Origin of the sequence: Pseudomonas sp. IT-P44, from assembly GCF_949768225.1 — a bacterium.
GTDB lineage: Bacteria > Pseudomonadota > Gammaproteobacteria > Pseudomonadales > Pseudomonadaceae > Aquipseudomonas > Aquipseudomonas migulae.
The window spans coordinates 1-57,052 of sequence record NZ_CATKQM010000068.1 but is presented as its reverse complement, the minus strand read 5'-3'; the positions used below and the strand labels follow the sequence as shown (position 1 = coordinate 57,052).

50 protein-coding genes and 2 tRNA genes (1 of these 52 cut by a window edge) are annotated in these 57,052 nt (G+C 60.2%); 33 read left to right on the top strand and 19 right to left on the bottom strand.

Features of this window, described 5'->3' with window-relative positions:
• From ACM6IO_RS25850 to ACM6IO_RS25840, 3 genes are all read left to right on the top strand, one after another.
• Positions 1-372: the 3' portion of an ATP phosphoribosyltransferase regulatory subunit gene (locus ACM6IO_RS25850; RefSeq protein WP_008035324.1), read on the top strand. Its footprint begins 816 nt before the window's first position; 372 of the gene's 1,188 nt are visible here — the last part of the coding sequence; its start codon lies beyond the left edge, outside the window; the stop codon is at positions 370-372.
• Positions 373-427: 55 nt separating this feature from the next.
• Complete coding sequence (locus tag ACM6IO_RS25845) at positions 428-1,717, top strand: adenylosuccinate synthase (protein WP_008035326.1); 1,290 nt, start codon at positions 428-430, stop codon at positions 1,715-1,717.
• A gap of 150 nt (positions 1,718-1,867) precedes the next feature.
• Complete coding sequence (locus ACM6IO_RS25840; protein ID WP_414912486.1) at positions 1,868-3,802, top strand: methyl-accepting chemotaxis protein; 1,935 nt, start codon at positions 1,868-1,870, stop codon at positions 3,800-3,802.
• A 96-nt stretch (positions 3,803-3,898) separates the two neighbouring features.
• Here the strand turns inward: ACM6IO_RS25840 and ACM6IO_RS25835 are convergent, their stop codons facing one another.
• Both ACM6IO_RS25835 and ACM6IO_RS25830 read right to left on the bottom strand, forming a co-directional pair.
• Positions 3,899-5,464: an ABC transporter permease gene (locus ACM6IO_RS25835; protein ID WP_414912485.1), complete on the bottom strand. Its 1,566-nt coding sequence runs from the start codon at positions 5,462-5,464 to the stop codon at positions 3,899-3,901.
• Positions 5,464-6,474 carry an iron ABC transporter substrate-binding protein gene (locus tag ACM6IO_RS25830; protein WP_223481084.1) on the bottom strand — a complete coding sequence of 337 codons (1,011 nt, stop codon included), beginning with the start codon at positions 6,472-6,474 and terminating at the stop codon, positions 5,464-5,466. Before ACM6IO_RS25830 ends, ACM6IO_RS25835 begins: the two co-directional genes overlap by 1 nt.
• 41 nt (positions 6,475-6,515) lie before the next feature.
• Between ACM6IO_RS25830 and ACM6IO_RS25825 the strand changes: the two genes are divergently transcribed.
• Complete coding sequence (locus ACM6IO_RS25825; protein ID WP_414912484.1) at positions 6,516-6,737, top strand: hypothetical protein; 222 nt, start codon at positions 6,516-6,518, stop codon at positions 6,735-6,737.
• Between the two features lie 29 nt (positions 6,738-6,766).
• On the opposite strand, the gene ACM6IO_RS25820 is transcribed toward ACM6IO_RS25825, so the two are convergent.
• Positions 6,767-6,853, bottom strand: a tRNA-Leu gene (locus ACM6IO_RS25820).
• A 166-nt stretch (positions 6,854-7,019) separates the two neighbouring features.
• Positions 7,020-7,106, bottom strand: a tRNA-Leu gene (locus ACM6IO_RS25815).
• Between the two features lie 224 nt (positions 7,107-7,330).
• Here ACM6IO_RS25815 and rnr point away from each other — a divergent pair.
• The 11 genes from rnr to ACM6IO_RS25760 all read left to right on the top strand — a co-directional run bounded on the left by rnr (position 7,331) and on the right by ACM6IO_RS25760 (position 24,232).
• Positions 7,331-9,949, top strand: a complete 2,619-nt coding sequence (gene rnr, locus ACM6IO_RS25810) for a ribonuclease R (protein WP_207284728.1) — start codon at positions 7,331-7,333, stop codon at positions 9,947-9,949.
• Positions 9,946-10,713 (top strand): 23S rRNA (guanosine(2251)-2'-O)-methyltransferase RlmB, encoded by a 768-nt coding sequence (rlmB, locus tag ACM6IO_RS25805; protein ID WP_207284729.1) that lies wholly within the window; start codon positions 9,946-9,948, stop codon positions 10,711-10,713. Before rnr ends, rlmB begins: the two co-directional genes overlap by 4 nt.
• A 314-nt stretch (positions 10,714-11,027) precedes the next feature.
• A complete protein-coding gene (gene rpsF, locus ACM6IO_RS25800; protein ID WP_008035342.1) occupies positions 11,028-11,450 on the top strand; it encodes a 30S ribosomal protein S6 in 423 nt (140 codons plus the stop codon).
• A gap of 28 nt (positions 11,451-11,478) precedes the next feature.
• Positions 11,479-11,709, top strand: coding sequence for a 30S ribosomal protein S18 (rpsR, locus tag ACM6IO_RS25795; protein ID WP_002551829.1), 231 nt, complete (start codon positions 11,479-11,481; stop codon positions 11,707-11,709).
• A gap of 36 nt (positions 11,710-11,745) precedes the next feature.
• The gene (locus tag ACM6IO_RS25790) at positions 11,746-12,639 is read left to right on the top strand and encodes a hypothetical protein (protein ID WP_008035345.1); all 894 of its coding nucleotides are present in this window, start codon (positions 11,746-11,748) and stop codon (positions 12,637-12,639) included.
• 19 nt (positions 12,640-12,658) lie between these two features.
• Positions 12,659-13,105 (top strand): 50S ribosomal protein L9, encoded by a 447-nt coding sequence (rplI, locus tag ACM6IO_RS25785; protein ID WP_008035347.1) that lies wholly within the window; start codon positions 12,659-12,661, stop codon positions 13,103-13,105.
• Positions 13,106-13,224: 119 nt separating this feature from the next.
• Entirely contained in the window at positions 13,225-14,619 is a 1,395-nt protein-coding gene (gene dnaB, locus ACM6IO_RS25780; RefSeq protein WP_008035349.1) for a replicative DNA helicase, read from the top strand.
• Positions 14,620-14,810: 191 nt separating this feature from the next.
• The gene (locus tag ACM6IO_RS25775) at positions 14,811-17,114 is read left to right on the top strand and encodes a YgiQ family radical SAM protein (protein WP_192226931.1); all 2,304 of its coding nucleotides are present in this window, start codon (positions 14,811-14,813) and stop codon (positions 17,112-17,114) included.
• Positions 17,115-17,491: 377 nt separating this feature from the next.
• Complete coding sequence (locus ACM6IO_RS25770) at positions 17,492-20,767, top strand: DUF2126 domain-containing protein (protein ID WP_414912483.1); 3,276 nt, start codon at positions 17,492-17,494, stop codon at positions 20,765-20,767.
• Between the two features lie 88 nt (positions 20,768-20,855).
• A complete protein-coding gene (locus ACM6IO_RS25765) occupies positions 20,856-23,342 on the top strand; it encodes a circularly permuted type 2 ATP-grasp protein (protein WP_192226933.1) in 2,487 nt (828 codons plus the stop codon).
• Complete coding sequence (locus tag ACM6IO_RS25760) at positions 23,342-24,232, top strand: transglutaminase family protein (protein ID WP_008035361.1); 891 nt, start codon at positions 23,342-23,344, stop codon at positions 24,230-24,232. The genes ACM6IO_RS25765 and ACM6IO_RS25760 overlap by 1 nt, the downstream gene beginning before the upstream one ends.
• A 162-nt stretch (positions 24,233-24,394) precedes the next feature.
• Here the strand turns inward: ACM6IO_RS25760 and ACM6IO_RS25755 are convergent, their stop codons facing one another.
• On the bottom strand, positions 24,395-24,586 hold the full coding sequence (locus ACM6IO_RS25755) for a hypothetical protein (RefSeq protein WP_008035362.1): 192 nt from the start codon (positions 24,584-24,586) through the stop codon (positions 24,395-24,397).
• A 68-nt stretch (positions 24,587-24,654) separates the two neighbouring features.
• A complete protein-coding gene (locus ACM6IO_RS25750) occupies positions 24,655-25,242 on the bottom strand; it encodes a TIGR00730 family Rossman fold protein (RefSeq protein ID WP_008035363.1) in 588 nt (195 codons plus the stop codon).
• Positions 25,243-25,585: 343 nt separating this feature from the next.
• On the opposite strand from ACM6IO_RS25750, the gene azu reads away from it, so the two are divergent.
• Positions 25,586-26,032: an azurin gene (azu, locus tag ACM6IO_RS25745; protein WP_008035372.1), complete on the top strand. Its 447-nt coding sequence runs from the start codon at positions 25,586-25,588 to the stop codon at positions 26,030-26,032.
• A gap of 168 nt (positions 26,033-26,200) precedes the next feature.
• On the opposite strand, the gene nadE is transcribed toward azu, so the two are convergent.
• From nadE to ACM6IO_RS25730, 3 genes are all read right to left on the bottom strand, one after another.
• Complete coding sequence (gene nadE, locus ACM6IO_RS25740; protein WP_008043144.1) at positions 26,201-27,028, bottom strand: ammonia-dependent NAD(+) synthetase; 828 nt, start codon at positions 27,026-27,028, stop codon at positions 26,201-26,203.
• 4 nt (positions 27,029-27,032) lie between these two features.
• The gene (gene pncB, locus ACM6IO_RS25735) at positions 27,033-28,259 is read right to left on the bottom strand and encodes a nicotinate phosphoribosyltransferase (protein ID WP_008043148.1); all 1,227 of its coding nucleotides are present in this window, start codon (positions 28,257-28,259) and stop codon (positions 27,033-27,035) included.
• A 216-nt stretch (positions 28,260-28,475) separates the two neighbouring features.
• A complete protein-coding gene (locus tag ACM6IO_RS25730; RefSeq protein ID WP_008043152.1) occupies positions 28,476-29,381 on the bottom strand; it encodes a LysR family transcriptional regulator in 906 nt (301 codons plus the stop codon).
• Positions 29,382-29,555: 174 nt separating this feature from the next.
• Between ACM6IO_RS25730 and ACM6IO_RS25725 the strand changes: the two genes are divergently transcribed.
• The 8 genes from ACM6IO_RS25725 to ACM6IO_RS25690 all read left to right on the top strand — a co-directional run bounded on the left by ACM6IO_RS25725 (position 29,556) and on the right by ACM6IO_RS25690 (position 39,514).
• Positions 29,556-31,046 (top strand): aldehyde dehydrogenase family protein, encoded by a 1,491-nt coding sequence (locus ACM6IO_RS25725; protein WP_008043154.1) that lies wholly within the window; start codon positions 29,556-29,558, stop codon positions 31,044-31,046.
• A 132-nt stretch (positions 31,047-31,178) separates the two neighbouring features.
• Positions 31,179-32,462, top strand: a complete 1,284-nt coding sequence (locus ACM6IO_RS25720) for an NAD(P)/FAD-dependent oxidoreductase (protein ID WP_008035381.1) — start codon at positions 31,179-31,181, stop codon at positions 32,460-32,462.
• 365 nt (positions 32,463-32,827) lie between these two features.
• On the top strand, positions 32,828-33,961 hold the full coding sequence (locus ACM6IO_RS25715) for a branched-chain amino acid ABC transporter substrate-binding protein (RefSeq protein WP_008035383.1): 1,134 nt from the start codon (positions 32,828-32,830) through the stop codon (positions 33,959-33,961).
• A 171-nt stretch (positions 33,962-34,132) separates the two neighbouring features.
• Entirely contained in the window at positions 34,133-35,047 is a 915-nt protein-coding gene (locus tag ACM6IO_RS25710) for an ABC transporter permease subunit (RefSeq protein WP_008035385.1), read from the top strand.
• 3 nt (positions 35,048-35,050) lie between these two features.
• Positions 35,051-36,334 (top strand): high-affinity branched-chain amino acid ABC transporter permease LivM, encoded by a 1,284-nt coding sequence (livM, locus tag ACM6IO_RS25705; protein ID WP_008035387.1) that lies wholly within the window; start codon positions 35,051-35,053, stop codon positions 36,332-36,334.
• Positions 36,331-37,206: an ABC transporter ATP-binding protein gene (locus tag ACM6IO_RS25700; protein WP_192226937.1), complete on the top strand. Its 876-nt coding sequence runs from the start codon at positions 36,331-36,333 to the stop codon at positions 37,204-37,206. The genes livM and ACM6IO_RS25700 overlap by 4 nt, the downstream gene beginning before the upstream one ends.
• On the top strand, positions 37,203-37,919 hold the full coding sequence (locus ACM6IO_RS25695) for an ABC transporter ATP-binding protein (RefSeq protein WP_414912482.1): 717 nt from the start codon (positions 37,203-37,205) through the stop codon (positions 37,917-37,919). The genes ACM6IO_RS25700 and ACM6IO_RS25695 overlap by 4 nt, the downstream gene beginning before the upstream one ends.
• Positions 37,920-38,749: 830 nt before the next feature.
• The gene (locus tag ACM6IO_RS25690) at positions 38,750-39,514 is read left to right on the top strand and encodes an SDR family oxidoreductase (protein WP_008035394.1); all 765 of its coding nucleotides are present in this window, start codon (positions 38,750-38,752) and stop codon (positions 39,512-39,514) included.
• A 109-nt stretch (positions 39,515-39,623) separates the two neighbouring features.
• Here the strand turns inward: ACM6IO_RS25690 and ACM6IO_RS25685 are convergent, their stop codons facing one another.
• The 7 genes from ACM6IO_RS25685 to ACM6IO_RS25655 form a co-directional block, all read right to left on the bottom strand.
• A complete protein-coding gene (locus ACM6IO_RS25685; RefSeq protein ID WP_414912481.1) occupies positions 39,624-40,751 on the bottom strand; it encodes an AGE family epimerase/isomerase in 1,128 nt (375 codons plus the stop codon).
• A 129-nt stretch (positions 40,752-40,880) separates the two neighbouring features.
• Positions 40,881-41,453: a HupE/UreJ family protein gene (locus ACM6IO_RS25680; protein ID WP_192226939.1), complete on the bottom strand. Its 573-nt coding sequence runs from the start codon at positions 41,451-41,453 to the stop codon at positions 40,881-40,883.
• Positions 41,454-41,487: 34 nt separating this feature from the next.
• Positions 41,488-42,102, bottom strand: a complete 615-nt coding sequence (ureG, locus tag ACM6IO_RS25675) for an urease accessory protein UreG (protein ID WP_008035409.1) — start codon at positions 42,100-42,102, stop codon at positions 41,488-41,490.
• 23 nt (positions 42,103-42,125) lie between these two features.
• Positions 42,126-42,800 carry an urease accessory protein UreF gene (locus ACM6IO_RS25670; protein WP_192419689.1) on the bottom strand — a complete coding sequence of 225 codons (675 nt, stop codon included), beginning with the start codon at positions 42,798-42,800 and terminating at the stop codon, positions 42,126-42,128.
• Entirely contained in the window at positions 42,797-43,297 is a 501-nt protein-coding gene (ureE, locus tag ACM6IO_RS25665) for an urease accessory protein UreE (protein ID WP_414912480.1), read from the bottom strand. Before ureE ends, ACM6IO_RS25670 begins: the two co-directional genes overlap by 4 nt.
• 371 nt (positions 43,298-43,668) lie before the next feature.
• Positions 43,669-44,301 carry a TetR family transcriptional regulator gene (locus ACM6IO_RS25660; protein WP_008035416.1) on the bottom strand — a complete coding sequence of 211 codons (633 nt, stop codon included), beginning with the start codon at positions 44,299-44,301 and terminating at the stop codon, positions 43,669-43,671.
• Positions 44,302-44,458: 157 nt separating this feature from the next.
• A complete protein-coding gene (locus ACM6IO_RS25655; protein ID WP_192226941.1) occupies positions 44,459-45,013 on the bottom strand; it encodes a hypothetical protein in 555 nt (184 codons plus the stop codon).
• Between the two features lie 388 nt (positions 45,014-45,401).
• Here ACM6IO_RS25655 and ACM6IO_RS25650 point away from each other — a divergent pair, with 388 nt between their 5' ends.
• Entirely contained in the window at positions 45,402-47,477 is a 2,076-nt protein-coding gene (locus ACM6IO_RS25650; RefSeq protein ID WP_414912479.1) for an AsmA family protein, read from the top strand.
• A gap of 62 nt (positions 47,478-47,539) precedes the next feature.
• Here the strand turns inward: ACM6IO_RS25650 and ACM6IO_RS25645 are convergent, their stop codons facing one another.
• The gene (locus tag ACM6IO_RS25645) at positions 47,540-48,502 is read right to left on the bottom strand and encodes a LysR substrate-binding domain-containing protein (RefSeq protein ID WP_414912525.1); all 963 of its coding nucleotides are present in this window, start codon (positions 48,500-48,502) and stop codon (positions 47,540-47,542) included.
• Positions 48,503-48,610: 108 nt separating this feature from the next.
• Here ACM6IO_RS25645 and ACM6IO_RS25640 point away from each other — a divergent pair, with 108 nt between their 5' ends.
• The 3 genes from ACM6IO_RS25640 (at position 48,611) to ACM6IO_RS25630 (ending at position 50,554) form a co-directional block, all read left to right on the top strand.
• Positions 48,611-49,249, top strand: a complete 639-nt coding sequence (locus ACM6IO_RS25640; RefSeq protein ID WP_414912478.1) for an FMN-dependent NADH-azoreductase — start codon at positions 48,611-48,613, stop codon at positions 49,247-49,249.
• Positions 49,250-49,555 (top strand): DMT family transporter, encoded by a 306-nt coding sequence (locus ACM6IO_RS25635; RefSeq protein ID WP_008031171.1) that lies wholly within the window; start codon positions 49,250-49,252, stop codon positions 49,553-49,555.
• Positions 49,556-49,663: 108 nt separating this feature from the next.
• Entirely contained in the window at positions 49,664-50,554 is an 891-nt protein-coding gene (locus tag ACM6IO_RS25630; RefSeq protein WP_414912477.1) for an alpha/beta fold hydrolase, read from the top strand.
• Positions 50,555-50,651: 97 nt separating this feature from the next.
• Here the strand turns inward: ACM6IO_RS25630 and ACM6IO_RS25625 are convergent, their stop codons facing one another.
• Entirely contained in the window at positions 50,652-51,539 is an 888-nt protein-coding gene (locus tag ACM6IO_RS25625) for a DMT family transporter (protein WP_223435091.1), read from the bottom strand.
• A 96-nt stretch (positions 51,540-51,635) separates the two neighbouring features.
• Here ACM6IO_RS25625 and ACM6IO_RS25620 point away from each other — a divergent pair, with 96 nt between their 5' ends.
• From ACM6IO_RS25620 to ACM6IO_RS25610, 3 genes are all read left to right on the top strand, one after another.
• On the top strand, positions 51,636-52,430 hold the full coding sequence (locus ACM6IO_RS25620; protein WP_192226946.1) for an AraC family transcriptional regulator: 795 nt from the start codon (positions 51,636-51,638) through the stop codon (positions 52,428-52,430).
• Positions 52,431-52,494: 64 nt separating this feature from the next.
• Entirely contained in the window at positions 52,495-52,800 is a 306-nt protein-coding gene (locus ACM6IO_RS25615; protein ID WP_414912476.1) for a PsiF family protein, read from the top strand.
• 237 nt (positions 52,801-53,037) lie between these two features.
• The gene (locus tag ACM6IO_RS25610; protein ID WP_008038685.1) at positions 53,038-54,051 is read left to right on the top strand and encodes an AI-2E family transporter; all 1,014 of its coding nucleotides are present in this window, start codon (positions 53,038-53,040) and stop codon (positions 54,049-54,051) included.
• A 143-nt stretch (positions 54,052-54,194) separates the two neighbouring features.
• Here the strand turns inward: ACM6IO_RS25610 and ACM6IO_RS25605 are convergent, their stop codons facing one another.
• Positions 54,195-55,469 carry an Hsp70 family protein gene (locus tag ACM6IO_RS25605; RefSeq protein WP_008031182.1) on the bottom strand — a complete coding sequence of 425 codons (1,275 nt, stop codon included), beginning with the start codon at positions 55,467-55,469 and terminating at the stop codon, positions 54,195-54,197.
• Positions 55,470-55,767: 298 nt separating this feature from the next.
• On the opposite strand from ACM6IO_RS25605, the gene ACM6IO_RS25600 reads away from it, so the two are divergent.
• Both ACM6IO_RS25600 and ACM6IO_RS25595 read left to right on the top strand, forming a co-directional pair.
• Entirely contained in the window at positions 55,768-56,715 is a 948-nt protein-coding gene (locus ACM6IO_RS25600) for a DnaJ C-terminal domain-containing protein (RefSeq protein WP_008031184.1), read from the top strand.
• Positions 56,716-56,738: 23 nt separating this feature from the next.
• Positions 56,739-57,044 carry a chaperone modulator CbpM gene (locus tag ACM6IO_RS25595; protein WP_008038687.1) on the top strand — a complete coding sequence of 102 codons (306 nt, stop codon included), beginning with the start codon at positions 56,739-56,741 and terminating at the stop codon, positions 57,042-57,044.
• Positions 57,045-57,052 lie beyond the last annotated feature (8 nt).

The window sequence follows — 57,052 nt, the reverse complement described above, 5'->3', positions numbered from 1 at the left end:
TATCACTACCACACCGGTGTGGTGTTCGCGGTGTTCGTGCCGGGCGTTGGTCAGTCCATCGCTCAGGGCGGTCGTTACGACGACATCGGCGCTGACTTCGGTCGCGCTCGTCCGGCAACTGGCTTCTCTACCGATTTGAAAACCCTGGTGACCCTGGGGCGTGCTGAAATCGAGCTACCGTCTGGCGGTATCTGGATGCCTGACAGTACGGATGCAGCACTCTGGCAGCAGGTTTGCCAGTTGCGCAGTGAGGGTCAGCGTGTCGTTCAGGCATTGCCTGGGCAACCTTTGGCCGCCGCCCGTGAAGCGGACTGCGACCGGCAATTGATTCAGCAGAACGGGCTTTGGCAAGTATCGCCACTGGCTTCTTGAGTTTTCCTGCCGGCCCTTGGCCGGCACCAAGTTTGCGCGAATGAGGACAAGTGTTATGGGTAAGAATGTCGTAGTCCTGGGCACCCAATGGGGTGATGAGGGCAAAGGCAAGATCGTTGATCTGCTGACCGAACATGCTGCCGCCGTAGTGCGCTACCAGGGTGGCCACAACGCTGGTCACACCCTGGTGATCGATGGCGAAAAAACCGTCTTGCACCTGATCCCGTCGGGCGTGCTGCGCGAAGGCGTGCAGTGCCTGATCGGTAACGGCGTGGTGGTTGCACCCGACGCTCTGCTGCGGGAAATCATCAAGCTGGAAGAGAAAGGCGTACCGGTGCGTGAGCGTCTGCGTATCAGCCCGTCCTGCCCGCTGATCCTGTCCTTCCACGTTGCGCTGGACCAGGCCCGTGAAAAGGCCCGTGGCGAGCTGAAGATCGGTACGACCGGTCGCGGCATCGGCCCGGCCTACGAAGACAAGGTTGCGCGTCGTGGCCTGCGTGTTGGCGACCTGCTCAACATGCCACGCTTTGAAGACAAGCTGCGTGAACTGGTGGATTACCACAACTTCATGCTGGTGGGTTACTACAAAGAGCCGGCCATCGAGTTCGAAAAGACCCTGGCCGAATGCAAAGAATACGCTGAGCTGCTCAAGCCGCTGATGCTGGACGTGACCGCCGAGCTGCACGACCTGCGTCGCGCCGGCAAAGACATCATGTTTGAAGGCGCCCAAGGTTCGTTGCTGGACATCGACCACGGTACCTACCCGTACGTGACCAGCTCTAACACCACCGCTGGCGGCGTTGCTACCGGTTCGGGTGTTGGCCCGATGTTCCTCGACTACATCCTGGGCATCACCAAGGCTTACACCACGCGTGTAGGTTCGGGTCCGTTCCCGACTGAACTGTTCGACGAAGTCGGCGCGCACCTGGCCAAACAAGGTCACGAGTTCGGTGCGACTACTGGCCGTGCTCGTCGTTGTGGCTGGTTTGACGCTGTTATCCTGCGTCGCGCTATCGATGTGAACAGCATCTCGGGCATCTGCCTGACCAAGCTGGACGTACTCGACGGTCTGGAAACCATCAACATCTGCGTCGGCTACAAAGATGCCGAAGGTAACGCTGTTGCCCCGACTGACGCTGACAGCTACGTGGGTCTGCAGCCTGTGTACGAAGAAGTGCCGGGCTGGACCGAGTCGACCGTGGGTGCCAAAGCCCTGGAAGAGCTGCCAGCTAACGCACGCGCCTACATCAAACGCGTCGAAGAGCTGATCGGTGCGCCGATCGACATTATTTCGACGGGCCCGGACCGCAACGAAACCATCGTTCTGCGTCACCCGTTCGCTTAATAAGTCGTTGATGTAAAAAACAAAGGGCCCTTAATCGGGCCCTTTGTCGTTTATGCCTGTTGGACGGCATGACCTTTGCTGTGATCTTCATTAAGAGCGCGTCTTCTGGCGTGCCATCAATTTAATGGCGTCAATGCAGAGGGATATCAAGTGTCGGCGGTTCTCTCATTGTTACAAAGCCGTCTATTGCGGCCTGTGTTCGTTACCCTTGGTATCGCCCTTTTGGTGCAGGTGCTGGTGGCTGTTGCTCTGACGCGGAGCACAGTGACTGCGCTGGAAGCAGATTTGGGTGTGCGCCTGGGTGCCGACAGTCAAAAACTTTCCGGCGAGCTGGAGCAGGCGGGACGTGAAGTCACGTCGAGCCTCGACAACCTCTCCACCAGCACGCGTCAGCGCCTCACGGCCGGTTTGTCCTCGCGGCTGAAGGACGAGCAGGTGCAGCTGCGTGCGACCCTGGAAAAGGACCTGAAGGACTCTGCCAATGATATGGCGCAGCTTCTTGCTTCCGTCGCGCCCCGCGCCATGTGGGACAGCGACGTTCCCACCTTGTCCGAATTCGCCCGCCGGGCCCAGCGCAATCCCAACGTGTTGTTCGTGATCTATGACGACGCAACGGGGCAGCACCTGACGCGCTACCTCAACCGCGAAAATCCGATCAACAAGGCCCTTCTGGAGAAAGGCCAGGGCGAGCGTGCGTTGGATAAAGTCCTGGATGCAGCGAAAAGCGATCCATCGGTTTACTACGTCGAAGCCTCGATCAACCCCAATGGCGTGGAAATCGGCAAAGTCTTGATGGGCGTCTCCACAGCCTCGGTGGAAACCGATCTGGTGGCGCTGGACAAGCGTTTCTCGGCACTGATCTCCAGCAGTGATCAACTGGTCGGCGACAGTCTCAAAGGCGCGGCGGCTGATAGCGCCACGGCGATGCGGGCGCGTCTGACGTCTGCTCAGTCCACCGCCTCGGAAATGAAAGCCAACACCACCAGCACCGTGCAGGAAGCCGCGGCGACCTTGCGCTGGCGCATCGGTATGGGCCTGGCACTGGTTGGTTGCGGTGTGCTGCTGTTGCTGGCGGTCGTTTTGGGTCGGCGCGTAGTCAATCGCTTGAAGCTACTGATTGCCGCGATGGACGACCTGGCGGCGGGCGAGGGCGACCTGACCAAGCGCGTGCAGATCAACAGCAAGGACGAAATCGGCGATATGGCCTCGGCGGTCAATCGCTTTGTGGATAAGTTGCAGCCGATCGTGCGCGAAGCGGGCGATGTGGCCCAGCGTACCGGCGTGGAAATCGGCGCCATGACCCTGCGCAACGCCGGTGCCGATGCGGCGGCGGGCATGCAGCGTGACGAAGTGGCCGAGAGCCTGCGCGCGCTGTCGCAAATGGCTGATGAAGCGCAATCCGAAAGCCATGCCATGCAGGCAGCCTTGAAGCAAGTGGTGGACATCCGTTCGGCCACCGATGAAAACACCCGGACCTCAGCGAAGGTCGGCAGCCTGATCGAAGCGTTGGCTGGGCAAGTCGATACCGGCGCGAAAGTCATCGAGCGACTGGCGCAGCAAAGTGAGCAGATTGAAGTGGTGCTGACTGTGATTCACGGGATCGCCGAGCAAACCAACCTGCTGGCGCTGAACGCTGCCATCGAAGCGGCGCGTGCCGGTGAGACCGGTCGCGGCTTTGCCGTAGTGGCGGACGAAGTGCGGGCACTGGCGAGCAAGACCCAGAGTTCCACGGGCGACATTCAGGCGCACATCGTGGCGTTGCAGCAAGGTGCGCGTGAGGCTGTGGAAGTGATCGGCCAGGCCGGGCGTCAGGCCAGCGAGGGTTTGCTGGTGTTGCGTGACAGTGCGCAGTTGCAGCAATCGGTGCAGGTGTCGGTCGAGCAGGTGCATGCGGCGATTGGTCTGGCGACGCAAGCAGCGGCTCATCAGGCGCAAGGTGCGCAAGCGGTGCGGGGTCGCGTTGAAACCATTCATGCGCAGGCTGAGAAGGCGGCTCAGGCGGTGGTGGAAACCACGGCCAGCGGCAAAGTGCTGGATGGCCTGGCGGCGCAGTTGAAGGCGAGCCTGGGGCAGTTCAGGGCTTAAGATTTGTATTGGCGGGTCTGACGCCTTCGCGGGCAAGCCTCGCTCCTACTGGGGTTGCACAATCCTTGTAGGAGCGAGGCTTGCCCGCGAAGCTTTTCAACGGCTCAAATACATCCGGGTTGTTAACAGGTACACGGGCAACCCCGACACCAATATCAACAACGCCGCATAAGGCGCCGCCGCCGCAAACTCCACATTCGCGGTATGCGCCCAAACCTCTGTCGCCAGCGTATTGAGCCCGGTCGGACTCAGTAGCAGCGTCGCCGTCAGCTCCTTCATCGCATCCAGAAACACCAGCGCAAACGCCGCGCCCAGCGCCGGGAAGATGATCGGCAACGTCACCCGACAAAACGCGCTGAACGACGAGGCGCCCAGCGTGCGAGCCGCCTCTTCCAGCTGCGGAGCAGCCTTGTTCAGTGCCGTGCGAATCGGTGCCTGTGCCAATGGTAAAAACAGCAGCGCATAAGCGATCAGCAGCAACGCCGACGTTTGGTACAGCGCCGGCACATAGTGCAGGGCGAAATACACCAGCGTCAGCGCAATCACCAGCCCTGGCAGCGCATGCAACAGGTACGGCAAGCGCTCGGCCCAGATCGCCAGTTGGCCTTTGTAGCGCACGACCAACAAGCCCACCGGCACCGCCAGCACCAGGCACAGTGCGGCGCCACCCAGCGAAAGCGCAAGGGACGACAGCAGCGCCTCGCTGATCGCCGCCACCGGAAACGCTGCCGACGAACCTACCGCCAGCCAGTACACCAGCATCCCCAGTGGAATGCCGCTGCCGATGATCGCCAGTGCCAGGCAGTAAATCTGCCCAACAGCCGCCCAAGGTCCCAGCTGCACCTGTTCCGCCTGCCGCGCCGCGCCCTGGCCGGTGCGCACGTGCCGCCCCTTGCCGCGGGCTCGCAGCTCAAGCCACAACAGCATCAGGCACAGCGCGAGCAAAACAGCGGAAAGCATCGCTGCATTGGCATTGCTGAATTCCAGTTCGAATTGCTGATAGATCGCCGTGGTGAACGTCTGCAAGCCAATAATCGACAGCGCGCCGAACTCAACGAGCATGTGCAGTGCAATCAGCAGTGAACCGGCGAGCAGCGCCGGCCATAGCAGTGGCAGGGTGATCCTGAAAAACACGCCCCAGCGATTCTGCCCGAGCGTGCGTGCGGACTCCTCAAGCGAGGGATCGAGATTGCGCAGGGTCGCCGCCACCGGCAGAAAAATCAGCGGGTACTTGGACAGGGTCATCACCAGAATCGCCCCGCCCAAACCCTCGAAGTGCGCGCTCAGCGAGACCCAGGTAAAGCTGCTGACAAACGCCGGCACCGCAAACGGCAAGCACAGGATCACGCCCCACAATCGACGGCCTGGCAGATTGCTGCGTTCCAGCAGCCAGGCCAGCGACAAACCGATCACGCCACAGGCGACCGTTACGCCGACCATCAGCTCCAGGGTGTTGCGCAGCAAGCCAAACACGTAGGGCCGCCACAGCAAATGCAGTGCCTGGGCCCAACCGGCCTGCCAGGTCTTGAGCCCGACATACACCAGCGGCAACACGCTGAGCAGTACCAACAGCAAAACCGGCAGCAGCAGCCAGATCGACGGCCGCTTGCGCCGTGGCACGTAGCTTCCGCGCACGGCTGGGGCAGATAGCGGTGCGCTCATCAGTTCAAGCCAACGTCGCGTTCCAGGTCCAGGGCTTCTTCGGCGTTGCCGAGGTCGGCTGGCGTGACTTTCGGTGCTTCAAGCTCGCTGAACGGCTTGAGGCCGCGGTCCGATTCCATGCCTTTGTGCAGCGGGTATTCGGCGGTGGTCTGGGTGATCACGCGCTGACCTTCTTCGCTGGCCATGTAGGCGAGGAATTGCTGGGCTTCTTTTGGGTGTTTGCTGGACTTCAGCACGGCAGCGCTGGAAACGGTGATCAGTCCGCCGACGTCGCCGCCGGTGAAGTAATGCAGTTTCGAGTCCAGCTGGCCTTTTTCGCGTTGCAGGGCGAACCAGTAGTAGTTGTTCACCAGCACGGTCGCGACTTCGCCGTTCTCCACGGCTTTCAAAGCGACCATGTTGTTGCTGTAGGTCTTGCCGAATGCGCGCAAGCCGGTCAGCCATTCTTCAGCTGCATCCATGCCGTGCACTTTGATGATCGCCACGGCCTGTTCCTGGAACGCGCCGCTGGTGGGCACGAAGCCAACCTTGCCTTGCCATTTCGGGTCGGAGAATTCCATCACCGATTTGGGCAGGTCTTTTTCATCGATCAGTTTGGGGTTGAACGCAACCACGCGGACTCGTGCGGTGATGCCGATCCAGGTGCCATTGCCGGCGACGTAGTCTTTTGGCAGCACGGCGAGGGTGGCTGCGTCGGTTTGTGCCAGCAAGCCTTGCTCGCCGAGTTTGTTCAGCGGTGGCGATTCTTCGGTGTAGATCACGTCGGCCGGGGAGCGATCGCCTTCTTCGACGATCTGGCTGGCAAGCTGATTGCTGCTGCCTTTGCGCACGTTGACGTGGATGCCGGTCTTGGCTTCGAAAGCTTTGGCGACGGCGTCGCCGACTTCTTTGTGTTGACCGTTATAGAGTGTCAGGGAAACTGGATCAGCAGCCTGGGTGAGGGGGGTAGCGAGTGCCAGGCCGAGCAGGGTGATGGTCAGGCCGCGGCGCAGGGTATTTCGAAACGTCATTCGCAGGGTTCCTCACTGTCGCATTGCAAAAACTTGAAACAATGATAAACGATATTGTTTCTCAAGTGCGCCTTGCGGGGCTGGGAGAGGCGCTGCGTATTCCCTGTGGGAGCGGGCTTGCTCGCGAAAGCGGTGTGTCATTTAGCAATGATGTTGAACGTGCCAGCGCTTTCGCGAACAAGCCCGCTCCCACAGGTATTGCGATTGGCTGGAGATTTTTAAATGCCAGAAACGCAAAAACCCGCTTTCGCGGGTTTTTGTGAAATTCCAGAGCAAGCTCTGAAATTTGAATTGGTGCCCAGAAGAAGACTCGAACTTCCACGACCTTGCGGTCACCAGCACCTGAAGCTGGCGTGTCTACCAATTTCACCATCTGGGCATAATCTTCAGCGTTGCCGCTGTTGATGTGGCGCACTATACGGAGAGCAGTTTGATCTGTAAACCCCTGATTTGGTTTTAATAAATCAGAACCGTAGAATGCAAAAAACCCGCTTTCGCGGGTTTTTGTGCGAGCCTTGAAATTGATCTAATCTCAAGCTCTGAATTGGTGCCCAGAAGAAGACTCGAACTTCCACGACCTTGCGGTCACCAGCACCTGAAGCTGGCGTGTCTACCAATTTCACCATCTGGGCAGTATCGGCAACGTCTCCGTCGTCGATGGCGCGCACTATACGGAGCGTCTTTTTAACTGTAAACCCCCAGCATCAAAAAAACCTGGAAAATTTTACCAGCGGCATTTAAATCAGCTTTGCGCTGTCGATAAAGGGCTTTAGATGGGCTCTCGTAGCCTGAAATTTCCCGTTTCATTACGCCTATGCCAAACTAACCCGCATATAGACAAGGTGAAAACTCTCTAATGGCCGATTGGCAGTCCCTCGATCCCGAGGCCGCTCGTGAAGCGGAAAAATATGAAAACCCTATTCCTAGCCGCGAACTGATCCTTCAGCACCTTGCTGATCGGGGTTCGCCTGCTAACCGCGAGCAACTGGTCGAAGAGTTTGGTCTGATCACAGAAGACCAGATCGAAGCCCTGCGCCGCCGCCTGCGCGCCATGGAGCGCGACGCTCAACTCATCTATACCCGTCGTGGCACGTATGCGCCGGTGGACAAGCTCGACCTGATCCTGGGCCGCATCAGCGGTCACCGTGACGGCTTCGGCTTCCTGGTCCCGGACGATGGCAGTGACGACCTGTTCATGAGCCCGGCGCAAATGCGTCTGGTGTTCGATGGCGACCGTGCCCTGGCTCGTGTTTCCGGTCTGGACCGTCGCGGTCGCCGCGAAGGCATGATTGTCGAAGTGGTCTCCCGCGCTCACGAAACCATCGTCGGCCGTTACTTCGAAGAGGGCGGTATCGGCTTCGTGGTGGCGGACAATCCGAAGATCCAGCAAGAAGTGCTGGTTACGCCGGGCCGCAATGCCAACGCCAAAGTCGGTCAGTTCGTCGAAGTGAAGATCACTCACTGGCCGACGCCACGCTTCCAGCCGCAAGGCGACGTGGTCGAAGTCGTGGGCAACTACATGGCGCCGGGCATGGAAATCGATGTCGCCCTGCGCACCTACGATATTCCGCACGTCTGGCCTGAAGCGGTCTTGAAAGAAGCCGCCAAGCTCAAGCCGGAAGTCGAAGAGAAAGACAAAGAGAAGCGCATCGACCTGCGCCATCTGCCGTTCGTGACCATCGACGGTGAAGATGCGCGCGACTTCGATGACGCGGTCTACTGCGAAGCCAAACCGGGCAAGCTGCGCCTGTTCTCCGGTGGCTGGAAGTTGTACGTGGCGATTGCCGACGTTTCCAGCTACGTGAAAATCGGTTCCGCGCTGGACAACGAATCCCAGGTTCGCGGCAACTCCGTTTACTTCCCGGAGCGCGTAGTGCCGATGCTGCCTGAGCAGCTGTCCAACGGCCTGTGCTCGCTGAATCCACATGTCGATCGTCTGGCCATGGTCTGCGAGATGACCATCTCCAAATCCGGCGAGATGACCGACTACTGCTTCTACGAAGCAGTGATTCACTCCCATGCCCGTCTGACCTATAACAAAGTCAGCACCATGCTGGAGACGCCGAAAGTTACCGAGGCTCGCCAGCTTCGCGGCGAATACACCGACGTTCTGCCACACCTCAAGCAGCTGTATTCGCTGTACAAGGTGTTGCTGGCGGCCCGTCATGTGCGTGGCGCGATCGATTTCGAAACGCAGGAAACCCGGATCATCTTCGGTTCCGAGCGCAAGATTGCCGAAATCCGTCCGACCGTGCGCAACGATGCACACAAGCTGATCGAGGAATGCATGCTGGCGGCCAACGTGGCCACTGCCGAATTCCTGAAGAAGCACGAAATTCCTGCGCTGTATCGCGTCCACGATGGTCCGCCACCGGAGCGTCTGGAAAAACTGCGCGCCTTCCTTGGCGAGCTCGGCCTGTCCCTGCACAAAGGCAAGGACGGCCCGTCGCCGAAGGATTACCAGGCCTTGCTGGCAAGCATCAAGGACCGTCCGGATTTCCACCTGATCCAGACCGTCATGCTGCGTTCGCTGAGTCAGGCGGTGTACAGCGCTGATAACCAGGGCCACTTCGGTCTGAATTACGAAGCCTATACCCACTTCACTTCGCCGATCCGCCGCTACCCGGACTTGCTCACGCATCGGGCGATCCGCAGCGTCATTCATTCGAAGATGGACACCCCGCACGTTCGCCGTGCCGGCGCGATGACCATTCCGAAGGCGCGCATCTATCCGTACGACGAAGCCGCGCTGGAGCAACTCGGCGAGCAGTGCTCGATGAGCGAGCGCCGTGCCGACGAAGCGACCCGCGACGTGGTGAACTGGCTCAAGTGCGAGTTCATGAAAGACCGCGTGGGCGAGTCGTTCCCGGGTGTGATCACCGCCGTGACCGGTTTTGGCCTGTTCGTCGAGCTGACCGATATCTACGTCGAAGGCCTGGTGCACGTCACCGCGCTGCCGGGCGATTACTACCACTTCGACCCTGTGCATCACCGCCTCGCCGGTGAGCGCACCGGTCGTAGCTTCCGCCTTGGCGACACCGTTGAAGTGCGCGTGATGCGCGTCGACCTCGACGAGCGCAAGATCGACTTCGAGATGGCTGAAAAAACCATCAGCGCACCGATCGGCCGCAAAAAGCGCGGGACTGAAACCGCTGCACCTGCTGGCAAGACCGCAGCAGAGCCGGCGCCGGCAAAAACCGGTCGTCGTCCTGCCAAGGAAAAAGCGGTCGAAGCCTATCGCCCAAGCGATGCGGCAGCGAAAAATGCTGAGCTGCGCAAAAGCCGTGAAATGAAGCAGGCGTTGCTGTCTGAAGCGAAAAGCGGCGGTAAAGCGGCGTCTGGGGGAAAGACCGGACGGTCGGCGCCTGACAAGGCTCCCGGCAGCAAGCCGAGCAAACACCGTAAAGGCCCGCCGAAAGCGGGCTCGGCCCCAGCCAAAAGCGGCGGGGCGCGTAAACCTAAGGCCAAGTCATGAGTCAGTTGGAAAAAATCTACGGCGTGCATGCGGTAGAAGCATTGCTGCGTCACCACCCGAAACGCGTCAAGCAGATCTGGCTGGCGGAAGGTCGCAGTGATCCGCGGGTTCAGACGCTGATCGCGCTCGCGGCCGAAAACCGCGTGGCCGTCGGCAATGCCGAACGTCGCGAGCTGGATGCCTGGGTTGAAGGCGTGCACCAGGGCGTGGTGGCGGATGTAAGTCCGAGCCAGGTCTGGGGCGAGGCAATGCTCGACGAGCTGCTCGATCGCACCGATGGTGCACCGCTGTTGCTGGTGCTCGACGGCGTGACCGATCCGCACAACCTTGGCGCTTGCCTGCGTTCGGCCGATGCGGCCGGTGCGCTGGCGGTGATCGTGCCGAAAGACAAGTCGGCCACGCTGACTCCAACGGTGCGAAAGGTTGCGTGTGGCGCGGCGGAAGTGATTCCGTTGGTCGCCGTAACCAACCTGGCGCGCACCCTGGAAAAACTCAAACAGCGCGGCTTGTGGGTCGTCGGTACCGCGGGCGAAGCCGAGCAGAGCCTGTATCAGCAAGACATGACTGGGCCGACCATCCTGATCATGGGTGCGGAAGGCAGCGGCATGCGTCGCCTGACCCGCGATCTTTGCGACTACCTGGTGCACCTGCCGATGACTGGCAGTGTCAGCAGTCTCAACGTTTCCGTGGCGACCGGCGTCTGCCTGTTCGAGGCCCAGCGCCAGCGCAGCGTAAAAGCCGCCGGATCCGCCAAAAAGTCCTGATTCGCATGTAATCCCTGTGGGAGCGAGCCTGCTCGCGATGGCGTTGTAACATTCAGCATAAGTATTGAATGTTGCGCCCTCATCGCGAGCAGGCTCGCTCCCACAGTGGTTTGTGGTGAGGCCAAAGAGTGTGTGCGAACGAACTGTTCAAATAATCACCAATTGCCTTGCACCTCTTCTGTCCCTTCTCTACAATTGCGCCCCTTGCTGTGACGGCAGGCACGCATGTGTCTATCGCAAGCAAGTCCATAAGTGTCATTCACTCCTTGTCTGACCGCTTTTGAGCGGCAGGCTACAACCCGTAAGGAGCATTCATGCGTCATTACGAAATCATCTTTTTGGTCCACCCGGATCAAAGCGAGCAAGTCGGCGGCATGGTTGAGCGTTACACCAAGCTGATCGAAGAAGACGGCGGCAAAATCCACCGTCTGGAAGATTGGGGCCGTCGTCAACTGGCCTACGCAATCAACAATGTTCACAAGGCTCACTACGTGATGCTGAACGTTGAGTGCACTGGCAAGGCCCTGGCCGAGCTGGAAGACAACTTCCGCTACAACGATGCAGTGATCCGTAACCTGGTCATCCGTCGCGAAGAAGCCGTTACCGGCCAATCCGAGATGCTCAAGGCTGAAGAAAACCGCAGTGAGCGCCGTGAGCGTCGCGACCGTCCTGAGCACTCCGACGCCGAAGGCGTTGATGGTGATGACAGCGACAACAGCGATAACGCTGACGAGTAATCCACGGACCTTTTGAGGAGCCTATTACATGGCACGTTTCTTCCGTCGTCGTAAATTCTGCCGCTTCACCGCTGAAGACGTGAAAGAGATCGATTACAAAGATCTCAACACTCTGAAAGCCTACGTATCCGAGACCGGCAAAATCGTTCCAAGCCGCATCACCGGTACCAAAGCTCGTTATCAGCGTCAGCTGGCCACCGCTATCAAGCGCGCCCGCTTCCTGGCCCTGCTGGCCTACACCGACAGCCACGGCCGCTGAGACCGGGCAGTCGACACGTAGCAAAGGATTGAATGCATGCGTGCCATAGCTGAGTTCATCATGCGCGGCCGTATGCAGGCCACTCTCGTAGTGGCCGGATGCGCAACATTGCCGTTGTTGTATTGGTTGGGTGCTGCCGCCGGATGCCTTGTGCTCCTGCGGCGCGGATTGAAGGACGCCCTTGGCGTACTTGCTCTGGGACTGCTGCCGGCGTTGATCTGGTGGCTTTACTCCGATGACCCACGGGCACTTCTGGTGCTGCTGGGGTCTTCGAGCCTTGCGTTGGTTTTGCGCGCAAGCGAGTCCTGGAACCGCGTGCTGCTGGTCAGCATAGCGATGGGAGTGGTGTTTGCAGTGGTGCTGGGGACAGTTTTTGCTCCCCAAATCGAGATGCTGGCGCAGGCCTTGATAAAGGTCATGCCGTCGCTACTCGGTGATGTCTACCAGAAGTTGTCGGTAGACGAGCAAGCGCATTTTGCGTCCCTGATTGCACCGGTCCTGACTGGCCTGATTGCGGCCTTGTTGCAAATCGTCAGTGTGCTGAGCCTGATTGTCGGGCGCTACTGGCAGGCGTTGTTGTACAACCCGGGTGGTTTTGGTCGCGAATTTCGCGCCATCCGATTCCCGCTGGGGCTGGCGATGTTACTGCTGGCGTTCATGCTTCTGGGGCCGAACATCGGCCCGCAGATGGCCATGTTGACGCCGTTGTGCAGTGTACCGCTGGTGTTCGCCGGGCTGGCCCTGATTCACGGGCTGGTGGCGCAAAAGCGACTGGCCAGGTTCTGGCTGGTGGGGTTGTACGTCACGCTGTTGCTGTTCATGCAGCTGATCTATCCGTTGCTGGTGGTCCTGGCCATCGTCGACAGCCTGATTGATTTTCGCGGTCGTTCGACGCCGAAAGACGTCGATAGCGCGAACGGTGAAGGTTAAAAGTTAAGAGGATTTTCACATGCAACTGATCCTTCTGGAAAAAGTCACCAACCTGGGCAACCTGGGTGACAAAGTAAACGTTAAGGCTGGTTACGGTCGTAACTACCTGCTGCCTTACGGCAAAGCTACCGCCGCGACCCCAGCCAACCTGGCTGCGTTCGAAGAGCGTCGCGCTGAGCTGGAAAAAGCCGCAGCAGACCGTAAAACTTCGGCTGAAAGCCGTGCCGCCCAACTGGCTGAGCTGGAAGTGACTATCACTGCCACCGCTGGTGACGAAGGCAAGCTGTTCGGTTCGATCGGTACTCACGACATCGCTGATGCACTGACCGCCTCTGGCGTTGAAGTTGCAAAAAGCGAAGTTCGTCTGCCGAACGGCACCATCCGCAACGTAGGCGAATTCGACGTAGCCGTGCACCTGCACGCCGAAGTTGAAGCCACCGTACGCGTTGTCGTGGTAGCAGCTTAAGCAGCACTTGTCGGCTGGCACCCTCGGGTGCTTGCCGGTAACATCGGGCACGATCCTGTTTACAGGTCGTGCCCTTTGTCTTTCTGCAGTTCCTGATTTTCACAACTATTCAAGTGGCCATGAACGATATCTCCGCTCCCGAGCAATACGATCTGCAAACCGCTTCCCTGAAGGTGCCGCCGCATTCCATCGAGGCCGAACAGGCCGTGCTCGGTGGTCTGATGCTGGACAACAACGCCTGGGAGCGCGTGCTCGATCAAGTCTCCGACGGCGATTTCTATCGACATGACCACCGCCTGATTTTCCGCGCGATCGCCAAACTCGCCGACCAGAACTCCCCGATCGACGTCGTGACCCTTGCCGAGCAATTGGACAAGGAAGGTCAGACCTCGCAGGTCGGTGGCCTCGGTTACCTCGGTGAACTGGCGAAAAACACGCCGTCCGTCGCCAACATCAAGGCGTATGCGCAGATCGTTCGCGCGCGAGCGACGTTGCGGCAGTTGATCGGCATCGCCACCGAGATTGCCGACAGCGCCTTCAACCCGGAAGGTCGCACGGCTGAAGAGATTCTCGACGAAGCCGAGCGGCAGATCTTCCAGATCGCCGAGGCCCGGCCTAAAACCGGCGGCCCGGTGAGCGTCAATGACCTGCTGACCAAGGCCATCGACCGCATCGACACCTTGTTCAACACCGATAACGCCATCACTGGCTTGTCCACCGGTTACACCGACCTCGACGAGAAGACCAGCGGCCTGCAGCCGGCCGACTTGATCATCGTCGCTGGCCGTCCGTCGATGGGTAAAACCACCTTTGCGATGAACCTGGTGGAAAACGCCGTGTTGCGCAGCGACAAGTGCGTACTGGTTTACTCGCTCGAGATGCCAGGCGAATCGCTGATCATGCGTATGTTGTCGTCCCTCGGCCGTATCGACCAGACCAAGGTCCGTGCCGGTCGCCTGGACGACGACGATTGGCCGCGCCTGACATCGGCGGTCAACCTGCTCAACGACCGTAAGCTGTTCATCGACGATACGGCGGGCATCAGCCCGTCGGAAATGCGCGCGCGGACCCGGCGTCTGGTGCGTGAGCATGGCGATGTCGCCCTGATCATGATCGACTACCTGCAATTGATGCAGATTCCGGGTTCCGGTGGTGACAACCGGACCAACGAGATTTCCGAGATCTCGCGTTCCTTGAAGGCCCTGGCCAAGGAATTCAATTGCCCGGTGGTGGCGCTGTCCCAGCTCAACCGCTCCCTGGAGCAACGACCGAACAAACGGCCGATCAACTCCGACCTCCGGGAATCCGGAGCGATCGAGCAGGATGCCGACGTCATCATGTTCGTGTACCGGGATGAGGTTTATCACCCGGAAACCGAACACAAAGGCATCGCCGAAATTATTATCGGCAAGCAGCGGAACGGCCCGATCGGCACGTCGCGACTGGCGTTCATCGGTAAGTACACCCGCTTCGAAAACCTGGCGCCGGGTAGTTACAACTTCGACGACGAGTAAATTATGTAGCGCCTGTCAGGGCCTCATTCGCGGGCAAGCCTCGCTCCTACAGGGGATCACATTCCTCTGTAGGAGCGAGGCTTGCCCGCGAATGAGGTCGCCACCAATTTCCGACCATAACCGTCGGAATTGGTCATTTTTTGTGCTATATTCCGCGCCCGCGATTTTTCATCTCAACACCGGTCATCGTCATGCAAACAGCCAAGCCGTTATTTGACTATCCCAAGTACTGGGCCGAATGCTTCGGTCCAGCGCCATTCCTGCCAATGAGCAGGGAGGAGATGGATCAGCTTGGCTGGGATTCATGCGACATCATCATCGTCACCGGTGATGCCTACGTTGACCATCCGTCGTTCGGCATGGCGATCATCGGCCGGCTGCTGGAGTCCCAGGGCTTCCGCGTCGGGATCATTGCCCAACCGAACTGGCAGTCCAAAGACGACTTCATGAAGCTCGGCGAGCCGAACCTGTTCTTCGGTGTCGCGGCCGGCAACATGGACTCGATGATCAACCGCTATACCGCCGACAAGAAGATCCGCTCCGACGACGCCTACACCCCCGGTGGCCTGGCGGGCAAACGTCCGGATCGCGCGAGTCTGGTTTACAGCCAGCGCTGCAAGGAAGCCTACAAGAACGTGCCGATCGTGCTCGGCGGTATTGAAGCGTCCCTGCGCCGCATCGCCCACTACGACTACTGGCAGGACCGGGTACGCAACTCGATCCTGATCGACGCCTGCGCCGATATCCTGCTCTACGGCAACGCCGAGCGTGCGATTGTCGAAGTCGCCCAGCGCCTGTCCTACGGCCACAAGATCGAAGACATCACCGATGTGCGCGGCACCGCGTTCATCCGTCGCGACACGCCGAAAGACTGGTACGAAGTCGACTCCACGCGCATCGACCGTCCGGGCAAGATCGACAAGATCATTAACCCGTACGTGAACACCCAGGACACCCAGGCCTGCGCCATCGAGCAGGAAAAGGGGCCGGTTGAAGACCCGAGCGAAGCCAAGGTCGTGCAGATTCTGGCCAGCCCGAAAATGACCCGCGACAAAACGGTTATCCGTCTGCCGTCGGTCGAGAAGGTCCGTGGCGATGCGGTGCTTTACGCTCACGCCAACCGCGTGCTTCACCTGGAAACCAACCCGGGCAACGCCCGCGCGCTGGTGCAGAAACACGGCGAAGTCGACGTCTGGTTCAACCCGCCGCCGATTCCGATGACCACCGAAGAAATGGACTACGTGTTCGGCATGCCTTACGCACGTATTCCGCACCCGGCGTACGGCAAGGAAAAAATCCCGGCCTACGACATGATCCGCTTCTCGGTGAACATCATGCGTGGCTGCTTCGGCGGCTGCACCTTCTGCTCGATCACCGAGCACGAAGGCCGGATCATCCAGAACCGTTCCGAAGAGTCGATCATTCGCGAAATCGAAGAAATTCGCGACAAGGTGCCAGGTTTCACCGGCGTCATTTCCGACCTCGGCGGCCCGACCGCGAACATGTACCGCATCGCGTGCAAGAGCCCGGAAATCGAATCCGCGTGCCGCAAGCCATCGTGCGTGTTCCCTGGCATCTGCCCGAACCTGAACACCGACCACTCGTCGCTGATCCAGCTGTATCGCAGCGCCCGTGCGTTGCCGGGTGTGAAGAAGATTTTGATCGCGTCCGGTCTGCGCTACGACCTCGCCGTCGAGTCGCCGGAATACGTCAAGGAGCTGGTGACCCACCACGTCGGTGGTTACCTGAAGATCGCCCCGGAACACACCGAGGAAGGTCCGCTCAATCAGATGATGAAACCGGGCATCGGCAGCTATGACAAGTTCAAGCGCATGTTCGAGAAGTACTCCAAGGAAGCCGGGAAAGAGCAGTACCTGATTCCGTACTTCATTGCCGCTCACCCGGGCACGACCGACGAAGACATGATGAACCTGGCCCTGTGGCTCAAGGGCAACGGCTTCCGTGCCGACCAGGTGCAGGCGTTCTACCCGTCGCCGATGGCCACCGCCACCGCGATGTACCACTCGGGCAAGAACCCGCTGCGCAAGGTCACTTACAAGAGCGACGCCGTGACCATCGTCAAGAGCGAAGAGCAGCGTCGCCTGCACAAGGCGTTCTTGCGTTACCACGACCCGAAAGGCTGGCCGATGCTGCGTGAAGCGCTGACCCGCATGGGCCGCGCCGACCTGATCGGGCCGGGCAAGAACCAGTTGATCCCGCTGCATCAGCCTGCGAGCGACAGCTACCAGAGCGCCCGTCGCAAGAACTCGACGCCGGCCGGCAGTCACAAGGTCGCGGGTGAGAAGACCACCAAGATCCTGACCCAGCACACCGGTCTGCCACCACGTGCCAGCGATGGCGGTAACCCGTGGGACAAGCGTGAACAGGCCAAGGCAGCGGCATTTGCCCGCAACCAGCAGGCGGCCAAGGAGCGCAAGGATGCCGCCAAAGGCAAAGGGCCGAAGCCTGCGCGCAAGCCGGTTGTGCCGCGCTAAGCCTCACTTGAGCTGAACAGAACGCCAACCTTCGGGTTGGCGTTTTACTGTCTGGCGCATAAAGATCGGGCGTCAGCGCGGGAATCTCTGTGGGGACAACTGGCCTCTTCGCGAGCAAGCCCGCTCCCACATTTGATCCGCTTTTCCCGTGCCAACGCGGTCCAGTGTGGGAGCGGGCTTGCTCGCGAAGGGGCCCGACCAGGCAACGAGTTTGCAGCTGCCCGCCACAAATCCGTGCATCTCCCCCAAACCAATTTCCCGCATCGCCCGATTTTGGTGCTGTACTGCCTCAAGCAACCGGAGAAAGCGCCAGCGCCACTGGATGGCATAAGTCTTGCGCGCTTTCGATAACGCTTAAGGCTCGCAGGAGGCACGCCGTGTCGATTCATGTCGCATTGCACCACGTCACGCATTACCGCTACGACCGCGCTGTCGAGCTCGGTCCGCAGATTGTTCGCCTGCGCCCGGCCGCCCACAGCCGTACGCGGATACTGTCGTATGCGCTGAAAGTCTCGCCCGAGCAGCATTTCATTAACTGGCAGCAGGACCCTCAGGGCAATTACCTGGCGCGTCTGGTGTTCCCGGAGAAAACCGAGGAACTGCGGATCGAGGTCGATCTGCTGGCGGAAATGGCGGTGTTCAATCCGTTCGACTTCTTCCTCGAACCCTACGCGGAAAAAATCCCGTTTGCCTACGCCGCGGACGAGCGCAAGGAACTGGCGCCGTACCTGGAAACCCTGCCGCTGACGCCGAAATTCAAGGCTTATCTGGACGGCATCGATCGCACGCCGCTGCCCAGCGTGGATTTCCTCGTCGCGCTCAATCAGCGCCTGAGCGAGGACATCGGCTACCTGATCCGCATGGAGCCGGGCGTGCAAACGCCCGAACACACCCTCGAACATGCCTCCGGTTCCTGTCGCGACTCGGCGTGGCTGCTGGTGCAGCTGCTGCGTAACCTGGGCCTGGCGGCGCGTTTTGTCTCCGGTTATCTGATTCAACTGACCGCCGACGTCAAAAGCCTCGACGGTCCGTCGGGCACCGACGTGGATTTCACCGATTTGCACGCCTGGTGCGAGGTCTATTTGCCCGGTGCCGGCTGGATCGGCCTGGACGCGACCTCAGGCCTGTTTGCCGGTGAAGGACACATTCCGTTGGCGTGTAGTCCCGATCCGGGCTCTGCGGCACCGATCAGTGGCCTGGTGGAGCCGTGCGAGTGCGAATTCACCCACGAAATGTCCGTTGAGCGGATTTGGGAGGCGCCGCGCGTCACCAAGCCCTACACCGAAGATCAATGGCTGGCGATCCAGGCGCTGGGCCGGCAGATTGATGCCGACCTGCTGGAAGGCGACGTACGCCTGACCATGGGCGGCGAGCCGACCTTCGTCTCCATCGACGATCCGGACGGCGCCGAGTGGAACACCGCCGCGCTGGGGCCAGACAAGCGGCGTTTGTCCGCCGAGCTGTTCCAGCGAATGCGCAAACATTACGCACCCAAAGGACTGGTGCATTTCGGTCAAGGTAAGTGGTACCCCGGCGAGCAACTGCCGCGCTGGTCGCTGAACTGCTACTGGCGTCGCGATGGTGTGCCGATCTGGCACAACAGCGCGCTGATTGCCGATGAGCAGGAAGACTACGGTGCCGATGGCGAACTGGCCGGGCGTTTTCTGGCGAGTGTCGCCGAACGCCTGAAAATTCCGACACGCTTTGTGTTTCCGGCCTACGAAGACAATTTCTATTACCTCTGGCGCGAGGGCGCTTTGCCGCAGAACGTCAGCGCCGAAGATTCGCGTCTGGAAGAACCCTTGGAGCGTGCGCGACTGCGCAAAGTCTTCAGTCAGGGGCTGGATAAAGTGATCGGCCAAGTGTTGCCACTGGCGCGCACGGCCAAGGGCGATCAGTGGCAAAGCGGCCGCTGGTACCTGCGCGACGAGCACTGCCGGTTGGTGCCGGGGGATTCGCCACTGGGTTATCGCTTGCCGCTGGGCTCGCAGCCGTGGGTGAAAGCCGCCGAGTATCCGTTCATCTACCCCAACGATCCCAATCAGGAATTCCCGACGCTCCCGGATACTCAGCAGTTGAGCCGCCCCGCCGCCGCGGCCGAAGCGGTCGAGCGTGATCTGGAAATCGACGAATCCGCCGATTGGCTGACGCGCACCGCCTTCTGCGCCGAGGCGCGGGAGGGGCGGTTGTACTTGTTCATGCCGCCGCTGGAGCGAGTCGAGGATTATCTGGAGCTGGTCACTGCAATCGAGGCCACGGCTGAGGAACTGCATTGTCCGGTGCTGCTGGAAGGCTATGAGCCGCCAAGCGATCCGCGCCTGAGCAACTTCCGCATTACCCCGGACCCAGGCGTGATCGAGGTCAACGTGCAGCCGTCCGCCACCTGGGATGAGCTGGTCGAGCGCACCGAGTTTCTCTACGAAGAAGCGCGCCAGACGCGGCTGACCACTGAAAAATTCATGATCGACGGCCGACACACCGGCACTGGCGGCGGTAACCATTTCGTACTGGGCGGTGCGACACCGGCCGACTCACCGTTTCTGCGCCGTCCCGATCTGCTGCGCAGCCTGATCAGTTACTGGCATAACCACCCGTCGTTGTCCTACCTGTTTTCCGGATTGTTCATCGGCCCGACGTCCCAGGCACCGCGCGTCGATGAAGCGCGCAACGATGCGTTGTACGAGCTGGAAATCGCCTTCGCCCAGATGCCTCAACCCGGCGAAGAATGCGCGCCGTGGCTGGTCGACCGGCTGCTGCGTAACCTGTTGATTGACGTGACGGGTAACACTCATCGCGCCGAATTCTGCATCGACAAGCTTTATTCGCCCGATGGCGCAACGGGGCGCCTTGGCTTGCTGGAGTTGCGCGCTTTTGAAATGCCGCCTCACGCACGCATGAGCCTGGCTCAGCAGTTGTTGCTGCGAGCGCTGGTTGCGCGGTTTTGGCGCGAGCCTTATGCGCCGCCGAAACTGGCGCGCTGGGGCACGGAATTGCACGACCGGTTCCTGTTGCCACACTTTATCGAGCAGGATTTCGCTGATGTGATCGTCGACCTCAATGCCGCGGGTTATCCGGTGCGGGCCGAGTGGTTTGCCGCGCATCTGGAGTTTCGCTTTCCCAAGGTCGGCGATTACGCCGTCAGCGGCATCGAACTGGAAGTGCGTCAGGCGCTGGAGCCTTGGCATGTACTGGGCGAGGAGGGCGCGGTCGGCGGCACGGTGCGCTACGTGGATTCATCCCTGGAGCGCTTGCAGGTGAAGCTCACCGGCCTGGCACCGCAGCGCTATTTGCTGACCTGCAACGGCGTTCCGGTGCCTTTGCAACCGACCGGTCGGGTTGGCGAGTTCGTCGCAGGCGTGCGCTTTCGTGCCTGGCAGCCGGCCAACTGTCTGCAACCGACGATCCCGGTCCATGCGCCGCTGGTGTTCGACCTGCTCGACACCTGGATGCAGCGTTCGCTGGGGGGGTGTCAGTACCACGTCGCCCATCCGGGCGGGCGCAACTATGACAGCTTGCCGGTGAACGCCAATGAAGCCGAGAGTCGGAGGATGGCGCGTTTCTTCCGCATCGGACACAGCCCGGGGAAACTTCCTATACCGATTCTGGAAATAAACGACGAGCTGCCGATGACTCTCGATTTACGACGTTTCTAAACCGTACGCGACGCTCGGATTTTTCGTATATCCGGGCGTCATGAGCGTGCGTTAGTCTGACCGTTCCTTGCTGTCTGCCGAGCTTTCCATGCCTGACCTGCTTGACCGCTACCCGCTGACGGCGGGCACTTATCACGAACTGCTCGACGACAGTGGCGCCGTACGTCCGCACTGGCGCCGGTTGTTCGACCAGTTGCAACGCAGCACGCCCGCGCAGCTGGTGCAGCGTCAGGCACTGCTGACCCGGCAGATCCAGGAAAACGGCGTGACCTACAACGTCTATGCCGATCCCAAGGGCGCGGACCGGCCATGGGAGCTGGACTTGCTGCCGCACGTGATCGCTGCGGATGAATGGGAGCACTTGTCGGCCGGGATCGCCCAGCGGGCTCGACTGTTGAATGCTGTGCTGGCGGACTTGTACGGCCCGCAACGGTTGATCGCTGAAGGCTTGTTGCCGGCTGAGCTGGTATTCGGCCACAACAACTTCCTTTGGCCCTGTCAGGGCATCACGCCGCCCGATGGGGCCTTTCTGCATCTGTATGCCGTGGATCTGGCGCGCACGCCCGACGGTCGCTGGTGGGTGACGGCGGATCGGACCCAGGCACCGTCCGGCGCCGGTTACGCCCTGGAAAACCGCACGATCGTGTCCCGGGCCTTTCCTGAGTTGTACCGCGATTTGAAGGTGCAGCATCTGGCCGGGTTCTTCCGCACGCTTCAGGAAACCCTGGCCCGTCAGGCGCCAAGCGACGATGAAGTGCCGTTGGTGGTGCTGCTGACGCCGGGGCGTTTCAACGAAAGCTATTTCGAACACCTGTATCTGGCGCGGCAACTCGGTTATCCGTTGGTGGAGGGCGGCGACCTCACGGTGCGCGATGCCACGGTTTACCTGAAAACCTTGAGCGGCCTGCGCAGGGTCCACGCGATCATGCGTCGGCTCGACGACGACTTCTGTGATCCGCTGGAGCTGCGCACCGACTCGGCGCTCGGTGTGCCGGGCCTGCTCGAAGCCGTGCGACAAGGACGGGTGCTGGTGGCCAACGCGCTGGGCAGCGGCGTGCTGGAATCGCCGGGGTTGCTGGGCTTCCTGCCGAAGATCAATCAATTCCTGTTCGGCGAAGAGTTGATCCTGCCCTCTATCGCCACGTGGTGGTGCGGCGAAGCGCCGGTGCTGGCCCAGGCGCTGGAAAAACTGCCGGAATTACTGATCAAACCTGCGTTCCCCTCACAGAGCTTCGCGCCGGTGTTTGGCCGCGATTTGAGTGAAAAACAGCGTCTGGCGCTTTCCGAGCGCATGCAGGCACGACCTTATGCCTATGTGGCGCAAGAACTTGCGCAATTGTCCCAGGCGCCGATCTGGCAGGCCGAGGGTGGCCAGTTGCAACCCCGGGCCATCGGCATGCGCGTGTACGCGGTGGCGAGTCGCGACGGGTATAGGGTTCTGCCTGGCGGTTTGACCCGGGTGGCCGCCGAGGCCGACGCTGAAGTGGTGTCGATGCAACGCGGCGGTGCGAGCAAGGACACCTGGGTGCTGGGGGACCGGCCACCCAGCGGCGAACAATGGAAAGCCCAGCGCAACATTGGCGTGCACGATCTGGTGCGACGCGATCCGTATTTGCCGTCGCGAGTGGTGGAAAACCTGTTCTGGTTCGGCCGTTACTGCGAGCGCTGCGATGACAGTGCGCGGTTGCTGCGGATCATGCTGGCGCGCTACGTCGATGGCGATGACCCGCAAGCGCTGGAGGCCGCGGTCGATCTGGGTGAGCGGTTGATGTTGCTGCCCGAAGAAGGCGAGCTGCCTGAACGGTTGTTGGCGGCGCTGCTTGGTGACGACTGGCCGTTCAGCCTGCGTTCCAACTTGCAGCGCTTGCAGTGGGCGGCGTCGCAAGTGCGCGGAAAGCTCTCGCGGGAAAACTGGCAGGCGCTGGTGGAGTTGCAGCGTGAGGCCGTCGAACTGGAAACCGAAGAACCGGATTTCGGCGAGTTGCTGGATTTTCTCAACCGTCTGGTGATGTCGCTGGCGGCACTGTCGGGTTTTGCACTGGACGACATGACCCGGGACGAAGGCTGGCGCTTCCTGATGATCGGTCGACGGATCGAGCGCCTGCAATTTCTCAGCGGCAGCCTCGCGGCGTTTCTGCGCGGTAGCGGCGCCTTTGATCAGGCCGGGCTGGAGTGGCTGCTGGAGCTGGGTAACAGCAGCATCACCTACCGCTCGCGGTATCTGGCGGTGGCGCAATTGATTCCGGTGCTGGACCTGTTGCTGCTCGACGAACAAAACCCGCACGCGGTGCTGTTCCAGTTGAAGCTGGTGACCCGCACGCTTAAACGTTTGAACGATGATTTTGCTGTGCCGCGCGAAGCCGGTCTGCCGTTTCTGGTGGAGCGTCTGGCGCGCTTTGATCTGGGGTGTCTGGAGAATTCGCTGTTCGGTGAAGCCAGCGTACGCGCCGCCATCAATGGCCTGGCCGACCTGCTGCAAGAGATCGCCGATGCGAGCGGGCAGGTGTCGGATCGTTTGGCATTGCGCCATTTCGCCCACGTCGATGATGTCAGCCAACGCACGGTGTCCGTCTGATGAGCGCTCATTACCAGATTTTCCATGACACCCATTATCACTACGACAGCCCGGTGTCCCTCGCCCAGCAGTTGGCGCATCTGTGGCCGCGCTCGTGCGCCTGGCAGCGCTGCACTGCGCAACAATTGCAGATCAGCCCCGACCCGACGGCGCGCCGCGATGAACTGGATGTATTCGGCAATCCACTGACCCGGCTGGCGTTCGAGCGGCCTCACGATGAGTTACTGGTCAACGCCAGTCTTACCGTCGAAGTGCTGGCCCGGCCAACGCTGGATTTCAATCAATCGCCGGCCTGGGAAGAAACCCGCAACGCACTGACCTACAGCAGCCAGCCGCTTTCGTCCGACGTGCTCGAAGCGTGTCGTTACCGGTTCGAATCGCCCTATGTGCATTTGAAGCGCAACTTCGTCGAGTTCTCGGAAAGTTGTTTTCCGGCGGGGCGGCCGCTGTTGCTCGGCGTCCAGGCGTTGATGGAAAAAATCTTCAGCGAATTCACCTTCGACGCCGAGGCCACTCAAGTGGCAACGCCTCTGGTGGAAGTGCTGGAACGCCGTCGCGGGGTGTGCCAGGACTTCGCTCACCTGATGCTCGCTTGCGTGCGTTCCCGTGGGTTGGCGGCGCGTTACATCAGCGGCTACCTGCTGACTCAGCCGCCACCGGGCCAGCCACGGCTGATCGGTGCCGATGCATCACACGCCTGGGTTTCAGTGTTTTGCCCGGTGTTGGGTTGGGTGGATTTCGATCCGACCAACAATGTGCAACCGGCGCTCGAACACATCACCCTGGCCTGGGGCCGGGATTTCTCCGATGTATCGCCGTTGCGCGGGGTGATTCTGGGGGGCGGAAATCACGATCCGGAAGTCCGGGTCACCGTGATGCCACTGGAGTAACAAAGATCCACCCTGTAGGAGCGAGCCTGCTCGCGATGGACGTCAACGATGACGCGTCCTGTCTGGAAAAACGCGCTGTCTTCGATATCTTCGCGAGCAAGCTCGCTCCTACACGGGACACAGATCCGGTGGGCCTGATCAGATCATCGGGCCCTGAGGGTATCAGGCGTCGGGCGCCTGATCTTTCGGTGCTTCAACATCACTTTCTGCGGTCACTTCACCGTCTGCTTCCGGGTTCAGTGCGGCGGCGTCTTCTTCAGCTGAAGCTTTCTTGCGCTGAAGCTTTTCCTCTTTCTTCTGCTCCTTGGCCAAGTCTCTCTGACGTTTGGCGAAGGAATAATTAGGTTTAGCCATGGGCGATCCTCTGGGGTCGAAGGTGAGGTTGAGCGGCGCATATTCTGCCCTGTATCGGTGCCTAGCCGTTAGCTGGGTTTTTGCTCGGCCCATTTTGGCAGTACCGAGGGCTGCCAGGCGTCCAGTGCATCGAGCAGGGTGTGCGGCGATTCGCTCACTTGCAGCATGTCACGGTGTGCTTCGCGAACGAAGCCTTCGCCGACGATATGATCAAGAAAACCGGTCAACTTGCTGTAGAAACCGTTCACTTCCAGCAGTCCCAGCGGTTTGCCGTGGTAGCCGAGCTGGCCCCAGGTCCAGACTTCGAACAGTTCTTCCAGAGTGCCCAGGCCACCGGGCAGCGCGATAAAGGCGTCGCTGAGCTCGGCCATCCGCGCCTTGCGCGCATGCATGCCGTCGACCACTTCCAGGCGCGTGAGGCCGCTGTGACCGATTTCCTTGTCTTTGAGGCTTTGCGGGATGATCCCGATCACTTCACCGCCGGCCGCCAGTGCGGCGTCGGCGACGATCCCCATCAGCCCGACGGCACCGCCGCCATAGACCAGGGTCAGCTTGCGCTCGGCCAACGCTCGCCCGAGGGCGACAGCCGCTTCACGATAAGCCGGGTTGGTGCCGGTGCTGGCACCGCAAAATACACAAACGGACGCTAAAGACATGCCTTGCTCCATGGTCAGGATGGCCACAGAGTAAAGGCAGAGGCGCTATGCTCCAAGGTCTAAACTTCACGCCGGGACGTTTCACAGGTGCCACTGGCGCCACAGGCGTAAGCGGCGAGCAAACTGCACAACAGGCTATTGATGGACATGACAGACGCTCCGTATAAGTGATGACGACCTGATGATAGGGCCGCCCTAGACGTCTGGCTGGTAGATTGTTTCGATAGGTGTCATAGCCCGAAAGTTGTATACAATTTTTGATTCAGGTCATAGGAACTTGCGAAGTTTTCAGGCAGTCTTCTGTCCATTCGCACTTTTGTTAACCCTGCCTTGGAGATTCACCATGTTTGCCAAACTTGTTGCGGTATCCCTGCTGACACTGGCCAGCAGTCAATTGATGGCTGCCGAGTGCAAGACGACCATCGATTCCACCGACCAAATGGCCTTCAACACCAAGGCCATCGAAATCGACAAAAGCTGCAAGACCTTCACCGTTGAACTGACCCACTCCGGCAACCTGCCGAAAAACGTCATGGGCCACAACTGGGTGCTGAGCAAAGAAGCGGACATGCAGCCGATCGCCACCGATGGCCTGTCTGCCGGCATCGACAAGAACTACCTGAAAGAAGGTGACGCGCGCATTATCGCTCACACCAAAATCATCGGCTCCAAGGAAACCGACTCGGTGACCTTCGATGTGTCCAAGCTTGATGCTGCCGAGAAATACGGCTTCTTCTGCTCGTTCCCGGGCCACATTTCGATGATGAAAGGTACGGTTACGCTGAAGTAAGCAAATCGCTCGCATAAAAAAAGCGTCCACTTGGGACGCTTTTTTTGTGCCCGGCGTTTGACCGTGTAATCGTTCTTCGCGGGCAAGCCTCGCTCCTACAGGGGCGGTGTCGAAACCCTGTAGGAGCGAGGCTTGCCCGCGAAGGCGTCGGATCAGGCGCCACCTAAATCAAGGGGCGAAAGGCATCACCCGCTTGTGATGGGTCTTCCTGTACGTATCGCAAATGATCTTGAACGCTTCCTCACGCACCGGCTGCCCATGCAGGAACGCGTCGATCTCGGCATACGTCACGCCATGGGACGCTTCGTCCGGTTTACCTGGCGACAGGTCTTCAAGGTCCGCCGTCGGGACTTTTTCCACCAGCGATTCCGGCGCGCCGAAACTGCGGGCAATCGCCCGGACCTGATTTTTCACCAGGCCGCTCAACGGGGCCAGGTCGCAGGCGCCGTCGCCGAATTTGGTGAAGAAACCCATCACCGCTTCCGCCGCATGATCGGTGCCGATCACCAGGCCATGGGCCGCGCCGGCGATGGTGTACTGGGCGACCATGCGCATCCGCGCCTTGGTGTTGCCAAGGACGAAATCCACCGAGACCGCGTGCTTGCCTTCGAACGCGGCCACTTCATTGGCCAGGGATTTGACCGCCGGGCCGATGTTCACGGTGTGACGCTCATCTGGCTTGATGAAGTCCACCGATGCCTGGGCGTCGTGTTCATCGAACTGGGTTTCGTACGGCAGGCGCACGGCGATGAACTTGTAGTTGTCATCACCGGTGCGGGTGCGCAGTTCACACATGGCGCGCTGCGCCAGCAGGCCGGCGGTCAGGGAATCGACGCCGCCGCTGATCCCGAGCACCAGGGTCTTGAGCCCGGAATTGACCAGGCAATCCTGGATGAAACTGATGCGCCGCGCGATTTCAGCCTCGAGGGCGGCCTCGTCGGCGAATGGCGGTTGAACCTTGAGCTGCTCAGCAATCTCACGCTGTACGGCTTGCATGAATTCACTCCTTGCTTGGTGTGCTGGAAAGGGCGGCAGGAACTTTGAAAACGTGTCGCAAATAGGCAACGAAATTCGGGTCTTTACAGTGAGTCTTGCCAGGCTCGTCGGAGATCTTTGCCACCGGCTGGCCGTTGCAGGCCGCCATTTTAAGCACGATGCTCATCGGTTCGACACCCGGAATATCGCACGTCAGGTTGGTACCGATGCCGAAGCTGACATTGATCCGACCGCGCAATGCGCGAAATATTTCCAGCGCCTTGGGCAGCGTCAGGCTGTCGGAGAACGTCAGCGTCTTGCTCATCGGGTCGATGCCCAGCTTTTGATAGTGGGCGATCGCCTTTTCCGCCCAGATCACCGGATCACCGGAGTCATGTCGCAGACCGTCAAAAAGCTTGGCGAAGAACAGGTCGAAGTCGTTGAGGAAGGCATCCATGGTGATGCAGTCCGTCAAGGCAATCCCCAGCAGGCCGCGGTACTCGCGGACCCAGCAATCGAGGGCGGCGGCCTGGCTGTCGATCAGCCGCGGGCCCAGTTGCTGGTGGGCCATGATCCACTCGTGGGCCATGGTGCCCAGCGGTTTCATGTCCAGCTCTCGCGAAAGGTGCACGTTGCTGGTGCCGACGAAGCGCCCGGGGAAATCGTGCTTGAGCACGTTCACCACTTCTTCCTGCACACGGTAAGAGAAGCGACGGCGAGTACCGAAATCGGCTACCTGCAATTCGGACAATTCGTCACTGCCGGCATTCGCGGTCAGCCAGTCGAACTTGCGATAGAGCTGTTCACGCGCCTGCACCAGCACGATCTCCCGGTAGCGATAGCGGTTGCGCACTTCGCTGACGATGGACAGCAGCGGCACTTCGAACAGGATCACATGCAGCCACGGTCCGCGCAGGCGGATGAACAGTTCGCCGTTTTCGATGCCGGTGTGGACGTAGCGCAGATTGAAGCGGAACAACCCGAGAAAACGCAGGAAATCCGGCTTCATGAAGCTGATGCGCTCCATGAAGCTCAACTGGTCGGCGCTCAGGCTCAGCTCGGCCAGGCGCTCGATCTGAAAGCGGATTTCCGCCAGGTACGGGCGCAAATCCTCACTGTTACGGCAACGAAACTCCCATTCGACTTCCACGTTCGGGTAGTTGTGCAGCACCGCCTGCATCATCGTCAGTTTGTAGAAGTCGGTGTCGAGCAGGTTCTGCACGATGCGATCGGCAAACACACTCTCGCTCATAACGGGGTTCTCCAGGCTGGCCGCGGCCCGTGGCGGCGACGTTGCAGCTGTTTCAATGATGGGGGCTAGTGGCGCATATCAGCGCGGGGTATTGCCAGTGTTTTTTTGTGAGGGTTGTGCCGCTGCTGATGGCCTCTTCGCCGGCAAGCCCGGCTCCTACAGGACCTTTGTCTGGCCCGAAACCTGTAGGAGCACGGCTTGCCGGCGAAGGCGTCCTCAAGGCATTACAGGGCTGTCGATCTGTTCCAGCATCCACTTCACAAAATCCCGCACCTTCGGCACTTCCGCCGAATGCTCCGGGTACGCCAGGTAATAGGCGTCGGAACTGGGCATTGCATGCTGCCAGGGAATGACCAGTTTGCCGTCGGCCAATTCCTCTTCCACCAGAAACCGCGGTAACAACGCCACGCCGCAGCCGACCTGTGCGGCGCGAATGCACATATAAAAGGTTTCGAAGCGCGGGCCGTGGTAGCTGTGTTCGGTGTGGTAACCCTGGCTGTCGAACCAGTCGTGCCAGGCCTGCGGCCGGGAGGCGTTTTGCAGCAGGACCAGGTCGGTGAGTTGCGTCGGATCGGTGAACGGCGTGGCCGGCAGGCTGCTCGGCGCACATACCGGAACAAGCTCTTCGCCGAACAGCTTCAGGCATTCGGTGCGGGGCCGTGAGCCCTGGCCGAAATAGAACGCCAGATCGCTGCGACCTTGCAGCAGGTCATCGGCTTCCTGCTCGCTGCACAGGTCCAGATGAATCGACGGATGGCGCAGTCGCCAGCCCTTCAAACGGGGGACCAGCCAGCGGGCGCCGAACGTCGGAGGCGTCGAGACGCGCAGGACTTCGGTCTCACCGCCGTAGGAACGCAGGTAATGGGTCGACATCTCGACTTGCGTGAGGATTTTTCGTACCTCAACCAGATACAAATCACCGGCCGGGGTCATTTGCAGGCGTCGGCGCACCCGCCGGAACAACAGGTGCTGCAACAATTCTTCGAGTTGCGCGACCTGTTTGCTGACGGCGCTCTGGGTCAGGTTCAGCTCTTCGGCGGCCCGCGTGAAGCTCAAATGCCGGGTCACGGCCTCGAAACACTGCAGCGCGGTGATCGACGGCAGGTAGCGTTTATTCAGCATGGGTTGTCCTTTTTTCTTGTTTCTTGCTGACCAGCAATTCGCAGCATGAATAAACGGAATGATATCTCTCTTAAAGGTCGTTTGTTGGGTAACCTCCGGCGAGCTAAAACTACAGGTCTGATCAGCCGTGATATTCCGGCTGCACGTTTTCTGTTTTAGCTCGAGGAGTGACCCATGGTTGCCGCATTGCTTGATCGTCTTGGTGTGAACCCGGCCCTGTACCAGAACGGCAAAGTGCCGGTGCATTCGCCGATCGATGGCAGCAAGATCGCCTCTGTGAACTGGGAAGGCGCCGCTGAAGTCGAGCAGCACATCAGTCGCGCAGATCATGCGTTCGAATTGTGGCGCAAGGTCCCGGCCCCGCGCCGTGGCGAGCTGGTGCGTCAACTGGGCGACATCCTGCGCGAATACAAGGCCGACCTCGGCGAGCTGGTGTCCTGGGAAGCGGGCAAGATCACTCAGGAAGGCCTGGGTGAAGTTCAGGAGATGATCGACATCTGCGACTTCGCCGTCGGTCTGTCCCGTCAACTGTACGGCTTGACCATCGCCTCCGAGCGTCCAGGCCACCACATGCGCGAAACCTGGCACCCGCTGGGCGTCGTGGGCGTGATCAGTGCGTTCAACTTCCCGGTCGCGGTCTGGGCCTGGAACACCACGCTGGCGCTGGTCTGCGGCAACCCGGTGATCTGGAAACCGTCGGAGAAAACCCCGTTGACCGCACTGGCCTGCCAGGCGCTGTTCGACCGCGTACTGAAAAACTTCAGCGATGCACCTGCGCACCTGAGCCAGGTAATCATTGGCGGTCGTGATGCTGGCGAAGCACTGGTCGATGACCCGCGTGTCGCGCTGATCAGCGCCACCGGCAGCACCCGCATGGGCCGCGAAGTGGCACCGAAAATCGCCGCACGTTTCGCCCGCAGCATTCTTGAACTGGGTGGCAACAACGCCATGATCCTCGGCCCAAGCGCAGACCTGGACATGGCCGTTCGCGCCATCCTGTTCAGCGCCGTCGGCACTGCCGGTCAGCGCTGCACCACGTTGCGTCGCCTGATCGCTCACGAATCGGTGAAAGAAGAGATCGTCACCCGCCTGAAAGCCGCGTACTCGAAAGTGCGTATCGGCAACCCGCTGGAAGGCAACCTGATCGGCCCGCTGATCGACAAGCACAGCTTCGACAACATGCAGGATGCGCTGGAACAGGCCCTGAGCGAGGGCGGCCGGGTCTTCGGCGGCAAACGTCAGCTGGAAGACAAATACCCGAACGCTTACTACGTCTCGCCGGCCATTGTTGAAATGCCGGAGCAGAGCGACGTGGTCTGCCACGAAACCTTCGCGCCGATTCTTTATGTGATCGGCTACAAAGACTTCGACGAAGCCCTGCGTTTGAACAATGCCGTGCCACAAGGCCTGTCCTCGTGCATCTTCACCACTGACGTGCGTGAAGCCGAGCAATTCATGTCGGCAGTGGGCAGCGACTGCGGCATCGCCAACGTCAACATCGGCCCGAGCGGCGCGGAAATCGGCGGCGCGTTTGGTGGCGAGAAAGAAACCGGCGGTGGTCGTGAGTCGGGCTCCGATGCCTGGCGCGGGTACATGCGCCGCCAGACCAACACCGTGAACTACTCGCTGGAGTTGCCGTTGGCGCAGGGCATTACGTTCGACTGATGGGCCCCTTCGCGGGCAAGCCTCGCTCCTACACAGGATCACTCAACACCTGTAGGAGCGAGCGGGCGGCGATCCGACTTGCCCGCGAAGCTTTTGCTTTGTTGTTTGTTAGGTTTCTGTTGGAGTCTGGCAATGCCGTTACGCGAAGAGTGTCTGTGGGAAAAACTGACGCCGCAAAGGCCCGACAATGCTGCGCTCAAGGGCGAAGTAACGGTCGATGTCTGCGTCATCGGTGCCGGGTTCACCGGTCTGTCGGCGGCGGTGCATCTGCTGGAACAAGGCAAGACGGTGTGTGTGCTGGAAGCTCATCGTGCCGGTCATGGCGGTTCGGGGCGCAACGTCGGGCTGGTCAACGCCGGCATGTGGATTCCACCGGACGAGATCGAAGCCGGGTTCGGCGAAGCGGTGGGCAGTCAGCTCAATCGCATGCTGGGTGCCGCGCCGTCCCTGGTGTTCAGCCTGGTCGACAAATACAACATCGATTGCCAGTTACGCCGCGAAGGCACGTTGCACATGGCGCACAACGCCCGTGGCGAAGCGGATTTGCGCAGTCGTGAAGAACAATGGAAACGTCGCGGCGCCCCGGTGGAACTGCTGACCGGTCAAGCCTGCGAACAAGCAACCGGCACCAAAAAGATCGCCGCCGCGTTGCTCGACAAGCGTGCCGGCACGATCAACCCGATGGCTTACACCACGGGGCTGGCCAAGGCGGCCATCGGCCTTGGTGGTCGGCTGTTCGATCATTCTCCCGTGACCAGGCTCGAACGTCAGGGCCAGCGTTGGTCGGTGCAAACGGCGCAGGGTTCGGTGCTTGCCGAGCAAGTCGTGATTGCATCCAACGCTTACACCGAAGGTGACTGGACGGAATTGCGGCGCAATTTCTTCCCCGGTTATTACTATCAAGTGGCCTCGGTGCCGCTGACTGACGACGCCGCGCAGCAAATCCTCCCGGGTGGCCAGGGTTCGTGGGACACCCGGCAGGTGCTCAGCAGTATTCGTCGCGACAAAGACGGTCGCCTGTTACTCGGCAGTCTGGGTAATGGCAATCAGAAGCCGACCTGGTTCCTCAAGGCTTGGGCCGACCGGGTTCAGCAGCACTATTTTCCGTACCTCAAACAGGTGGAATGGGAGTGCACCTGGACCGGTTGCATCGCATTTACTCCCGATCATTTGATGCGTCTGTTCGAACCGGCGCCCGGTTTAGTGGCAGTCACCGGTTACAACGGTCGGGGCGTGACCACGGGGACCGTCGTCGGCAAAGCCTTTGCCGATTATTTGTGTAACGGAAATCCTCAGGCGCTGCCGATTCCCTTCGCACCCATGCAGCCACTGGCGGGGGTGGGGCTGCGTAGCTGTCTATATGAGGCGGGGTTTTCGCTGTATCACGCGGGCCAGTGCCTGCGGATCGTGATTTGATTGTTGAAATTTGTTGCTGGAAGCGGCGCTTTTCGGCGCAGCGGCTAGCCTGTAAAAGGTGCGGGTTGTAGCAGTACCGCACCAGCAGTGTGCACTTCGGTGACGCACGTTGTTACAGGCTGGTTGCACGTCGTTTGGCGCCGCGGTTGCAATGATGGCGCGCGTGGGTTGCGCCTTAAAAAATAAATGGTTTCACCTTCCGCGGTTTAGACGGTTGCACGCCCAATGAAAATGGGCTCGAAACAGTCGAAATAACAATAAAGCAGCGACTTTTTTCAGAATAAAAAACCGATGGCACGGCCCTTGCTCTGAGCATTCAGTGAAGTCGCAGTGCCAACTAAAAAAAAACCTTGGAGCACCACCTCATGTCCCAGACGTTTTACAAGAAAGGCTTTCTGGCCCTCGCAGTGGCAGCTGCGCTGGGTGTTTCTGCGTTTGCACAGGCTGACGTAAAAATCGGTGTTGCGGGTCCTATGACAGGCGCCAACGCAGCATTTGGCGAGCAGTACATGAAGGGTGCACAGGCAGCAGCCGACGCAATCAACGCGTCGGGCGGCGTCAACGGGGAAAAAATCGTACTGGTCAAGGGCGATGACGCCTGCGAACCGAAACAGGCTGTGACGGTCGCCAAGGACCTGACCAACCAGAAAGTGGCAGGCGTGGTTGGTCACTTCTGCTCCTCGTCGACCATCCCGGCCTCCGAGATCTACGACGAAGCAGGCATCATCGCAATCACTCCGGGTTCCACCAACCCACAGGTGACCGAGCGTGGCCTGAGCGCCATGTTCCGTATGTGCGGTCGTGACGACCAGCAGGGCATCGTTGCCGGCGACTACATCGTCGACGTGCTCAAGGGCAAGAAAGTCGTGGTTCTGCACGACAAAGACACCTACGGCCAAGGTCTGGCCGACGCCACCAAGGCTCAACTGGCCAAGCGCGGCGTAACGCCGGTTCTGTACGAAGGCCTGACCCGCGGCGAGAAAGACTTCAGCGCCGTGGTAACCAAGATCCGTGCAGCCGGTGCCGATGTCGTCTATTTCGGCGGCCTGCACCCGGAAGCTGGTCCACTGGTTCGCCAACTGCGTGAACAAGGCCTCAAGGACGTCAAATTCATGTCCGATGACGGCATCGTTACTGACGAACTCGTGACCACCGCCGGTGGCCCGCAGAACGTTGATGGCGTGTACATGACCTTCGGTGCCGACCCACGCCTGCTGCCAGACAGCAAAACCGTGGTAGACACCTTCCGCAAAGCCGGCACCGAGCCAGAAGGCTACACCCTGTACGCCTACGCTTCGGTTCAGACCCTGGCGGCTGCTTTCAACGGCGCCAAGTCCAACAGCGGCGAAAAAGCGGCTGAGTGGCTGAAGAAAAACCCGGTTAAAACCGTGATGGGCGAAAAGACCTGGGACGCCAAGGGCGACCTGAAAGTCTCCGACTACGTGGTTTATCAGTGGGACAAGGATGGCAAATACCACCAACTGGAAAAACAGAAGTGATATGAGCTGTTGATCTGCCCGGCGCCTTGAGCGCCGGGCAATCGAAGAACATGTCCGTGCAGTACCTGTCTTTTCTCGTAGAGCTGCACACAACCGTGTTGCGCGGGTGGCTGAACCCCGGTCCGTCGCACCTCGCTTCTGTGCAGTCTCTCAAATGCGTGAGATTGCGTTATGGATGGTATTTTCCTGCAGCAACTGGTCAACGGCCTGACCCTCGGGTCGGTCTATGGCCTGATCGCCATCGGCTACACAATGGTCTATGGCATCATCGGCATGATCAACTTCGCCCACGGCGAGGTTTACATGATTTCCGCTTACCTCGCGGCAATCAGTCTGGCTCTGCTGGCATACTTCGGTATTGAATCCTTCCCTCTGCTGATGCTTGGCACACTGGTCTTCACCATCATCGTCACAGCGGTCTATGGCTGGGTCATCGAGCGTGTCGCCTACAAACCCCTGCGTAACTCCACCCGACTGGCACCGCTGATCAGCGCCATCGGTATTTCGCTGATCCTGCAAAACTATGCACAGATCGCACAGGGCGCGCGTCAACAAGGCGTACCGACCCTGCTGACCGGTGCATGGCGAGTGGAAGTCGGAAGCGGCTTCGTCCAGCTCACCTACACCAAGATCTTCATCCTGGTTGCCGCATTCGCCGGCATGGCCCTGCTGACCTACGTCATCAAGTACACCAAGCTCGGCCGCATGTGCCGCGCCACCCAGCAAGACCGCAAGATGGCCTCCATCCTTGGGATCAACACCGACCGCGTCATTTCCTACGTGTTCATCATCGGTGCGGCAATGGCGGCCCTGGCCGGCGTGCTGATCACCATGAACTACGGCACGTTCGACTTCTACGCAGGCTTCGTCATCGGCATCAAGGCGTTCACCGCAGCGGTACTCGGCGGGATCGGCTCGCTGCCTGGCGCGATGCTCGGCGGGATCATCCTCGGGATTTCCGAGTCGCTGTTCTCGGGTCTGGTCAACTCGGACTACAAAGACGTTTTCAGCTTCTCGCTGCTCGTTCTCGTTCTGGTCTTTCGGCCCCAAGGCCTGCTCGGCCGTCCTCTTGTGTCGAAGGTGTAAGCGATGTCTTCAACCACTAAAAAAACCATTGATCTCAAAAGAAGCCTGGTTGACGCGATTCTTGCCGGTCTTGTCGCCCTCATCGTGTTCGGCCCGATTGTTGGCATAGTCCTCGACGGCTATGGCTTCAATCTGGAAACGACCCGAGTGGCGTGGATTGTCGCCATTGTCATGGCCGGCCGCTTTGCCTTGAGCCTGTTCCTGCAAACGCCGAAAGGCCTGAGAATTCTCGAAGGCTTTGAAACCACCGGTTCGGGGGTTCATGTACTGGCACCCGATTACAAATCCCGGCTGCGCTGGATCATCCCGCTGATGATCGTCATCGCCGTGGTGTTCCCGTTTTTCTCCAACTCCTACCTGCTGGGCGTGGTCATCCTCGGGTTGATCTACGTGCTGCTCGGGCTTGGTCTGAACATCGTGGTTGGCCTGGCCGGCCTGCTCGACCTCGGTTACGTGGCGTTCTACGCCATCGGCGCCTATGGGTTGGCACTCGGTTATCAATACCTGGGGCTGGGTTTCTGGACGGTGCTGCCACTGGCGGCGATCACGGCGGGGCTGGCCGGTTGCATCCTCGGTTTCCCGGTATTGCGCCTGCACGGTGACTACCTGGCGATCGTGACCCTGGGCTTCGGTGAAATCATCCGCTTGATCCTCAATAACTGGCTGACCCTGACCGGTGGCCCGAACGGTATGCCGGCGCCCCTGCCAACCTTCTTCGGCCTCGAGTTCGGCAAAAGGGCGAAGGACGGTGGTGTTCCGTTCCACGAGTTTTTCGGCATCGCCTATAACCCCGACGTGAAGTACTACTTCATCTACGCGGTATTGTTCCTGGTCGTGCTGGCCGTGCTGTACATCAAGCACCGTTTGACTCGCATGCCGGTTGGTCGCGCATGGGAAGCCTTGCGTGAAGATGAAATCGCCTGCCGTTCCATGGGTTTGAACCATGTGCTGGTCAAGCTTTCGGCGTTCACCATCGGTGCGTCGACGGCCGGCCTCGCTGGCGTGTTCTTCGCCACCTACCAGGGCTTCGTCAACCCGACCTCGTTCACCTTCTTTGAATCGGCCCTGATCCTCGCCATCGTGGTACTCGGCGGCATGGGCTCGACCATCGGCGTGGTTATCGCAGCCTTCGTGCTGACGGTGGCCCCGGAACTGCTGCGTGGCTTCGCGGAATACCGCGTGCTGCTGTTCGGCATCCTGATGGTGTTGATGATGATCTGGCGACCGCGCGGCCTGATTCGGATCAGCCGTACCGGTGTGACCCCGCGTAAAGGAGTAGCGCCATGAGCGAAGTCGTACTCTCGGTCGAGAAGCTGATGATGCACTTCGGCGGCATCAAGGCGTTGAACGATGTCAGCCTGAAGGTCAAGCGCAACTCGATCTTCGCCCTGATCGGCCCCAACGGCGCCGGCAAGACCACCGTGTTCAACTGCCTGACCGGGTTCTACAAGGCCTCGGGCGGCAAGATCGAACTCAACGTGCGCGGCGAGCGCACCGATGTCATCAAAATGCTCGGTGAACCGTTCAAGGCGACTGATTTTGTATCGCCGAAAAACTTCATCAGCCGGCTCCATTACAAGATGTTCGGCGGCACTCACCTGGTGAACCGTGCCGGCCTGGCGCGGACCTTCCAGAACATTCGCCTGTTCAAGGAAATGTCGGTGCTGGAAAACCTGCTGGTGGCCCAACACATGTGGGTCAACCGCAGCATGCTCGCGGGCATCCTCAATACCAAGGGCTATCGCAAGGCTGAAAGCGATGCGCTGGACCACGCCTTCTACTGGCTGGAAGTGGTGGACCTGGTGGATTGCGCCAACCGTCTGGCCGGTGAGTTGTCCTACGGCCAGCAGCGTCGTCTGGAGATTGCGCGGGCCATGTGCACCCGGCCGCAGATCATCTGCCTCGACGAACCGGCCGCCGGCCTCAACCCTCAGGAAACCGAAGCGCTGAGCGCGATGATCCGGCTGCTGCGCGACGAGCACGATCTGACCGTGGTGCTGATCGAACACGACATGGGCATGGTTATGAGCATTTCCGACCACATCGTGGTGCTGGACCACGGCGTCGTCATCGCCGAGGGTGGCCCCGAGGCGATTCGCAACGATCCGAAAGTGATTGCAGCCTACCTGGGCGCCGATGAAGAGGAGGTGGTGCTATGAGCAAACCGATCCTCGAACTCAAAGACCTGGACGTGTTTTACGGCCCGATCCAGGCCCTGAAAAAAGTCTCGATGCACATCAACGAAGGGGAGACCGTCAGCCTCATCGGTTCCAACGGCGCGGGCAAGTCGACCCTGCTGATGTCGATCTTCGGCCAGCCGCGCGCGGCAGACGGGCAGATCATCTATCAGGGCGTGGACATCACCCATAAGTCGTCGCACTACATTGCGTCCAACGGCATTGCACAATCACCGGAAGGCCGGCGCGTGTTCCCCGACATGACCGTCGAGGAAAACCTGCAGATGGGCACCATCCCGATTGGTGACAAGTACGCCAAGGAAGACATGCAACGCATGTTCGCGCTGTTTCCGCGTCTCGAAGAGCGGCGGACCCAGCGGGCCATGACCATGTCCGGCGGCGAACAGCAAATGCTCGCCATTGCCCGTGCGTTGATGAGCCGGCCGAAACTGCTGTTGCTCGATGAGCCGAGCCTGGGGCTCGCGCCGATTGTGGTGAAACAGATCTTTGCCACCCTGCGGGAACTGGCCAAGACCGGCATGACTATCTTTCTGGTCGAGCAGAACGCCAACCACGCCCTGCGGTTGTCGGATCGGGCATACGTGATGGTCAACGGCGAGATCCGCCTCAGTGGCACCGGCAAGGAGCTGCTGGTGAACGAAGAGGTGCGTAACGCTTATCTCGGCGGGCATTGAGTCCTGTTGAAATACCCAAAGCCCCGACGAGCAATCGTCGGGGCTTTTTTACGCCTCCAATACACCGCAAATCCCTTGTGGGAGCGGGCTTGCTCGCGAAGGCGGTGTTTCAGTCACGTTGATGCCAGATGTGCCACCGCCTTCGCGAGCAAGCCCGCTCCCACAAAGTTGTCGGTGAATTGTGGAAAACAAATTTGCCAAGCTCTCAAAGCGCGACATAAAGCCGCTGCAAATAGTTGTTTTGTCACGGTTTTGACTTGTCCCCGTTTGCTGTGGAACTGGCTGTGAATAACGTGGGAGTAGCTGGCTGAGAGCCGTTTAAATCGTGGCTTGCAGCGATGTGGTTGTTTTTTGATCAGGCGTTTTTGCCGGGCTTCAGGTCAGCGTTGTCAACCTTTTTATTGGTTGCGAAAGTGGCCTCAAACACACGAGGGAAGCCTGTGGATAAGTCTGTGGTTAAACTCTGGAAAGACTCGGCTAAGGGCCGTAGTTACTGGCTTGGCGCCATCGTTGGTTAACCCGGTCAATCGTGCAAAACGCCTTGGGCTACACAGCCAGCACTTCAGGGTCAAGCGAAAAACTTTATGATCTGCCCGCAAAGCCTTGTGCACAGCGGCTTCCAGCTTTTTCACTTGCCCCCGGAAACTGTGGACCGGCCTGTGGATAACGTGCGCGTACATAGCTACAGGCCACGGTGTATATGGCGTTGCTCGCGTTGGTTGTTTTTCGTACAGATTTTCTGATAGTTGCCGCTGTCGGCAAGGCCGGGCATGCTGCCAGCTGATTTTCTAATCCAATGGCGGCCCGTCGGCCGAAGCAAGGAGAACACGATGTCCAACACCCTGTTTATTACCGGCGCGACTTCCGGTTTTGGCGAAGCCTGTGCCCGTCGTTTTGCCGAGGCTGGCTGGAAACTGGTGCTGACAGGTCGTCGTGAAGAGCGCCTCAATGCCTTGTGCGCCGAGTTGTCGAAGCAGACCGAGGTCCATGCCCTGGTGCTCGACGTGCGTGATCGCAAGGCCATGGAGGAGGCGATCGCCAACCTGCCACCATCCTTCGCCAAGCTGCGCGGGTTGATCAACAACGCTGGCCTGGCGCTCGGCGTGGATCCGGCGCCGAAGTGCGATCTTGATGATTGGGACACCATGGTCGACACCAACATCAAGGGCCTGATGTACAGCACTCGCCTGCTGTTGCCGCGTTTGATCGCCCATGGCCGTGGCGCCGGCATCATCAACCTCGGTTCCATTGCCGGCAACTACCCGTATCCGGGCAGCCACGTGTATGGCGCGAGCAAGGCCTTCGTCAAACAGTTCTCCCTGAACCTGCGCTGCGACCTGCAAGGCACGGGCGTTCGCGTCAGCAACATCGAGCCGGGCCTGTGTGAGAGTGAGTTCTCGCTGGTGCGCTTTGCCGGTGACCAGGAGCGTTACAACGCGACCTACGCCGGTGCCGAGGCGATCCAGCCGCAAGACATCGCCGAGACCATTTTCTGGGTGCTCAATGCGCCGGCGCACATCAACATCAACAGCCTCGAGTTGATGCCGGTGAGCCAGACCTGGGCCGGGTTTGCGATTGAGCGTAACAAGGGGTAAGACTGCGTAACGTCCATTCGCGGGCAAGCCTCGCTCCTACAGGTCTATGCAAAACCTGTAGGAGCGAGCGGTGCGGCGGTCCGACTTGCCCGCGAATACGATCTATTTGTCAACGAAGATAGTCGACCAACCCGCGATAGCAGGTCGCCAAGTGATAAGGCGTAGTCGACGGCATATCCTGCCGGCTCACTTCACCGTTCTCGTCACGACACTCATACCAGCCGCGCCCATGCAGAGAACGCTGTTGCAGCGCCTGCAACTGGTGCAATACCGATGCCCCGCTGTCCGGGCGCAGCGTCAACGCACGCAAGTATTCAGCCTGAGCCCAGATGCGTTGGGTGGCATCTTTCGAATGCCCGTCGAGCGTGAGCATCGCGCGCACGGCGCCACTCGATTGATCGACGCCCAGTTGCTCGGTGAACGCAAAGGCGCGCTCCACAGAGGCGTGCAGTTTCGAACCGCGCAACAGCGGCGAAGACTCCAGCAGGAAATACCATTCGAACTGGTGTCCCGGTTCAAACCAGTTATCCACAGACCCCAGCGGTTTTTCCATCAGCACACTGTGTTGCGGATCGATAAAGCGTTGTTGCATGGCTGTGCATAACTCGACGAGCGCACGCTGCACGGCGAGGTCTTCACGCACTGAAAGCGTGGCAAGAAATGCTTCGGCGAGGTGCATCAGCGGGTTTTGCAGCGGCCCGGTGTTCAGCAACGACCAATCACGCTCAAGGCCGGCTTCATACAAGCCGTCGCCCGAACTGAAGCGCTGATCAAGCACTTCCAGCACCGCGTTGAGCACCGACTCCACCAGCGGTTCGCGAACCTTGTCCCAGTAATGGGCGCAGGCGAAGAGGATGAAGGCGTGAGTGTAGAGATCTTTGCGCTGATCCAGCGGCGCGCCCTGCGGGTCGATGCTGTAGAACCAGCCACCGTGTTCGGCATCGTGGAAATGTTGCTGCAACGAGCGGAACAACGCAGCCGCACGCTCTTTCGCGCCCGGCACCTGGCCGATCAGGCTGGAAAACAGATACAGCTGCCGCGCGCAGGCCATGGCCCGGTAGCGTTGCGGTGGCAAGGGATGATGCTCGGCATCCAGTGCTTCGTAGGGCAGCGCCAGTTCGGCATTCCAGCCGGGGCCTTGCCAGAGGGGCACGATCACGTCCTGGAAATGCTGTTGCACCGCGGCAAACAGAGCGGTCAATTCAGGCTGGGAAGCGGAGCGGGGAGCATGAGGCATTGGCTGGCGTCGTCACGGCAGGGTCGAATGCGCGACATGTTATCAGGCCTGAGAGATGTGGTGTCTGTCAGGCCTCTTCGCGGGCAAGCCTCGCTCCTACAGGAAGAGGCTATTACCGGCAAAACCAAATCAACCCGCCAACAACCACACACCGGTCGCTGCCGACGCCGCGCCCGCCAGACGAACCAGAGGTGCCGCTGCTTGCGGCAACACGCGAACCAGCGCATAACCCGCCGCATGCAACGCCGCCGTTGCCGCCACAAACCCTGCGGCATAGGCCCAAGGGCTCGACATGTCCGGCAATTCCAGCCCATGCGCCACGCCATGGAACAACGCAAACAACGCCGTCGCACCCACCGCCACGCTCAGTGGCGGACGTACCGCCAGCGCCACCGCCAGCCCCAGCGCCAGTACCGACGCCGCAATCCCGCTTTCCAGCGCTGGCAGGTTCAGCCCTTCAAAACCGAGCAGGCCGCCGATCAGCATGGTGCCAACGAACGTGCACGGCAGCGCCCAGCGTGCAGCGCCTTTCTGCTGTGCCGCCCACAGCCCGACGGCAACCATCGCCAGCAAGTGATCAAGGCCGCCAATCGGGTGGCTGATGCCGGCGATCAAGCCATTGTCGCCGTGACCGGGGTGGGCGAAGGCGATGGCCGGAGTCAGCAGCAGGGCCATGGCGCCCAGGATGCGTTTAAGTGTCATGGATAAGCTTCCTTGTTGATAAGTTTGATCGTGATCAGGCAGCGGTCAGCAGGCCCTGGCGCTCGATGAACGCGATGATTTCTTCCAGGCCCAGCCCGGTTTTCTGGTTGCTGAAGACAAACGGTTTGCCGTTGCGCATGCGCTTCGTGTCGCTGTCCATCATCGAAAGCGACGCGCCTACCAGCGGTGCGAGGTCGACTTTGTTGATCACCAGCAGGTCGGATTTGCAGATCCCCGGCCCGCCCTTGCGCGGCAGCTTGTCGCCCGCCGAGACGTCGATTACGTAAATCGTCAGGTCGGACAATTCCGGGCTGAACGTGGCCGAAAGGTTGTCGCCTCCGGACTCCACCAGAATCAGATCCAGCCCCGGAAAGCGTCGGTTCAGTTGATCCACGGCTTCGAGGTTGATCGAGGCGTCTTCGCGGATCGCCGTGTGCGGGCAGCCGCCGGTTTCCACGCCGATGATCCGTTCCGGCGCCAGGGCCTGGTTGCGCACCAGAAAATCGGCGTCTTCGCGGGTGTAGATGTCGTTGGTCACGACCGCCAGGTTGTAGCGCTCGCGCAACGCCAGGCACAGGGCCAGCGTCAGGGCGGTTTTGCCGGAACCGACCGGGCCGCCGATGCCGACGCGCAGAGGTTGTGTGTTCATGTGATTCTCCAAAATAACAGGCCCTAGGAACGGAACAGACGGCTGTACTGGCGCTCATGGGCCATGCACGCCAGGGACAGGCCGAAAGCGGCGCTGCCATAGTGGTCGGGGTTGATTCGGGTGGCGTCCTGCTGGGCTTGTTGCAGCAGCGGCAGCAGTTCACTGGTCAGGCGTTGCGCGGCTTGCTGGCCTAGCGGCAGGGTTTTCATCAGCACCGCCAACTGGTTTTCCAGCCAGCTCCAGAGCCACGCGGCCAGCGCGTCTTGCGGGCTGATGTGCCAGGCGCGTGCGGCCAGCGCCCAGCCGAGGGCCAGGTGCGGTTCGGGGCGTTGTTCGAGAAAGGCGCGGGCCGGTGCATCGAGTTCCGGCAAACCGTTGAGCAGTTGCTGTAAGGAGTAGCCCATCTGTCGGCTCTCCTGATGCAACTCGCGGGTTTCCCGGCTGGCGCGGTGTTCTTCGCAGCGTTGCAGCAGTTCGGCCCAGTTTTCTGCGGCGGCGGCCACGCAGTGGGCGAGCAGCAGCGGCGCCTCGAAGCGTGCCAGGTTCAGTAGCAATTGATCGCTGATCCAGCGACGGGCGCTGTCGGAATCATTCACCCGGCCGTTATCCACCGCCATTTCCAGACCTTGGGAATAGCTGTAGCCGCCAATCGGCAGTTGCGGACTGGCCAGGCGCAACAGCGCCCAGGCCGGGTTCATTGGCGCACGCCGAACTGATGCAGTTTCGGCGGGTAGTTGAAGTCTTCGTCGCCATGACGAGAGTGGTGATGGCCACCGCCATAGGCGCCGTGCTCCGGCTGGAACGGTGCTTCGATGTTTTCGACCTTGGCTTCAAGTTGTTCGAGCATGGCCTTGAGCACGTAGTCGTCGAGCAGGCGCAACCAGCCATCACCGACTTGCAGGGCGACGTGGCGATTGCCCAGGTGATAGGCCGCACGGGTCAGTTCGAAGGCGTTGGCGCAGGTGACGTGCAGCAGTTGTTCGGGGCGGGCACAGACGCGGACGATGCGCCCGTCTTCAGCCTGCAGGCATTCGCCATCAGTCAGGGGCGACTGACCGCGCTCCAAAAACAACCCGACGTCTTCACCCTCGGCACTGAAACAGCGCAAACGGGTTTTGCTCCGGGCTTCGAAGGTCAGGTGCAACTCGGCGGCCCAGACGGGTTGAGGCTCGATTCTGCGATGAATCACCAGCATCGGAAAGCTTCCAGCTATGGACAATAGTCAGGCTAGAGCAAGGGGCTTGCCAATCGGCGCAAGTGTAGGAAATGCCTGTCGGCGCATGGATGGCGTTTCAGTTTGTTGCGGCAATTTGGTGCGGGGCTGGGGAAGGCGCACCAAATGACGGCGCAGGGTGTGCTCCAGATTGTTCGCGATCCCGCATTCACCACCCAACCTTGTAGGAGCCGGCTTGCCGGCGATAGCGGTCGACCAGACGACATCTTTATTGGCTGAAGGGCGCCATCGCCAGCAAGCCAGCTCCTACAAAGGAGGTGGTGGTTCAGATGCACCGTGTTGTCTGAATCGCCAGCAAGCCGGCTCCTACAGGAGATCGGCGTGCAGGAGGGTTATTCCGTGCTGCCCAGGCCTTGCCAGTGCTTGAGGCCGATGAAGATAAAGCGCAGCTGCTGAGTGATTTTCGCTTGTGGTGTCAAATGCGCGGGCAACGCCTCGGCCGGCGGATCAATGATTTCCGGCAGGGTCGCAAACACGCTTTTGACGATGAGATCGGCCATGACACTCAGACCGGCGATGTCCAGGTGTTGCAGCTTTGGCATCAGCGACAAATCGGCCGCAAGGTCCGAGCTGATGTCTTCGCGCAAGCGACCGATGGCCAGGCGCACCGGTAGCGAACCGCCGTACTGCTCGCGGGCCAGAAACAGGAATTGCGAACGATTGGCCGACACCACGTCGAGAAAAATCCGCACCGAGGCATCGATGATGCCGCCCATGACGAACTCGTTGTGACGCACCAGGCGGATGGTTTCGCGGAAGGTTTGTCCGACTTCGCTTACCAGCACCAGGCCCAGTTCATCCATATCGGCGAAATGCCGGTAGAAACCGGTGGGGACGATGCCGGCAGTTTTCGCCACTTCGCGCAGGCTCAGGCTGCCGAATCCTCGGCCGCACTCCATCAAATGGCGGGCAGCGTCCATCAAGGCGTTGCGTGTTTGTTGTTTCTGTTCGGCGCGGGGCAGCATCGCAAGGGTGTTTTCTGGACAAGACAGCGGCGCACTCTAGCAAATCGGCTTTGCCGGCGTCGAACGACTATCGGGAGTGATGCGAGGGAATGCGTGGCTTCTATAAAGTCAAAAGCCCAATCCGTGGATTGGGCTTTTTTTCAAGGCCGCCATGGGCTTAGCTCACAGCGCTGTTGCGTTCGATTACGCGGTCACCACCACCTTCAGCCAGGGTTTGGCCTTGTGGGGTACGGTCGGAACCGTCAGCAGCCAGGGTTTGGCCTTGTGGAGTGCGGTCGGAACCATCAGCAGCCAGGGTTTGGCCTTGTGGAGTGCGATCGGAACCATCAGCAGCCAGGGTTTGGCCTTGTGGAGTGCGATCGGAACCGTCAGCAGCCAGGGTTTGGCCTTGTGGAGTGCGGTCGGAACCGTCAGCAGCCAGGGTTTGGCCTTGTGGGGTGCGATCGGAGCCGTCGGCAGCCAGGGTTTGGCCTTGTGGAGTGCGGTCGGAACCGTCAGCAGCCAGGGTTTGACCTTGTGGAGTGCGGTCCGAACCATCTTGAGTGATCAGGCCTTTTTCTTTCAGGCGATCATTACCACCTTCGGCAACGGTTTGACTGAACACCGAGTGGCTGTCTTTCACTTGTGGGGTGGCCTGGTCAGCGGCTGGCAGGGCGAAAGCGGTGCTGGCCAGCATGGAGAGGGTAAGGCTAAACAGTAGTTGGCGTTTCATGATCATGTGCTCCGTGGGAGGGCGGCAAAGTGGGTACGAGGCCAATGCTACTCTCGATAAGTCGATATAAAAGTTCATAAACGCAATGGTAATAATCAACAGAATTGATTGTTCCGTGCGAAGGCTCTAGACCGGGCCTTTCCGGCGGATGTTTTCGCACTGATGTGGGTATTTTCTACTCACGTGCGTCGCACAAAAGTGCGGGGTCGGTAACGCCGGATTTCGAGTGCAGGGTGTCCCCGACCGATTATTTGAACGTTAAGCCGCATTTCGATTAAACCTGCGCGCCGTTTCCCAGTCCTAGGCTTCATGCCAGGCCGGTTCTGGCCTGAGGTTTCACACGCGCGTCGCGGTCAGGGCGCTCAGTCGTATTCAGGAGCCCTGTGCAATGACGCGCACCCCGAAAGTTTTTGCCTGGACCTTTGCCAGCCTGGTTGTGTTACTGGCGATACTGGTTCTGATCATCGCGTTCTTCGATTGGAACCGGATCAAACCGACCCTCAACGCCAAAGTCTCCGAAGAGCTGCATCGACCGTTTGCCATCAATGGCAACCTCGCGGTGGTCTGGCAGCGTGAGCTTGACGAAGGTGGGTGGCGCGCCTGGGTGCCGTGGCCGCATGTGGTGGCGCAGGACCTGAGCCTCGGCAACCCGGACTGGTCGAAGCAGCCGCAAATGGCCACGCTCAAACGCGTCGAGCTGCGTATTTCGCCGCTGGCCTTGTTGGCGCAACGGGTGACGATCCCGCGCATTGACTTGACCGAACCAAACGCAGACCTCCAGCGCCTGGCCGATGGCCGCGCCAACTGGACCTTCAAGTTCGACCCGAAAGACCCGAACGCCGAACCTTCCAGTTGGGTGGTCGACATCGGTGCGATCGGCTTCGACAAAGGCCACGTCACCCTCGACGACCAGAGCCTGAAAACCCAGCTCGACCTGATCATCGATCCGCTGGGCAAACCGATCCCGTTCAGCGACATCGTCGGCGAAAAAGCCGCGAAAACTACGCAGGAGAAGGGCGTGGCTCCCCAGGATTACGCGTTTGCACTGAAGGTCAAAGGCCAATACCACGGCCAGAAACTGACGGGCGAAGGCAAGATCGGCGGCCTGCTGGCCTTGCAGGATTCGGCCCGGCCGTTCCCGCTCCAGGCCCAGGTCAAGATTGCCGACACCAGCGTCGAGCTCGCCGGTACGCTGACCGACCCACTCAACCTTGGTGCGCTGGACCTGCGGCTGAAACTGGCCGGCAGCAGCCTGGGCAACCTCTATCCGCTGACCGGCGTGACCCTGCCGGATACACCGCCCTACGCCACCGACGGCCACTTGATCGCCAAGCTGCATGAGCCGGGCGGCGCGGTGTTCCATTACGAAGCGTTCAACGGCAAGATCGGCGAGAGCGACATCCATGGCAGCCTGGCCTATGTCGCCAGCCAGCCTCGGCCGAAACTCAGCGGTTCGCTGCTCTCCAATCAACTGTTGTTTACCGACCTTGCGCCCTTGATCGGCGCCGACTCCAACGCCAAGCAAAAGGCCCGCGGCGGCGAAAGCAAGCAGCCGGCGGACAAGGTGTTACCGGTCGAAGAGTTCAAGACCGAGCGCTGGCGCGACATGGACGCCGACGTCGAATTCACCGGCAAGCGCATCGTCCACAGTGAAAAACTGCCGTTCAACGATCTCTACACGCACCTGGTGCTGACCGACGGCGTGCTCAGCCTCGAACCCCTGCGTTTCGGCGTGGCCGGCGGCAAACTGGATGCGCAGATTCGCCTGAACGGTCGCACCGAGCCGCTGGAAGGCAACGCCAAGCTGACCGGGCGCGGTTTCAAGCTCAAGCAGCTGTTCCCGACCTTTGAACCGATGAAGACCAGTTTCGGCGAGCTCAATGGCGATGCCGACATCAGTGGTCACGGCAACTCGGTGGCCAAGTTGCTGGGCACGGCCAATGGCAATCTGAAGATGCTGATCAACGACGGTGCCATCAGCCGCGAGTTGATGGAACTGGCCGGGCTCAACGTTGGCAACTACGTGGTCGGTAAAATCTTTGGCGACAAAGAAGTGAAGATCAATTGCGCGGCGGCCGACTTCGACATCAAGACCGGCCTGGCGACCACTCGGTTGTTTGTCTTCGATACCGAGAACGCGATCATCTACATCGATGGCACGGCGAACATGGCGACTGAGCAACTGGACCTGACCATCACCCCGGAATCCAAGGGCTGGCGCCTGATTTCCCTGCGTTCGCCGCTGTACGTGCGGGGCAAGTTCATCAAGCCGGATGCGGGCGTGAAGGCGGTGCCGCTGATATTGCGCGGGGCGGGGATGGTGGCCTTGGGCGTGATTGCGGCGCCGGCGGCGGGGTTGCTGGCGCTGGTGGCGCCGAGTGGGGGTGAGCCGAATCAGTGTGCGCCGTTGCTGGAGCAGATGAAGGCGGGCAAGGCGCCAGTCACCGTTAAACCCACCAAATAAATCGATGGCGGTCTGACAGGCGCTACAAATCTTTCAGGATGTCGGCCACAGGGAAGTGATCGCTACTCCGGTGTGAGTGACAAGCGCGGCGAAAAGTTTGATGTGATTGGCGATCTTGGCAGCAAGCCAGACAATCGGGCTTCCTCCTGCAACCACGCAAAAAATGCCCGCACCGGCGGATGGCGTTCACGACCCGGTACGCACAGCGCGCTGTAGCCGGCGCCATTCACCTGAATGTCACTCCGGTAAGCCACCAACAAACCACTGGCCACGCTCTCGGACACCAGGATATTGCTCGCCAGCACCAGGCCTTGTCCGGCGATCGCTGCTTGCAGCGCGTAATGCTCTTCGTCGTATTCGCGGACCGCCGGGTTTGCCGTCAGCCAGGTTTCTGCTGACTGCGAGCACCACGCTTCCCAGCCATGGGCGTACAGCTTCGAGTTGTGCCAACGCACGCTGATCAACGTCGGTGCCCGGATGCTGGCCTGTGCAACCTGTTCCGGCGAGCCATAAACGCCGAACGATTCATCGAACAGGCACAGGCCATAAAGGTTCGGGTAGTCATCGAGGCTATAGCGCACCACCAGATCGACGCTGGCGTCCTGATGCAAATCGATGACTTCGCAATGGGTGTCCAGCCGCACGCTGATGTTCGGATGCCGGGCGTAAAACCGCCCCAGTCGCGGCACCAGCCACAAGGCGGCAAAAGCGGCGGTGGTGGAGATTGTCAGGCTGGTGCCACTGCGTTGCGGGCGCAAGGTGTCGACGCTTTGCGCCACTTCCAGAAAAGCGCCGTGCAGGCTGTGAAACAGGCGCTCGCCGCATTCGGTCAGGCGTACTTGCCGTGGCAGTCGCTCGAACAGCGGCACGCCGAGCCAGGTTTCCAGCGAGCGGATCTGGTGGGAAACCGCCGTTGGCGTCACCGACAGTTCTTCGGCGGCGGCCTTGAAACTCAGCAGGCGTGAGGCGGATTCGAAGGCGCGCAGGGCGGTCAGTGGCAGCGAGGCAAACATTGAACACTCCATGGATGAAATGAATTCACCCAAGCTGATTTTTGCTCATTTGAGGCGAGGCGGTCGCGAGCACAAGCTGCATGCCACACGCCGTTTGAGTTTAGTCCTCAGGAGTTTCAGATGAACACAATTCTTGCCATTCACGCCAGTCCACGGGGCGAACGTTCCCACTCCCGTCGCCTGGCCGAAGTGTTTCTCGGCGCCTGGCAGGCCCGCCATCCGCAAGCGCAACTGACTCGTCGCGAAGTCGGACGGGCGTTGATTCCTCCGGTCAACGAAGCGTTTGTGGCCGCCGCGTTTTACCCCGAGCCCGAGGCGCGGCCGCTGACGATGCAGGCCGACCTCGCGTTCAGCGATGAACTGGTCGCCGAGTTGCTGGGCCACGATCTGCTGCTGATTTCCACGCCGATGCACAACTTCAGCGTGCCCAGCGGCCTCAAGGCGTGGATCGATCAAATCGTGCGGCTCGGGCTGACCTTCAATCACACGCTGGACAATGGTGTCGCGCAATACGAGCCGTTGGTGCACGGCAAGAAAGCGCTGATCGTCACCAGCCGTGGCGGGTTCGGTTTCGGTCCCGGTGGTGAACTGGAAGCCTTGAACCATGCCGATACGCTGTTGCGCACGGCGCTGGGGTTTATCGGCATTACCGACGTGACCGTCGTGGCCGCCGAGGGTGAAGAATCCGCCGAGCGCACCTTCGAGATCTCCGTCGTCGAGGCCGAGCAGCGTTTGCTGGCGCTGGCCAGGGAGTTCTAGATGGCCTGGGTGTTTTTGCTGATTGCCGCCGGGTTCGAAGTCACCTTTGCCATGGGCATGAAGTATGCCGAAGGCTTCACCCGGCTCTGGCCGTCACTGATCACGGTAGTGGCGGCGGTGGGCGGGATTTACTTCCTGACCCTGGCGATGCGCGAATTGCCGGTGAGCATCGCTTACCCGATCTGGACCGCTATCGGTTCGCTGGGCACGGTGTTTCTCGGGTTTGCGTTGCTCGGCGAAAGTCTGACGGCGGTCAAACTGGTATCGGTCGGATTGATCGTGGCGGGGGTGGCGGGGCTGAAATAGAGCGGATGTCATAGACTGGTCGTCGAGCTGTCACATTCGATGTCGATGCTGGGCTGATGTCTTGCTTTCAGCCTTGCGTCACCTCACCGATCACAAGGACGTTCGCCCATGTCGCAAGGTTCTGCCACGCGTTATCCGTTGGTGCTGGTCCCGGGAATGCTCGGGTTTATCCGTCTGGTGCTTTATCCGTACTGGTACGGGATCGTGGCGGCGTTGCGCCAGGGAGGGGCGACGGTGATTGCGGTTCAGGTGTCGCCGCTGCACTCGACTGAAGTGCGCGGTGAACAATTGCTGGCGCGGATCGATGAAATCCTGCGCGAAACCGGTGCCGAGAAGGTCAACCTGATCGGCCACAGCCAAGGCTCGCTGACCGCCCGATATGCCGCCGCCAAACGCCCGGATCGCGTGGCTTCCGTGACCTCGGTGGCAGGCCCCAATCACGGCTCTGAACTGGCGGACTACTTGCACAAACATTACCCGGCGGACAGCGCGAGGGGGCGGCTGCTGGCGTTTTTTCTTCGAATCATCGGTGCGTTGATGAGTTTGCTGGAAACCGGCTATCGCGGGCCGAAGCTGCCGGTGGACATCCACGCGTCCCATGAATCGCTGACGACGGCGGGAGTGACGTTGTTCAATCAACGTTATCCACAGGGCTTGCCTGAAACATGGGGCGGGCACGGGCCGGAAGAGGTCAACGGCGTGCGCTATTACTCGTGGTCCGGCACGTTGCAGCCAGGCAAGACCGATCGCGGGCGCAATCTGTTCGACGGGACGAACCGCAGTTGTCGGCTGTTTGCCAAAACCTTCGTGCGTGAAGTCGGGCATTGCGACGGGATGGTCGGGCGTTACAGCTCACATCTGGGCACGGTGATTGGCGATGAGTATCCGCTGGATCACTTTGACATCGTCAACCAATCGTTGGGGTTGGTGGGGAAGGGGGCCGAGCCGATCCGGTTGTTTGTGGAGCATGCGGCGCGGTTGAAGGCGGCGGGGGTTTAGCCGTCAGACCGCATTATCGTTCTTCGCGGGCAAGCCTCGCTCCTACAGTTCATGCGCTGTCCCTGTAGGAGCGAGGCTTGCCCGCGAAGGCGCCATGTCAGGCGACGCTAACCTTGCGCCCCAACACCATGGTCCAACGCTCCGAAACAATCACCCCACCCAACGTCAACATCCCGCCCACCAGGTGATACATCGCCAATTGCTCATGCAACACCAGCGCGGCAATCAATGCGGTAATCACCGGCAGCAAATTGAAAAACAGCGTCGTCCGGCTCGGCCCCAGACGCACCACGGCCTGCATCCATGCCAGCGGTGCAACCATCGACGCCAGCAGGCAGGCGTACAGCACCAGCGGAATATTCTGCAGCGTCGGACCGATTTTCGGCGACACGGCGAACAACGGAAACAGCACCACAACCGCCACCCACACCTGCAGATACAACAACACCAGCGGCGGCAAACGCAGCTGCCATTTTTTCAGCAGCGTGCTGTAAATCGCATAGGCCAGCGTGGCGATCAGCATCATTGCATCGCCCAGATTCACCCCGTGCTCAAGCAATGCACTGAGGCTGCCGGACGACACCACCACCAACACACCGCCAAACGACAACACCGCACCGGCCAGCGCGCCGGCGGTCAGGCGCTGGCCCAGGCTGACGATGGCCATGGCCAGCGACATCAACGGCATCAGCGACAGGATGATGCCCATGTTGGTGGCCGACGTCAGCGTCGCCGCGAAGTACGCCAGGCTCTGATAAACCGCCATGCCCAGCACGCCGAGGACGAAAATCTTCCACAGGTTCGGGCGGATGGCCGACCAATGGGCGATCACCGGTTTGAGCATGAACGGTGTGAACAACAATCCGGCCAGCAGCCAGCGGTAAAAACCGATCTCCGCCGGGAAGATCGCCCCGGCCGACATTTTGGTGATCACGGTATTGCCAGCCCAAATGAAAATGGCCAGCAGGGGATAAGCGTATTGCATCAGGAACAACCAGAACGTTAATGAGGGAGAATTATCGCCTGTCCGGATGCAAGCCTATACTGCGATCCAGACAACCTGACCCTGATGACAGACAGCATGAGCAGCAAACACATCGACCTGCTGGATTTCAGCGAATTGCCCGCGCCGGTGTACTTCCGCTACGCCGACTTCAATAGCCACGAATATGCCTCGGCCCACCGTCACCCCTGGGGTACTCTGGAGTATTCGGCCAACGGTGTGTTGCACATGGAAATCGGCAGCAGCCGTTTCATGTCGCCGCCGCAATATGCCGTGTGGGTGCCGCCGCAGATCGAGCACAGTTTCTACAGCAATCAACCGATCAACTACCGCGCCGTCTGCCTGGCGCCGGCGCTGTGCCACGAGCTGCCGAAGCAGGCCTGTACCCTGGCGATCAGCGACATCCTCAAGGCAATCCTCAAGGACTTCGCCGCCCGTGACGTGAAGATTCCCGAGCAAGAGACCGACCAACGCCTGGCCCAAGTGCTGGTGGATCAGCTGCAGCAGGCGCCCATCCACCAATGCTACTTGCCCTACGCCAGCAGTCCCGGGCTGCTCGGGATTCTGGAAGCCTTGCAGGTTGAGCCTGGAGATAACCGGCCGCTGTCGGCATGGGCCGAGCAGATTCACGTCAGCGAGCGCACCCTGGCGCGGCAGTTTGTGCGCGAGTTGGGCATGAGTTTCGGCGAATGGCGGCAGCGCCTGCGCTTTCTGGCGGCGATCGAAGCACTGGACAGTCATCGCAGCATTCAGGAAATCGCGTTCGACATGGGCTACAGCACCGGGTCGGCGTTTATCGCCATGTTCCAGCGCCAGGCCGGGTGTACACCGGAGCAGTATCGCCGAAGCCATCTGCCGGGCAGGAAGCTGTAACAGGCTTTGTCTACACTCCAGAACGAGGCCGTGCCCCTCGGTGCGGCAACAAGGAGAAAACTCCATGACGATGTTGCGTGTCCCTTTGTTGATGATCGGTTTGCTGCTCTGCTCCCAGGGCTTCGCCGCCACTGCCCAACAGAACAAGATGACCACCTGCAATGCCGACGCTACCGCGAAAAACCTCAAGGGCGATGAGCGCAAAGCCTTCATGAGCACCTGCCTTAAAGCCGCGCCAGCCGCCAATGACGCGAAAGCCTTGACCCCTCAGCAAGAGAAGATGAAAACCTGCAATGCCGATGTCGCGACCAAGGCCCTCAAGGGTGATGAGCGCAAGGCGTTCATGAGTGATTGCCTGAAGAAAAAATAAGTACTGGGCTGGGGATATGTGGGGGCTGTGAGGGCCTCTTCGCGAGCAAGCCCGCTCCCACATTTGTCCGGCGTACACAGTTCCAATGTGGGAGCGGGCTTGCTCGCGAAGAGGCCGGCAAGGGCACTGAAGAAATTGCCTCAGCCCCCGACCAACGTCGCCCCACACAATCCCTAGTGCTGACACCCGAACGCTGGCAGACTGCCAATCCTTTTACGCCGTTCGTTTTGAGGCTGTATGCCAACGTTTTCTCAACGCCAAGTCTTGCTGCTCATCAGTTGGGTCATCATCTTTGGTGGTTTGCTGCTGGTGATTCCGTTGCGCTTGCTGCCAAGCCTGCTGGCCGGTCTGCTGGTGTTCGAACTGGTCAACATGCTCACCCCGCAATTGCAGCGACTGATCGAAGGTCGGCGTGCGCGCTGGCTGGCGGTGGCGTTACTGGGGACGTTGGTGGTCAGTGTACTGACGCTGATCTTTGCCGGCGCCTTCAGTTTTCTGCTGCATGAGGCGGAAAACCCCGGCGCTTCCCTCGATAAATTCATGCTCGTGGTCGACCGCGCTCGCGGTCAGTTGCCGCCGTTCATCGACGCCTACCTGCCGGCCAGCGCCGCCGAGTTTCGCGTGGCGATTGGCGAGTGGATGAGCAAACACCTCAGCGATCTGCAACTGGTGGGCAAGGACGCGGCGCACATGTTCGTGACGTTGCTGATCGGCATGGTGCTCGGCGCGATCATCGCCCTGCAACGGGTGCCGGACCTGACCAAGCGCAAGCCGCTGGCCGCCGCACTGTTTGATCGCTTGCACCTGCTGGTCCAGGCGTTCCGCAACATCGTGTTCGCACAGATCAAGATTTCCCTGCTCAACACCTTCTTCACCGGGATTTTCCTGGCGGTGGTCCTGCCGATGTTCGGCATCAAACTACCGCTGACCAAAACCCTGATCGTGCTGACCTTCCTGCTCGGCCTGTTGCCGGTGATCGGCAACCTGATGTCGAACACGCTGATCACCATCGTCGGCTTGTCGCTGTCGATCTGGGTCGCGGTGGCCGCGCTGGGTTATCTGATTGTTATCCACAAGCTCGAATACTTCCTCAACGCGCGCATTGTCGGCGGGCAGATCAGTGCCAAGTCGTGGGAGTTGCTGTTGGCGATGCTGGTGTTCGAGGCAGCGTTCGGCCTGCCGGGGGTGGTGGCTGGGCCGATTTATTACGCGTATTTGAAGAGTGAGTTGAAGCAGGTGGGGATGGTTTGATCCGGTCGATATTTATTGCCTGATCTGACGCTTTCGCGGGCAAGCCTCGCTCCTACAGGGTTTGTGTCGTTCACCGATAATGGTTACGACACCAAACCTGTAGGAGCGAGGCTTGCCCGCGAAGGGCGCGACGCGGTTCTGGATCAGTCCATCGGCCCATAACGCTTGGCCGCTTCAATCGCCAAACCACTGCCGATGCTGCCAAAGATGTTGCCTTCCACATGCCGCGCATTCGGCAACATCGCCGAGACGCTGTTGCGCAATGCCGGAATCCCGCTCGAACCACCGGTGAAGAACACCGTATCCACCTGATCGACCCGCACGTCGGCGTCGTTCAGCATCTGGGTCACGCTGTTGCGCACGCGCTCCAGCAAGTTGTCGATGGCCGATTCGAACAACGCCCGGCTCAACTCCACGCTCAGGCCCGGCTCGATGCGGTCCAGCGGCACATGGCGGCTGTCGGCGTGGGTCAGCTGGATCTTGGTTTCTTCCACTTCCATCGCCAGCCAGTGCCCGGCACGTTGCTCGATCAGCTTGAACAGACGGTCGATGCCGCCGGTGTCTTCGATGTCGTAGCGCATGCTGCCCAGGGCCAGGGTCGACTTCTGCGAGTACACCGAGTTGATGGTGTGCCAGGTCGCCAGGTTCATGTGGTGGCTGGTCGGCATGTAGGCGCCGCTTTTCATGCGGCTGCCGTAGCCGAACAGTGGCATCAGGCCTTGCAGGCTCAACTGCTTGTCGAAATCGGTCCCGCCGATGTGCACGCCGCCGGTGGCGAGGATGTCCTCGTGACGGTTGTCGTGGTTGCGGCGTTCAGGAGACAGGCGCACCAGCGAGAAGTCAGACGTACCACCGCCGATGTCGACGATCAGTACCAACTCTTCCTTTTCGATGGTCGACTCATAGTCGAACGCTGCCGCAATCGGCTCGTACTGGAACGACACATCCTTGAAGCCGATGGCGCGGGCCACGTCCACCAAGGTGTTTTCCGCTTCCTGGTCGGCCATTTCGTCGTCATCGACGAAGAACACCGGACGACCCAGCACCACTTCGTCGAACTCGCGACCAGCGGCGGTTTCGGCACGTTTCTTCAACTGACCGATGAACAACCCGAGCAGGTCCTTGAACGGCATCGCCGTGCCGAGAACGCTGGTGTCGTGCTTGATCAGCTTGGAACCCAGCAGGCTCTTGAGCGAGCGCATCAGCCGGCCTTCGTAGCCTTCCAGGTACTCGTGCAGCGCCAGACGGCCGTACACCGGGCGGCGTTCTTCCATATTGAAGAAGACCACCGAGGGCAGGGTGATCTTGTCGTCCTCCAGCGCGATCAGCGTTTCCATGCCGGGGCGCAGCCAGCCGACGGTGGAGTTGGACGTGCCAAAGTCGATACCACAGGCACGGGCTGGAGATGCGTTTTTCATGTCTATCAGGTTCCGGTTAAAAAACGGCCGCGCAGTGTATGCCAGTGCGGCGCAGATTCGAAGGCCGACTATCCGCTAAATCTCGGTAATTAGCGCCTTGATAAGATGGCCCCATGCCCCAAACTTGTCTGCATTGGCCCTGGCAGCCATTGGGATGGTCAAAAGTACCGCCCGCCGCTGCCGATAAACTTCTAATGCGCTGTCCGGTCACAAACTTGAGATCGGTCAAACCTCGTGCGGCAATTAAGAGCATGCTGAGGCTGATGGCGCGATTTTGATAATGGATGGTGATTCCACGATGGACTTCAAAGACTATTACAAGATTCTCGGTGTGGAACCGACCGCGGACGATAAGACGATCAAGGCGGCTTATCGCAAGCTGGCGCGCAAATACCACCCGGACGTCAGCAAGGAAAAGGACGCCGAGTCCAAATTCAAGGACGCTTCGGAAGCCTATGAAGCGCTGAAAAGTGCCGACAAGCGCGCCGAATACGACGACTTGCGCAAATACGGCCAGCACGGCCAACCGTTCCAGGGCCCGCCAGGTTGGCAGGGACGTGGCGGCGGTGGTTTTGGTGGCGGTCAGGACTCGGGCGATTTTTCGGACTTTTTCAGTTCGATCTTCGGTAACCGTGGTCCTGGGTTTGGTGGTGGAGAGTCGCGCCGCAGTGCCGGACGTCGAGGGCAAGACGTGGAAATGGAACTTGGAATCTTTCTGGAAGAAACCCTCTCGAACGAATCGAAGAAGGTCACGTTCCAGGTGCCGCAGTACAACGCTGCCGGCCAGCACGTCAGCAACACCAGCAAAAGCCTGAACGTGAAAATCCCCGCCGGCGTGACCGACGGCGAGCGCATCCGCCTCAAAGGCCAGGGTGCACCGGGCATCGGTGGTGGCGCCAACGGCGACTTGTTCCTGATCATTCGCTTTGCGCCGCATCCGAAGTTCGACGTCGAAGGCGAGGACCTGATCATTACGCTGCCGCTGGCTCCGTGGGAGTTGGCGCTGGGCACCGAAGTGGCCGTGCCTACACTGACAGGCAAGATCAACCTCAAGGTGCCCGCCGGTAGCCAGAACGGCCAGCGCATGCGTGCCAAGGGCCACGGCTTGCTGAACAAGGCCGGTCAACGCGGTTATCTGTTCGTGCAGTTGAAGGCGGTCATGCCAAAAACCTCGAGCGATGAGGTCAAGGCGTTGTGGCAGGAACTGGCGAAAAAAGCCGCATTCGACCCGAGAGAAAACTTCTGATCCAAGAGACGGAGTAGCCCATCATGAGCAACCCCCTGATCGTTCAACTGGACATGGCAGAATTCTGTGAGGCGACCGATTTGTCGGACGTCTACGTGATCGAAATCGTCGAGCACGGCATCCTCGAACCTCAGGGCAAGCAGCCCAAGGATTGGCGTTTCACCGATTATGAGCTGGCGCTGGCCAAGCGTGCCGCCAAGCTGCGGCACGACCTGGAGCTGGAGTGGGAAGGCGTCGCCCTGGCGCTGGACCTGCTTGAAGAGGTGCAGCAACTGCGGGCCGAGAACCGGATGCTCAAGCAGCGGTTGGCGCGGTTGGTTGTCGAATAGCTGAGCCA

Coding starts and splice junctions, on each gene's coding strand:
- ACM6IO_RS25660 (WP_008035416.1), bottom strand. CDS start 44,301: ATGCTGCCCCGCGCCGAACAGAAACAACAAACACGCAACGCCTTGATG.
- ACM6IO_RS25630 (WP_414912477.1), top strand. CDS start 49,664: ATGTCGCAAGGTTCTGCCACGCGTTATCCGTTGGTGCTGGTCCCGGGA.
- rlmB (WP_207284729.1), top strand. CDS start 9,946: ATGAGTCAGTTGGAAAAAATCTACGGCGTGCATGCGGTAGAAGCATTG.
- ACM6IO_RS25695 (WP_414912482.1), top strand. CDS start 37,203: ATGAGCAAACCGATCCTCGAACTCAAAGACCTGGACGTGTTTTACGGC.
- ACM6IO_RS25700 (WP_192226937.1), top strand. CDS start 36,331: ATGAGCGAAGTCGTACTCTCGGTCGAGAAGCTGATGATGCACTTCGGC.
- dnaB (WP_008035349.1), top strand. CDS start 13,225: ATGAACGATATCTCCGCTCCCGAGCAATACGATCTGCAAACCGCTTCC.
- ACM6IO_RS25600 (WP_008031184.1), top strand. CDS start 55,768: ATGGACTTCAAAGACTATTACAAGATTCTCGGTGTGGAACCGACCGCG.
- ACM6IO_RS25830 (WP_223481084.1), bottom strand. CDS start 6,474: ATGACGTTTCGAAATACCCTGCGCCGCGGCCTGACCATCACCCTGCTC.
- ACM6IO_RS25730 (WP_008043152.1), bottom strand. CDS start 29,381: ATGCTGAATAAACGCTACCTGCCGTCGATCACCGCGCTGCAGTGTTTC.
- ACM6IO_RS25640 (WP_414912478.1), top strand. CDS start 48,611: ATGAACACAATTCTTGCCATTCACGCCAGTCCACGGGGCGAACGTTCC.
- rpsF (WP_008035342.1), top strand. CDS start 11,028: ATGCGTCATTACGAAATCATCTTTTTGGTCCACCCGGATCAAAGCGAG.
- ACM6IO_RS25685 (WP_414912481.1), bottom strand. CDS start 40,751: ATGCCTCATGCTCCCCGCTCCGCTTCCCAGCCTGAATTGACCGCTCTG.
- ACM6IO_RS25645 (WP_414912525.1), bottom strand. CDS start 48,502: ATGGAGTGTTCAATGTTTGCCTCGCTGCCACTGACCGCCCTGCGCGCC.
- ACM6IO_RS25725 (WP_008043154.1), top strand. CDS start 29,556: ATGGTTGCCGCATTGCTTGATCGTCTTGGTGTGAACCCGGCCCTGTAC.
- azu (WP_008035372.1), top strand. CDS start 25,586: ATGTTTGCCAAACTTGTTGCGGTATCCCTGCTGACACTGGCCAGCAGT.
- ACM6IO_RS25635 (WP_008031171.1), top strand. CDS start 49,250: ATGGCCTGGGTGTTTTTGCTGATTGCCGCCGGGTTCGAAGTCACCTTT.
- ACM6IO_RS25775 (WP_192226931.1), top strand. CDS start 14,811: ATGCAAACAGCCAAGCCGTTATTTGACTATCCCAAGTACTGGGCCGAA.
- rnr (WP_207284728.1), top strand. CDS start 7,331: ATGGCCGATTGGCAGTCCCTCGATCCCGAGGCCGCTCGTGAAGCGGAA.
- ACM6IO_RS25610 (WP_008038685.1), top strand. CDS start 53,038: ATGCCAACGTTTTCTCAACGCCAAGTCTTGCTGCTCATCAGTTGGGTC.
- ACM6IO_RS25825 (WP_414912484.1), top strand. CDS start 6,516: ATGATAAACGATATTGTTTCTCAAGTGCGCCTTGCGGGGCTGGGAGAG.
- ACM6IO_RS25710 (WP_008035385.1), top strand. CDS start 34,133: ATGGATGGTATTTTCCTGCAGCAACTGGTCAACGGCCTGACCCTCGGG.
- ACM6IO_RS25760 (WP_008035361.1), top strand. CDS start 23,342: ATGAGCGCTCATTACCAGATTTTCCATGACACCCATTATCACTACGAC.
- ACM6IO_RS25625 (WP_223435091.1), bottom strand. CDS start 51,539: ATGCAATACGCTTATCCCCTGCTGGCCATTTTCATTTGGGCTGGCAAT.
- rplI (WP_008035347.1), top strand. CDS start 12,659: ATGCAACTGATCCTTCTGGAAAAAGTCACCAACCTGGGCAACCTGGGT.
- ureE (WP_414912480.1), bottom strand. CDS start 43,297: ATGCTGGTGATTCATCGCAGAATCGAGCCTCAACCCGTCTGGGCCGCC.
- ACM6IO_RS25605 (WP_008031182.1), bottom strand. CDS start 55,469: ATGAAAAACGCATCTCCAGCCCGTGCCTGTGGTATCGACTTTGGCACG.
- ACM6IO_RS25790 (WP_008035345.1), top strand. CDS start 11,746: ATGCGTGCCATAGCTGAGTTCATCATGCGCGGCCGTATGCAGGCCACT.
- ACM6IO_RS25650 (WP_414912479.1), top strand. CDS start 45,402: ATGACGCGCACCCCGAAAGTTTTTGCCTGGACCTTTGCCAGCCTGGTT.
- ACM6IO_RS25750 (WP_008035363.1), bottom strand. CDS start 25,242: ATGTCTTTAGCGTCCGTTTGTGTATTTTGCGGTGCCAGCACCGGCACC.
- ACM6IO_RS25715 (WP_008035383.1), top strand. CDS start 32,828: ATGTCCCAGACGTTTTACAAGAAAGGCTTTCTGGCCCTCGCAGTGGCA.
- ACM6IO_RS25615 (WP_414912476.1), top strand. CDS start 52,495: ATGACGATGTTGCGTGTCCCTTTGTTGATGATCGGTTTGCTGCTCTGC.
- pncB (WP_008043148.1), bottom strand. CDS start 28,259: ATGAGCGAGAGTGTGTTTGCCGATCGCATCGTGCAGAACCTGCTCGAC.
- nadE (WP_008043144.1), bottom strand. CDS start 27,028: ATGCAAGCCGTACAGCGTGAGATTGCTGAGCAGCTCAAGGTTCAACCG.
- livM (WP_008035387.1), top strand. CDS start 35,051: ATGTCTTCAACCACTAAAAAAACCATTGATCTCAAAAGAAGCCTGGTT.
- ACM6IO_RS25755 (WP_008035362.1), bottom strand. CDS start 24,586: ATGGCTAAACCTAATTATTCCTTCGCCAAACGTCAGAGAGACTTGGCC.
- rpsR (WP_002551829.1), top strand. CDS start 11,479: ATGGCACGTTTCTTCCGTCGTCGTAAATTCTGCCGCTTCACCGCTGAA.
- ACM6IO_RS25765 (WP_192226933.1), top strand. CDS start 20,856: ATGCCTGACCTGCTTGACCGCTACCCGCTGACGGCGGGCACTTATCAC.
- ACM6IO_RS25845 (WP_008035326.1), top strand. CDS start 428: ATGGGTAAGAATGTCGTAGTCCTGGGCACCCAATGGGGTGATGAGGGC.
- ACM6IO_RS25655 (WP_192226941.1), bottom strand. CDS start 45,013: ATGAAACGCCAACTACTGTTTAGCCTTACCCTCTCCATGCTGGCCAGC.
- ACM6IO_RS25680 (WP_192226939.1), bottom strand. CDS start 41,453: ATGACACTTAAACGCATCCTGGGCGCCATGGCCCTGCTGCTGACTCCG.
- ureG (WP_008035409.1), bottom strand. CDS start 42,102: ATGAACACACAACCTCTGCGCGTCGGCATCGGCGGCCCGGTCGGTTCC.
- ACM6IO_RS25620 (WP_192226946.1), top strand. CDS start 51,636: ATGAGCAGCAAACACATCGACCTGCTGGATTTCAGCGAATTGCCCGCG.
- ACM6IO_RS25720 (WP_008035381.1), top strand. CDS start 31,179: ATGCCGTTACGCGAAGAGTGTCTGTGGGAAAAACTGACGCCGCAAAGG.
- ACM6IO_RS25835 (WP_414912485.1), bottom strand. CDS start 5,464: ATGAGCGCACCGCTATCTGCCCCAGCCGTGCGCGGAAGCTACGTGCCA.
- ACM6IO_RS25690 (WP_008035394.1), top strand. CDS start 38,750: ATGTCCAACACCCTGTTTATTACCGGCGCGACTTCCGGTTTTGGCGAA.
- ACM6IO_RS25595 (WP_008038687.1), top strand. CDS start 56,739: ATGAGCAACCCCCTGATCGTTCAACTGGACATGGCAGAATTCTGTGAG.
- ACM6IO_RS25670 (WP_192419689.1), bottom strand. CDS start 42,800: ATGAACCCGGCCTGGGCGCTGTTGCGCCTGGCCAGTCCGCAACTGCCG.